Below are 57,298 nucleotides of genomic sequence, written 5' to 3' on the forward strand. Positions count from 1 at the left end.
TTTTTCAGCCTGAAGAAGAGACTTTTGTTGGTGCTCAAAATATGGTTGAAAGCAAGTTGTTTTCCGAATTGAACATTGATGAAATATATGCATTGCACGTAACTGCACTGCCGGTTGGTCAAATAATGGTCAAACCCAATGAAATATTTGCATATCAAAAAAGAATACAGATTACACTTAGTGATAGGTTTTCTAAAGACGATGCAAAAGTTTTGTACAATCGTATTAGAAATAAAATGCTGCGAAAAAAAGATGGAGCAAATCCTTGGGAAATACATAGGGCTTTTGATGCCACTTCCGGATTGAATGACCCGAATACTGCTTTTGGGGATTATCTTTTCATGGATGAAAATTGCGTTATTGAAGAAGTCAATGATCAACTTCAGATAAAAGCCAATCTGTATGAAACCGATAAATCCAATTTATCCACTATTCCACTAGAAATTGAGCAAATAATAACCCGTTCAGAATTTAAAAGTGAGTTTATTTCTACGTCGTATATTGAAGGGAATCCAACTGTATTGAATGATGAGAAATTAACCGATAGCGCCATAAAGACCATCAATACCATTTATGGTGATGAAGCGGTTTTGACAGATTATGGTCAAATCCCTTATTTCAATGATGACTTCATTTACTTTCAACAAAAAACACCTGGGGTATATTTTCTATTGGGCGGTTCAAATCTCGAAAAGGGGATAGATGCAATGAACCATGCTCCAAATTTCGCAGTTGATGAAGCGTGCATGAAAGTTGCTGTAAAATCCTTTTCATCACTCATCTTGGAAAGGACCAATAGTAAATAAATACTGTTCAATAGGGATGCGACCATAATTATGGCTAAGTTTTTTACCCAAAGTAAGAATTATATGGCACCTATAGAAATTTTCAATCAAACCTGTTAACGTAGCGCTTATGGATCTATGAGCAACAGAATACATGACAGAAATCATATAGTTTTAAAAACGACATTTGGACAGTAGGGCAAATACAACCGTGGGATTAACTTGGGAAGGATTATAGATAGGTTAAATACGCAGTTCAAAGATTAATCTTAACTTGATGGTCAAAACTCAACCATGAACAACAACCAGCCTAAACCATTTTACATTAACCGAAGAAACTTTTTAAAAGGGTCCACAGCAGCCTTGGCGCTATCATCATTTGGGGCTTACGGGCTGGACTTAATGTATTCCACAAAAAAATGGAGAGTAGGGCTTATTGGTTGTGGCTGGTATGGTAAAAGTGATTTGTTCAAACTGATTCAGGTAGCCAATGTGGAAGTGGTTTCGCTCTGCGATGTGGACCAAAACTATTTGGAAGAAGCCGCAAAACTGGTTTCAGAACGGCAGAAATCGGGTAAAAAGCCACGTCTATACAAAGATTATCGTAAAATGCTGGCCGAAAAGGATTTGGACATCGTACTGATCGGTTCTCCAGACCATTGGCATGCGCTTCAAGCCATTGAGGCCATGGAATCTGGAGCGCATTTATACCTTCAAAAACCCATAAGCATCGATGTTTTGGAAGGCGAATCCATTCTGGCCACGGCACGAAAATTGGGAAAGAAGGTCCAAATAGGCACGCAGCGCAGGAGCACCCCGCATCTAGTTGAGGGCAAGAAAAACATTATTGAAGCCGGATTGTTGGGCAACATATCCCATGTAGACATCTGTTGCTACTACCACATGCGATGGAATGCCAACCCTCCCATTCAGGAGGTTCCTGATTATTTCGATTATGACCTTTGGTCCGGTCCCGCACCCATGAGACCCTTTGTGGGTGTTCCGCACAGAACTTGGCGTGCCTTTATGGAGTATGGAAACGGTATTGTGGGCGATATGTGCGTCCACATGTTGGATACGGTTCGGTGGATGCTGGGGCTGGGATGGCCCAAAAAAGTGAGCTCAACCGGGGGCATTTATGTGCAAAAGGATTCCATCGCCAATATTACGGATACCCAAACTGCCGTATTTGAGTTTGATGAGCTCAACTGCATTTGGCAACATCGAAGTTGGGGAACCCCTCCAGACCCCGAATATCCTTGGGCTTTTTTTATTTATGGCGATAAAGGAACCTTAAAAGGAAGTGTACACAAATATGAGTTCATCCCCAACGGTGGGGGTGAAACCATTAAAAAGGAAGCGGTGTATGAACGTGAGGAATATCCAGAGGATTTAAAGGAAAAAGACATCGAACTGCATACGGCTCCAGCAACTCGGGCGCACATGTTGGACTTACTGGCTGCCATTGAAAACGATACGCTTCCTGTTGCCGATGTGGAAGAAGGCCATATTTCCACGGCAAGCTGCATCATGGCCAATCTTGCCATGGACTTGCAACGCCCCCTCATTTACAATCCGGAAAAAAGAATCATTGTGGATGATTTGGAAGCCACTTCTCTATTAAAACGTCAGTATCGTGGTGCGTGGCAGCATCCTTCTGAAACCAAATTGTAACCCTCATTAATTAAACTCCCATCTAACAAATCCGCCGTAATTGTCACCAAAGTCTTTATTGGGGCCAGCCCAATCTAAGTTAGCGCCCAGCCCAAATATTAGGTTGTTTCTTTTCACTCCAGCCCGCAAATAAACATAACTTATATTGTGTGAGCCTTCAGCCAAACTGGTATTGTAAATGAATTGAAACCTTGTGTACAAAGACCACACGTCATTTATTGGGGGCTTGTACTCGTACAGACCAAAAATTTTGAAGTCACTGTCCTCATTTAAAAAGAATGAGGCTACGGTAACCGCGAGGAATTTTTTGGAAGCAAAGTTGTGTTGGGGCCCAAGAATCGGGGAAAATCCAGAAAAAGAATTGTAGTCGGCTCCTGCCATGAGCCCAAAACCCTTTCCAACATCATAGCTTATTTGTGAAATCATGATGGCCCTGTTTTCTTCAATAGTGTTGTCATGCGTTGCAGAGTAGGTGGCCAATCCAAAAAAGTTGAATTTACTTTCAGGAGCAAACTTTTTCTTGATTACAATCTGGGAGTACATCTCTTTATGGCCCAATAGGAATTCCACGGGAATAGGGGGTTCAGGTTTTTGTGCTTGGGATAAGGAACAGAAGAACAAGAGAATTCCCGTAACTACTACTCCAAATGGAATTTTGCATTTTTGCTTAGTTGTTTTCATCGTGCAGATATTTTGGTGCAAAATACAGGGATGAATCTAGGATTTTGTTGCTCTATGGCAACGTTTTGAACTCTAAAGCTCTGATTTTAAACGGCTAAGTGTATAAGGAGTTATGCCAAGATAAGAAGCTATCATTTTGTTGGGGAGCCTAGCCAGTATTTTAGGCTGATAGGCCATTAGCCATTGTAGTCGTTCAAGAGCACTTTTCCCCTGAAAATTATAAATGCGCTTCATAGTGGTCGTATAGGCCATTTCCAAGATATCCCTATATATTAAATTGATTTCTGGGACAGTTTCGACCAGATGATAAAAGCTTTCTCGAGAAATTTGCAACACCTCAGACTTTTCCACTGCTTGTATAAACTCGTTTGAAGGCTCCCGGTTGATTAGACTGGCCAAGGAAGTCCCAAATTTTTGTTCAAAAGCAAAATACCGGGTCATTTCCCGCCCTTCTTCATTATAGGAGAACAGTCTAAGACAACCTTTGTTCACAAAATAGTTATGAGTGCAGGTTTCGCCTTGGTGATTTAAGAATTCCCCCCTTTTTAATTTCTTGACTTCAAAAAAATGACAATACTTCATAAAATCATCCTCACTGACCGAAGTTCTTTTACTGAGGTATTCATAAAGAGAGGCATGTTCTTTTCTCATTTTTGCACCAAATCTTCGTACAATCTGAAGATCGTTAAAAAAGTGCATAATCCAAAAACAGATTATTTTTCATCGGAAAAGCGAATAGGCTTTTGTTTAGAGATAAGGTGACACCTTAAAAGAACCATTCCCTTACCAAATAAGCCGTATGGCATTTACATTCCTCCTCAGGATTCCGTAATTTCCAACGAAATTCAAACTAATTCAGAAAATGATTCCAAAAAACACAAACCCCAAAGCTTTGCTATTTTCCATAGTGATGACTTTGGCCCTCACCTCGTTTACCATAGCGCAAAATATTCCCTCGCCCAAGGATGTTTACGGATTCAATGTAGGGGCCGACTATCAGTTGGCCGATTACTCCCAAATTGAAGATTATTTGACCAAGCTGGACAACGCTTCCAGCCGTGTTAAAAAGATTGAGATTGGTAAAACGGTATTGGGCCGAAAAATGTATTTGCTCTTTATTTCCACAGAGGAAAATTTAGCACAGTTAGACAAATGGAAGGACATCAGCACCAAATTGGCCAGAGTTCAGGTTGAGGATGATGAGGCGGCAAAACTCGCCCAAGAGGGAAAGGCCATTGTTTGGATTGATGGCGGAATGCATTCCACTGAGTTGGCCCACGGTCAAATGACCTCTGAATTGGCCTATACGTTGGCCACTTCGGAAACTCCTGAAATGCAAAAAGTTCGGGAAAATGTGATTACTCTTTTGATGCCCGTGATGAACCCTGACGGATTGGACATTGTGGTGGATTGGTATCGAAAAAATCGCGATACACCATACGAAACATCAAGACCCCCTATTCTTTACCATTATTATATGGGGCACGACAATAACCGCGACTGGTTTATGAACACCATGCCGGAGACCTATAATGTCACCAAAATACTGTACAACGAATGGTATCCGCAGATTGTGTATAACCATCACCAATCGTCACCTTCATGGACCAAGATTTCCATTCCTCCGTATGCCGACCCCGTGAATCCAAAGATTCATCCTGCTGTAACTGCTGGCGTGAGCGAAGTAGGTTCTGCTATGTCGAAGCGTTTTTCGTTGGAAAATATGCCGGGTGCCATTGCCGATAACTTCTATACTATGTTCTGGAATGGTGGTGGGAGAACGGTGCCTTATTATCACAATATGATAGGCATCCTTACCGAAACAGGGCATACTTCGCCAACACCACGATTCTACGACCCGGAAAAATTGCCAAAAACTGTGGCTGGCGGAACTCCAACCGATGGAACAGATATTATGTACCCAGACCCTTGGAAAGGTGGGGAATCCCATTTTAGGGATGCTGTTGATTATATGCTTACTGCAACGTGGGCCGTATTGGATTTGGCCGCTGACAGAAAAAGCAATTATCTCTACAATATTTACAAAATGGGTGCTTCGGCCATTGAAAAAGCCAAGACCGAAGGTCCCTTTGCCTATGTAATTGGTAAGGACCAGTGGGATTCTTTCGAAGCAGTCAATTTGGTGAACGTTCTGTTACAAGGCGGGATTGAAATTGACCTGGCAACCAAAGACTTCACCATTGGTGATACAAAATATGAAAAGGGTTCCTATGTCATCTATGTTGGCCAGGCATTTCGGCCATATTTGCTGGATTTGATGGAAAAGCAGGACTATCCCACCCGTTTTCAATATCCGGGTGGTCCTCCGGACACTCCTTATGATTTGGCCGGGTGGACCTTGCCCCTGCAAATGGGAATCGATGTGGCCAAAATAAAGGAACCTTTTGATGTTTCCACCGAAAAGGTGATCGGATTAGTGAATTATTATGAGGGGAGTCTCAACAGAAATGGTTCCTATGGGTATGCGCTTAGCGTAAACACCAATGCGTCTGTTGCGGCCACAAACAAAATTTTAAAGGCTGGGGGAACGGCTTATAAAGCCATGACCCCATTCAAAGCTGGAAAGCAAACCCTTCCCGCAGGGTCTTTTGTAATTCAAGGGGATGAAACTTTAGTAAAATCCTTGGCCGATGAATATGGATTGGAGTTCACCGGGTTAATGGCCAAACCAGAGGTTCAATTGACCAAGCTTCATTTGCCCAAAGTGGGGCTCTACAAGTCTTGGGTGGCCAATATGGATGAAGGATGGACTCGTTTTGTTATGAATGAATATGCTTTTGATACCGATACCCTTCACGACGCAGACATCAGAACGGTGGATTTGTCGAAGTATGATGCCATCATCCTTCCATCACAAGAAGCAAAATCTATTTTACATGGTCATACCCCATTGGAAATGCCTGAAAAATTTACAGGAGGTATCGGATTGGAAGGCTCTTTAGCCCTAAGCAACTATGTTAAGCAAGGAGGCACCTTGTTAGCCTTTGACGCGGCCAGTGATTTTGTAATCGAGCAGTTTGGGCTACCCCTAAAAGATGCTGTTGAAGGAGTGGACAGCAAGGATTTCTTTATTCCAGGCTCGTTAATTAAAACCGGAATTGATACCACCAATCCCCTTGCTTTTGGTATGAAAGATACAGTTTCAGTGTCCTTCAATAAGAGCAGGGCTTTTGTAATCGATAAGCAGAGTAAAGAGGGCGAAGGCGGTAAGGAGGACATCAAAGATGCCCCTAAACCAGAAGTTGAGGTAATTGCCACCTATGCCGAAAAGAACTTGTTGATGAGTGGCTGGGCCATGGGCGAAGATAAGTACATTGCCAAAAAGCCTGCCATGGTCAAAGCCAAATACGGTAAAGGGGCCGTAATATTGTACGCTTTCAGGCCGCAATTTCGTGCACAGCCCCGTGGTACCTATAAATTAATTTTTAATGCGATTTATGAGGGAGCATCCGATTAGAAAGTATTGAAAAAGTAATTGAAAACCCATCAGCTACTGGTGGGTTTTTCTTTTAAATCAACGAAATAGAATCGCAATCGCCCCAATAGCGGTCACAATCAAAATAAAACGCTTGTAGTTTTTCTCGTTAATTTTCTTCACGATGAGCACCCCAAGAAAAAGCCCTACCAAAATCGCAGGCAATAGTCGCAGGTTAATCAAGAGACTTTCCGCAGTAACGGTTTTCCAAACAAAAATGTGAAACGGAAGCTTAAATGTATTGGTAATAAAAAACAACCATGCCGCCGTGCCAACAAATTCATTTTTTGGTAAGCGCATGCCCAAAAAGAAGATGTTGGTAAAGGCGCCCGCCAAATTTCCTATCATGGTGCATATTCCGGCCATAACGCCCATAGACCCTGCAAATAGCCAGTGGGTTGGAACATGTTCAGATTTTCTGCGGTCCCACCAGTAGAGCATCCCCAAACTGATAAAAATAACGGTGACCATACCCCATTTGAATTCCCGTTCTGGAAGGTCTTTCCCAACCAGTACTCCAATGAGGATGCCAAATATCATCCATGGGAGAAAGCGTAAAATATATTTCCACTGGGTATGTCGATTATAATAGATAACGGCAAAGATGTCGCCCACAATCAACAACGGCACAAACAAACCTGTTGAAGCCTTGGAGCCAAAAGCCAATGCCATCAAGGTCACATTGAAAATAGACATGCCTTTTAAACCGGCTTTTGATATGCCCAGAAGAAATGTTGCCGTGGCTGCCAAGACCCAAGAGGCAATTGAAATTTGGGATAAGGGAGTGAGATCCATTCGGTTTATTGGTCAGATACAAAAATAACCCAAAAAGATATCTTGTGTCTTCATGCGAGGATTATGGCCGGAGAATCAGTTTCGTAGTTGCATTAATCGGGCCACATACTTGCCCACCACGTCAAACTCAAGATTGACCACAGTACCCACTTTATAGGTATGGAATCGGGTATGTTCATACGTATACGGTATAATGGCCACACTAAAGCTGTCCTTTTTGGAATCGACCACGGTAAGGCTTACTCCATCCACGGTGATGGAGCCCTTTTCAATGGTAATATTGTTCAGTTTGGAATCATATTGAAAAGTGAAAAACCAGCTTCCATCTTTTTCTTCAATAGAAATGCAAACTGCAGTTTGGTCCACATGGCCTTGCACAATATGGCCGTCCAAACGGGCACCCAAAAGCATAGCACGTTCCAAATTCACGGCATCTCCAACGGCTAAAGCACCTAAACTGGTCTTGTTCAAGGTTTCTTCAATGGCGGTGACGGTATACAAGTTACCTTCAATGGAAACCACGGTAAGACAAACACCATTGTGGGACACACTTTGATCAATTTTCAATTCTTGGGTGAGGCTGGAAGAAACGGTAATGTGCAAATTTCCACCTTCTTTTTGGAGCTTTTCAACTTTCCCCAAAGTCTCTATAATACCTGTGAACATGAATGTTATTAATTGACTAGCTTTGTAGTGCAAAAGTAGCTATATCAGCATTGATTCTATGAAAGAAACGCAAAAATTAAAGCTTGGGATTTCCATTGGGGATATTAATGGCATAGGGTGCGAAGTAGCACTCAAGACGTTTGAAGATGCAAGAATGTTGGATTTCTGCACTCCCGTCATTTTTGCATCGAACAAGACCATATCCCAGCAAAAATCGGATTTGGGAATCGATATTACCTTTAATGGTGTGCGGGATGCCTCCCAAGCCGTAGAGGGAAAAATCAATATTGTAAATGTTTGGAAGGAAGTTCCCAACATTGAATATGGAAAAGCTACTGAGGAAGGTGGAAAATATGCCATTAAATCCCTCAGAGCTGCAGTTGCAGCCTTAAAAGAAGAGAAAATTGATGTACTGATTACGGCGCCCATCAACAAGAACAATGTGCAGGCCGATGACTTTAAGTTTCCGGGCCATACCGACTTTTTGGCCCAAGAACTCAATGGTGAAAGCCTCATGTTTATGGTGGCGGATACCCTTCGGGTAGGATTGTTGACGGATCATATCGCGGTAAAAGATGTAGCCCATGCCATTACCCCAAAATTGATTCGGCATAAAGTGGCCACCATGGAAAAGTCCCTCAAAATGGATTTTGGTATTCGCAGGCCCAAGATTGCACTTTTGGGCATAAATCCACACAGTGGAGACAATGGCACTATTGGTGAGGAAGACGATAAAATCATGAAGCCGGTGATTGAGGAAATGTTCAATAAAGGAACTTTGGTGTATGGCCCGTATTCTGCAGATAGTTTTTTTGGGTCCAATACCCACACCCAGTTTGATGCAATCTTGGCGGCCTACCACGATCAAGGCCTAATTCCGTTCAAGACCCTTTCCTTTGCAAAAGGGGTGAACTACACAGCAGGCTTAGAACGAATTCGTACCTCACCGGACCATGGCACCGCCTATGAAATTGCAGGAAAAGGGAAGGCAGATGAAAGCTCCTTTAAGGAAGCCGTTTTTATGGCAATTAAAGTCTTTAGGAACCGTTCTGAGTATATAGAATTGAACAAAAATCCATTGCAAAAACAAAAGACAAAGAGAGCCAGTTAAAAACTTGTGCTTGGATTTGATATTTGTTAGCTTTGGAATTGCAGTTTTGCAAATAAGTAGTATCTTTGCACCCGCCTTTACAGGCTGGTACACAAACCCTAAGTGTAGAAACGATGAAGCTGAAGGAGTTTTTTATCCCTTTTTCAGGATTGAAGTTGGGAAAACATGAATTTGTGTACGAGATTGACAATGCGTTCTTTGAATCTTTTGAATACCAAGAATTTAACGGAGCATCCGTTCAAGTGACCGCCGTTTTGGAAAAAATGAGCACCATGATGGAGCTTGAAGTGGAAGCAAAGGGCACGGTAAATGTGGACTGTGATCTAACAGGGGAACCGTATGATCAACCCATCAGTTCAGATTTACAATTGGTGATTAAGTTTGGGGAAGAATACAATGATGAGGATGATGAAATCCTTATTATTCCCCATGGCGAACACCAATTCAACATTGCACAGTATGTCTATGAGATGTTGGTGTTGGCCGTTCCACACAAACGGGTTCACCCTGGAGTTGAAGATGGAACATTAAAGTCGGATATCTTGGACAAGTTGGAGGAATTACAACCAAAAGAGGAAAAGAAACCATCAGAAAAAACAGATCCCAGATGGGATGATTTAAAAAAGTTACTAACGGACAAATAGGTTTATAATGGCACATCCTAAAAGAAAAACATCAAAGACCAGAAGGGACAAAAGAAGAACCCACTACAAAGCTGTGGCCCCTACCATTGCCAAGGATTCAACAACCGGTGAAATGCACCTTTACCACAGAGCGCATTGGCATGAAGGCAAATTGTACTACAGAGGCCAAGTTTTAATTGACAAGACCGAAGAAGAGACTGCGGCCTAACCGCAACCTTCTCATACTAAACCAACTCCCGTTATTCTGCAACGGGAGTTTTTTTATGGACCCATATTCTGATTTAAAAACGAACCCGTTTTGACGAAAAAGTCATATAAAATGACTAATTTTCACCGCTTTTGGGTCAAATTTCAATGTTTTTGACAAAAAAAGAGACGCTAAAATGAAAAAAACAACAGCGGCCATCACAGCTGTAGGTGGATATGTTCCAGATTTCGTTCTTTCCAACAAAGTACTGGAAACCATGGTAGATACCAATGATGAATGGATCACTACCCGGACCGGAATCAAAGAACGAAGAATCTTAAAGAAAGAAAACGCCGGCACCTCATATATGGCTATAAAGGCCGCAGAGGATTTAATACAAAAAAGCGGGGTAGACCCTTCTGAAATTGATTTTGTTTTGGTGGCCACGGCCACACCAGACCTTCCAGTTGCATCTACTGCGGCTTATGTGGCTTCACAAATTGGTGCGGTGAATGCATTTGCCTACGATCTTCAAGCGGCGTGCTCCAGCTTTTTGTATGGCATGTCAACTGCAGCCAGTTATATTGAATCTGGAAGATATAAGAAAGTTTTGGTGATTGGTGCGGATAAAATGTCATCCATTTTAGACTATACCGATCGTACCACCTGCATCATTTTTGGCGATGGTGCTGGAGCTGCCCTTTTTGAGCCCAATGAAGAGGGTTTGGGCCTACAGGATGAATACCTGCGATCGGATGGTATTGGACGACAGTTTTTAAAGATTGATGCTGGAGGCTCCATTCTACCCGCATCAGAAGAAACCGTAAAGAACAAACAGCATTATGTGTATCAAGACGGTAAATCTGTTTTCAAATTTGCCGTTTCCAATATGGCTGATGTATCTGCATTGATCATGGAACGAAACAATCTTACGCATGAGGATGTGCAGTGGTTGGTACCACATCAAGCCAATAAACGAATCATTGATGCCACCGCTAACAGAATGGGCGTGGCTCCTGAAAAGGTAATGATCAATATAGATCGGTACGGAAATACAACATCCGCTACCTTGCCCTTGTTGTTATTTGATTATGAAAAACAACTCAAGAAAGGGGATAATTTAATTTTTGCCGCCTTTGGCGGAGGGTTTACGTGGGGTTCCATATATTTAAAATGGGCCTATAATTCAAAATAGCACACTACTAACTAAATTATATTCCATGGACATTAAGGAAATTCAAAGTTTGATCAAGTTTGTCGCCAAATCTGGCGCCAGCGAGGTGAAATTGGAGATGGAAGACCTCAAGATCACAATCCGCACGGGAAGCACGAGCAGTGGCTCCCCAGAAACAACAATTGTACAGCAGATTCCTGTACCCCAAGCACAGTCTGCTCCACCAGCTGCACAGACTCCAGCGACCCAAGAAGCTGCAGCACCTAAGGCTGAATCAGCATCAAAATCGGAAGAATCTAAATATATTACCATTAAATCGCCAATTATTGGAACTTTCTACAGAAAGCCTTCCCCAGACAAACCAGCGTTTGTTGAGGTTGGAACCAATGTTAGCAAAGGCGATGTTCTTTGTGTGATCGAAGCCATGAAACTCTTCAACGATATTGAATCTGAAGTTTCCGGTAAAATTGTAAAAGTTTTGGTTGAAGACTCCTCTCCGGTTGAATTTGACCAACCTTTGTTTTTGGTAGACCCATCATAGATAATTTTAAATGCTAAATTTTAAGTGACTAGTTATTAGTTATTTAAAACCATTTAAAATTTAGAATCCAAAATTTAAAATTGTATTCTATGTTTAAAAAGATATTAATTGCAAATAGGGGCGAGATTGCACTTCGTATTATACGAACCTGCAAGGAAATGGGCATTAAGACCGTGGCCGTTTATTCTAAAGCCGATGAGGAAAGTCTTCATGTTCGATTTGCGGATGAAGCTGTCTGTATCGGTCCAGCGCCCAGTCATGAATCCTATTTAAAGATACCCAACATCATTGCTGCGGCAGAGATTACCAATGCCGATGGTATACACCCTGGTTATGGTTTTCTTTCTGAAAATGCCAAGTTTTCCAAAATTTGTGCAGAACACGACATCAAATTTATTGGTGCATCGGGCGAGCAGATAGAAAAAATGGGCGACAAGGCCACCGCTAAGGAAACTATGAAAAAAGCAGGTGTTCCCACAGTTCCCGGTTCGGATGGGTTGCTGAAAGATGTTGATCATGCCAGAAAAGAAGCCAAGAAAATGGGATATCCCGTTATGATTAAGGCTACCGCTGGAGGTGGAGGAAAAGGAATGCGCGCTATTTGGTCGGAGGATGAAATGGAAAAGAATTTTGAAAGCGCAGTGAAGGAAGCCACTGCTGCTTTTGGAAATGGTGGAATGTACATGGAAAAACTCATTGAAGAGCCAAGACATATTGAAATCCAAGTAGTGGGGGACCAATATGGGAAGGCGTGCCACTTATCGGAAAGAGATTGCTCCGTTCAACGTAGACACCAAAAATTGACGGAAGAAACCCCATCACCTTTTATGACGGACAAGCTCCGTGACGATATGGGTAAAGCAGCGGTAAAAGCCGCTGAATATATCAAATATGAAGGAGCGGGAACCGTGGAGTTTTTGGTTGATAAACACCGAAACTTCTACTTTATGGAGATGAATACCCGTATTCAGGTGGAGCATCCCATTACCGAACAAGTGGTGGATTACGATTTGATTCGTGAGCAAATTTTGGTGGCAGGCGGGGTTCCAATTTCAGGTAAGAATTACTATCCGAAGTTGCACTCCATAGAATGTCGAATCAACGCCGAAGACCCATATAACGAATTTAGACCTTCTCCGGGCAAAATCACTACCCTACATACACCAGGAGGTCATGGGGTACGGTTGGATACACACGTGTACAGCGGCTACATGATTCCGCCGAACTATGACTCCATGATTGCCAAGTTGATTACCACTGCCCAAACCCGGGAAGAGGCCATCAACAAAATGAGAAGGGCATTGGATGAGTTTGTGATTGAAGGTGTAAAGACCACAATTCCGTTCCACAGGCAATTAATGGACCACCCCGATTATTTGGCAGGGAATTACACCACCAAATTTATGGAAGGGTTTAAAATGGATCCTAAATATCAAGATTAAAATAGACCCCGATGATAATCGGGGTTTTTTATGCTATGGAACTAAGCTATTGGGAATATAAAACTTGGCTGTCCCAAGTGGACTTCACCGTAATCGGAAGCGGTTTGGTAGGGCTCAATTGTGCGCTTCGGTTAAAAGAAAAGTATCCCCAAAGTAAAATTTTGGTCTTGGAAAGAGGAAGTCTTCCGCAGGGCGCCAGCACCAAAAATGCAGGATTTGCCTGTTTTGGAAGCATTTCTGAACTCGTTTCTGATCTAAATTCCCATGCTGAGGAAGAGGTTGTTCAACTAGTTCAAAAAAGGAATTCTGGAATCCAATTGTTGTGTAAACTTTTGGGCGATAAAGCCATTGGTTTTGAACAACATGGAGGCCATGAACTTTTTTTAAAGAAAAATCCAGAGTTATTTGAGAACTGTTTGAATCGGATGGATGATTTAAACGAATTGCTACGACCGATTTTTGGGGACGCTCCTTTCGTAAAGACGAAAAATGTATTTGGGTTTGGGAAGATTCAAGAGCAATACATCACCCATCAATTTGAAGGACAGTTGGACACCGGCAAGATGATGCAAGCGTTACTCCAAAAATGTTATGATGCTCATATTCCCATTCTAAACGGGATTGAAGTCAAGGAGATCCAAGAAGCAGGCGACAAAGCTCACGTTGCTACCGACGGTTTTGAATTTAATTCTAAAAAGGTTTTCGTGGCCACCAATGGGTTTGCCTCAAAATTGTTGAAATCTGAAGTGGTGAAACCGGCCAGGGCGCAAGTATTGGTAACACAACCCATTAAAAATCTTCGCATAAAAGGAACCTTTCATTTTGATGAAGGCTATTACTATTTCAGAAATATTAATAACCGGATTTTGTTTGGCGGTGGCCGCAACCTCGATATAAAATCCGAGGAAACCATGGAATTTGGGGAGACCGAAATCATCCAAAATTCCTTGGAAAAATTGCTCAGCGAGGTGATTTTACCCCATCAAAAGATTCAAATTGACCGCAGGTGGAGTGGCATTATGGGCGTGGGCAGCCAAAAATCACCCATAGTCAAACCGATTTCCAATTCCGTGTATTGTGGTGTCCGTCTCGGCGGAATGGGCGTTGCCTTGGGGAGTTTGGTGGGCCAAGAACTTGCCGATTTGGCTCAGTAAGTTCAAATCCAAGTTCAAGACCAAGCCCAAAATATTGATACTTGAGTTTGAACTTGAACTTGCACTTTTTACTCAAATCATCCTCCCATCCAATAAATTGATGATTCGAGAGCCGTATTCTGCGTTCTTTTCGGAATGGGTTACTTGAATAATGGTTACACCCTCGTCGTTCAACTCCTTGAACAGTTCCATGATTTCTTCTCCTTGTTTGGAATTTAAGTTTCCAGTGGGCTCATCCGCTAAAATGAGCTTGGGGTTGGATATCAAGGCCCGTGCAACGCCTACCAATTGTTGTTGTCCACCACTTAATTGGGCTGGGAAAAGGTCTTTTTTGCCCACAATGTTGAATCTGTCCAACATGTCGGCCACCTTGGCTTTACGCTCGGAGCCTTTGAGTTTTTTGTAGAGCAGAGGCATTTCTAAATTTTCCTTTACAGTAAGTTCATCCAGTAAATGATAGGATTGGAACACAAAACCGATGTATTCCTTGTATAAGTTGGCTCGGTATTTTTCTTTTAAGGAATGTACGGGTTCATCCAAAAACTGGTACTCGCCTTCATCAAACGTGTCCAACATACCAATAACATTCAACAAAGTAGATTTCCCCGAACCGGATGGCCCCATAATGGAAATAAATTCTCCCTCTTGAACTTCGAGATTGATGTCCTTTAAAAGAAATACACGTTGGCCGCCAGAGTTGACCCACTTAAAAATGTTGTTGAGTTGTAGTAGCATTTTTTAACTATTCTGTCCGTAAACTTTTTACTGGATTGGCCCTTGCCGCTCGTATCGCCTGAAAACTCACGGTAACCACAGTAATCAACAAGGCTCCAATCATGGCCAAGGCAAAAATCCACCATTTAAGGATTACCCGATAGGGATATTCCTGTAACCAACCGTTCATCACATAGTAGGCGATGGGCACTGCTATAAAACAAGAGATAATAACGAGTTTTAAAAAGTCCTTGGAAAGCATGTTCCATACATTGAATACGGTTGCGCCAAGAACTTTTCGCACTCCAATTTCCTTGGTACGCTGCTCGGCCACGAACGAGGTAAGGCCAAATAGCCCCAAACAACTTATTATGATGGCCAAAGCCGTAAAGATTCCTGATAATTGCCCTATACGTTCTTCAGCCGCAAACTTCTCACCGTATTCCGAGTCCACAAAATCGTAATGAAACGGAACATCGGGGAAATGCTCTTTGAAGACACGTTCTATTACAGCTAAATTTTGACTTGCACTTTGCCTAGGGTTAAGTCTAAGATTATAATACGATGCATTGTCATATCTATCAAACGCATAAATAGCTTGTTTTACAGGTTCATAAGGGGACTGGGCTATCATATCTTCAACAACGCCAATAACTTTAAGGGGCTCACTCGGATTTTCCTTATCGGTATCCCTGAACAACATACCAACAGGATTTTCAATACCCAAGTATTTTACGGCAGTTTCGTTGAGTAGAATGGCACTGGAATCTGATGGAAATTCCCTAGAAAAATCTCGTCCTTCTACAATTTTAAGGTTAAGGGATTTTGCGTATTCTGGAGAGACTTCCGTCCAGGCAAAATCTTCTTGAAACCCTTCTGCTTTACCTTCCCAGGTCCAACCACTTCTATTGGACCAAATGTTGGTTGTGGGGCTACTGGAAGAGGACATCTCAACCACCGCTCCAGAATTTAGGAATTCCGTGCGCATCAATTCATATTTACCATAAAACTCTGGGCTCATGGTTGGAAGCTGTACCAGTCCTTCCTTATCATATCCGACGGGACGATTTTTGGCATGGTTGATTTGCTGCATCACAATGACGGTGCCAATGATAAAAGCCACTGAAACTGTAAACTGCAGTACCACCAATGCCTTTCGGGCCAAACCAGAATGCTTCCCAGCCTGGAAAGTGCCTTTAAGTACATCAACAGGTCTAAAGGAGGATAGGTATAATGCAGGATAACTACCGGCCAACAGTGCGGTTAGCAGAATAAATACTAAAGATACCAGCCAAAATGTGGGGTTCGTCCATGGAAATGCTATTTCCTTTCGAGCGAGTTCGTTAAAACCGCCCAAAGAAAGTACCACAATCAAAAGGGCAATGACAAAAGCCAACACAACCACCAAAAAGGATTCTCCCAAGAATTGATTGATCAATTGCCCTCTATGGGACCCGATTGATTTTCTAATTCCAACTTCCTTGGCTCTCTTCTCGGAGCGTGCCGTACTCAGATTCATAAAGTTGATGCACGCCAAGAGCAATACAAAAATGCCTATGATACCAAACAACCATACATATTTGATCCGTCCCCCAACTTGTTTTCCGTTTTCAAAACGGTTGCGCAAATACCAGTCTTCCATGGGCAATAGAAAAAGCTGCGGGTTGAATTCAACAGTATCCTCGTTCAGGTTCTTTTTTACATCTTTTATAGTAGATGTAACACTCTCCATTGTAGTGTTGTCCGCGATCTGAACAAACATTTGAAAGGAATTGTTCCCCCACTGAGTCTCAGCATTTTTGATCCATTCATTTACAGCAACATATTTATCCCAAGGCATTAAAAATTTTACATCCTTAAAGGAAGTGTTATAAGGAATGTCCTCATATACCGCGGTGACCATCATATCATATTGCCCGTTGATCTTAATTGACTTTCCAATAGGGTCTTCATTGCCAAACAAGGCGTTTGCTGTTGAAGCAGAAAGCATAATAGAGTTGATTTCCCGAAGCCCATCCTTTTCTCCTTTAAGGATGTTAAGGTCGAATAGTTCGGGAGCTCCCCGCTGCATAAAGTTACCTTCTCTGGAAATGCTTGTCTCCTTGTATTTTAAATATTGGGAATTGTTCCAAGAAGACATCACCAGATGCTCAAAATTGTCCATGTAACCATCTCGAAATGCTTTTTCCAAAGGACGCGGAAGGGCGGGGCCAGTTCCGGTCTCACCGTTAAAGGTCTGCGACTGGAAAACTTGGGCAATCTTATTTTTTTTGGTAAAATAATTGTTGTGGGACAACTCATCCTGTATCCACAGCCCAATAATCAAGGCTACGGCCATGCCAAGGGCCAGTCCCCCTACATTGATGATGGTATAAGCCTTATTTTTAGTAAGGTTCCTCCATGCGATTTTAAAATAATTCTTAATCATGATGGTTTGTTTTGATGATGATTTATTCGGTTCTAAGGCTTTTCACGGGATTTACCACAGCAGCCTTAATGCTTTGGTAACCCACTGTCAATATAGCTACGCCAACTGCCAAAAGAGCGGCCAGAACAAACACCCACCAACCTATTTCAATTCGGTATGAAAAGTCCTCCAGCCACTTATTCATGGCAAACCAACCAATGGGCATTGAAATAAGAATGGCAATACCCACCATTTTAAGGAAATCTGTGGTGAGCCTGAAGGTAATCTGACCGACCGTGGCCCCAAGTACCTTACGAACCCCAATTTCTTTTGTACGCTTTTGTGCATTGAAAGCCGCCAGGCCAAAGAGACCTAAACAAGCAATTAAGATGGAGAGGATGGTGAACACCACAAATATTTTCCCCAGACGTTGCTCCGCATCATAGGTTGAATTGAAAGAGTCGTCCATGAAGTTGTAGCTAAAGGGTTGTCCGGGAGCGAACTTGTTCCAAATACCCTCAATATTTGCCAGTGTGGAAGCAAAATCCCCAGGGTTCATTTTTACGGCCAACATTCCAGAGGTCCCACTAAAAAACAGACCTAAGGAAGCAATATTTTCACGTAGCGACTCATAATGAAAGTTTTTGACCACCCCGATTATGGTGTTGAACTGGGGGGTTTCCGATTCTGCCTCCTGAGAGATTCGCATGCCCAATGCCTCCTGGGGACTTACGCCAAGAACTTTAAGGGTTGCCTCGTTGACAATCACTGCAGTGGTATCCGTAGCAAAGTCATTGTTGAAGTTTCTTCCGGCAATCAATTCCATGTTCATGGTAGGGACATAGTCTTCATCAACATACCAAGTTTGCATTTGAAGCGCATTTTCTTGACTTCTTGAGCCTTCAGGAAAAAAGGAACTGTTGGAACGGGATGATGGGGTTGGGAAGAAAAAGCTCAACGTTGAGCTTTCCACCTGACTTAGATTTGTAATCTCCTCTTTAAAAGCCTGTGTTTGGTCTCCAACGGCAAAAACATCATCAACCAATACGATTTGATCTTTGGTAAAACCAAGGTCTTTGTTTTGAATAAACTGTAGTTGTTGATATACCACGATGGTGCCCACAATCAAAAAGACAGAAATTGCAAATTGGAATACTACCAAGGCATTTCTAATGGTGCCTCCCCCCACATCACCCTGGGTATCTCCCTTCAAGGTCTTAACAGGTACGAATCGAGATAAAAAGAAGGCGGGATAGCTACCTGAAAAAAGACCCAACAACACAGTGCCCATCAAAAGCAAGGCCCAGAAAAATGGACTGGAATAGGGTATAGCAATTGATTTTCCGGAAAGGTCGTTGAACAATGGGAGAACCAAAATGGCCAATATCAACGCCAGAACCAATGATATAAACGAAATCAATCCAGACTCCATAAGGAATTGGCGGATCAAATCTATTTTTTTGGAACCCAACGTTTTTCTAACCCCAACTTCTTTTGCCCTTCTTAAGGACTGGGCCGTGGATAGGTTCATGAAATTGACACTGGCCAATACAATTAAAAACAACCCAATGAAAGAAAGAATATATACATTCTGAATACTGCTATTGGCACTCATTTCAGTATCGCGATGTGAATACAGGTGAATATCGGTGAGCGGTTTGGTATAGAAGTTAACATAGTTGCCAGATGCTATAAAGGATTCTTTGGTCATCCCCGGGAAGTATTGCTGCGCCCATGGAAATATATAATCGTCCACAATACCGTTCAACGGCCTCTCGAATTCCTGAACGTTGGCCGAGGGAATTAATTTAACAAATGTAAAATAGTTGTTGCTGCCCCAATTTGGGTCCCGGGAATCTGCATAACCAGACATTGCCATAAAGACAGAATGTTCACGCAAAAAGGAATTCTTTGGCAAATCATCAATGACTCCAGTTACAGTGTAGGTGTCCGTGTTGTTCAACAACATGCTTTGGCCTAAGGCATTTTGCACGCCAAAGTGTTTTTCTGCCGCTGTTTTGGTAAGTACAAGGGTATTGGGCTCATTTAGGGCCGTTCTTTTGTCACCTACCAGAAGTTTTATGCCAAAAAAATCAAAGAAAGTAGAGTCCACAAAGGTTACCCTGAGTTCTTTTGCATTGGTTTCGGTATCTGTTTTTCGAAGGAGCAGACTACCTCTATCACGGAACCGAATGGTAGATTCCACTTGTGGAAAATCCCGCTGCATGGTAGCGGCCATGGGTGCGGCTGCTTCTGCCGATCTCATTTCGGCACCACCAAATTTAATATCACTGTCAATTCTATAAATTCGTTCTGCATCAGCGAACATTTTGTCATAGCTCAATTCATCATAAATAAATAGAGCAATCAATATTGCTGAAGCAATGCCAATGGCCAACCCAAAGGTATTGAGGAATGTAAAAAAGGGCTGCTTTTTTAAACTCCTCCAAGCTATTTTAATGTTGTTTTTAAACATGTTGATACATTTAGTTTTTGGTTATTCGGTCCGAAGACTTTTTACTGGATTGGTCGTCGCAACTTTTAAGGTTTGGTAACTTATGGTAATAAGTGTAATGATCATAATGGCCAAAATGGCAAGGGCAAAAAACCACCAATGTATTTGGGTTCTGTACGTGTAGCCTTGGAGCCATTGTTCCATAAAATACCATGCTATAGGAGTGGCCACCAAGCCGGCAATTAGAATTAATCTGAAGAAATCCGCTGTAAAAAGGACTAAAATATTCGCAATATTGCTTCCTAACACCTTTCGTATTCCTATTTCCTTAGTTCGCTGGCCTACAAAGAAGAGAATGAGACCATAAAGCCCTAAGCATCCAATTAAAATGGCCAATGCAGAAAAAACCTTGGAAAGGGAAAGATAGCGTTGTTCGGTCTCATATTGTTCCGCAACCCTATCATCCAAAAAACGAGGCTCATAAATGTAACCTTGGAAAGCACTGGACCAGTACTCTCCAATTTGATCCAGAACATGCCGCGTATTTTGTCCATTTGTTTTTATTGCAATTTCATCAAACCACCGTGTTTGGTTTGCAATGATTATGGGGCTTATTTCTTCTGTAAAGTCATTGTCATGAAAGTCTTTGACCACACCAACAATGGTAGCCTTAACATAACCACCATTGGCCGTAATTTGTTTTCCCACAAGCTCTTCTGGTGTTGAAACCCCTAATTTTTGGCCCAATTTTTCATTCACGACCACTTCGGCTATCGAATCAGAATTGTTCTCGAAAAAGTTCCTTCCAGCCACAAGAGGTATGTCAAAAGTGTTCAGATAATTTGCATCCGCCAATTTCACTTGAATGCTGAACTCTTCAAAATCTGGACGCGTATGGTACTTAATACTGGTGCCCCAGTTGTTAATGGAACCGCCCGGGCTGCTCAAACAGGCGGAAACTTTGATGACCCCTGGAATTTGGGCAAATTGGTCTTTTAAACTATTGATTTGGACTTTCTCCAATTCATTTGGGATGCTTACCATTACAATGGATTCTTTATCAAAACCCAAATCTGAGTTCACGGCATAATCTATTTGGTTGGAGATAATCAAGGTGGCGGCAATCAAGGTTATGGAAATGGCAAATTGGGTTACAACAAGAACTTTTCGTGTAGCGCTTCCTCCGGTATCGTTGTGCTTTAGTTTTCCTTTTAGGGCCAAAACAGGGACTATCCGGGACATTAGAATGCCAGGATAACTGCCCGATAGGAATGAGACTGCCGCCAACACTACAAAAATGAAAATAAAAAAGCGGTAACTCAACAAGCTGTTCATGGACAGGTTCAATTCAAAAAGATTGTTGAAAGAAGGAAGGAACAAAACCGCCAAGAGTACCCCTAGCCCTATAGCAAACAAGCTGATAACAAAGGTCTCTGACAAAAACTGCCAAAACAGATGTTGTTTAAAACTTCCAAGAACCTTTCTAATCCCAATTTCTTTGGATCGATAGAAAGCCTGAGCCGTTGAAATATTAATGAAGTTGATACAGGCCACAGCAATCAGAAAAAGTCCGATGACCCCAAAAATCCAAAGTACAGCTGGATTAATTCCTCCGTAGTTTGGGTTGAAGTGAATATCGGATAGGTGTTGCAGCTTGTAGACATGCTTGTTTTTACTGTCTGGGCGATGCCTTTTAGGAAGTTCTGTTAGGACCTCTTCAATTTGGGCAATATTTTGATTGGGATGCAACAGTGCAAAGCATTGCAAATCTGAAGAAATACCACCCCAAGTTTCCTCTGCGTTAAAGTCATTGAACTTTTCCAAGGTAAAGTAAGAAATGAAAATCTCTTCAGGAACAACCGAAGTTTTTGGGGCATTTTTAAGAACACCAATCACTTCAATGGTCTCTTTATTGTCGAACAAGAAAGTTTTCCCTAGCGGATTCCCATCTCCGTACATTTTGTAGGCCATGCTCTCACTGATATACGCGGTATTGGGCTCTTCTAGAGAACGGTTGCTTAAATTGTCCAATAATGGAAGAGTCATAATGTTGAAGAAATCTGGCTCTGCAAAAACCGCATCTTCTTTAAATGATTTCCCATTTGTGCCTTCCCCCACATTGAGCTGGTAATTCTCCCAAGAGACTACTTTGGCCACTTTTTCCGCATAGTTGTAATCTTCACGAAATACCTTGGCAAAAGCGGGTGGCACACTGGATTCATAATCTACATAATCTCTTTGCTCTTCCGTGACCACTCGGTAGATTCGGTCACCGTTTTCATGGAAGTTATCGAAGGAGAAGTGATATGTCAAAAACAGATAGATCAAAATACTGCTGCCAAAGCCTATGGCCAAGCCCAGTATGTTTATGGCGGTGAACACCTTTCTTTTAATTAGGTTTCGCCATGCGATTAAGATATAGTTTTTGAACATGATGATTGTTTTTGATTGCGATTGATGAATAAACTCCTAGATCATTGCGCCCATTGGTTTGTTTTGACTCTCGGTAACAATTTGTCCGTCAAACAGGTTGATGACCCTGTGTGCGTAGTGTGAATCACGGTCGGAGTGCGTTACCATTACAATTGTAGTTCCCTCTTGGTTGAGCTCTGTCAACAAATTCATAACCTCTATTCCATTTTTGGAATCCAAGTTTCCCGTGGGCTCATCCGCCAAAATCAGTTTTGGATTGGTTACTACCGCTCTTGCAATGGCTACCCTTTGTTGCTGACCTCCTGAAAGTTGTTGTGGAAAATGCTTTTCGCGATGAGCAATTTTCATACGCTCCAAAACGGCCTGCACTTTTTCCTTCCGTTCAGACTTGTTCATTTTTAAATAGATCAAGGGAAGTTCCACATTTTCAAAGACGGTAAGCTCGTCGATGAGGTTAAAGCTTTGGAAAACGAAACCTAAGTTGCCCTTACGAAGCTGGGTACGCTGACTCTCTTTTAGACCTTCCACTTTGTGGCCTGCAAACTGATAACTTCCCTCGGTTGGGTTGTCCAGCATTCCAATGATGTTGAGCAGTGTGGATTTTCCGCATCCAGATGGCCCCATGATGGCCACAAACTCACCATCGGCCACCTTAAGGTTCACCCCATTGAGGGCGAGTGTTTCCACTTCTTCGGTTCGGAAGCTTTTCTTTAGATTTTGGATCTGTATCATTTTTATGGTTGTTTTAGCTGTTAGTATATAGACTTATTTTATTCCTGTACTGTTACGGTTCTGGACTATTTTAACACAATTCGTTCTGCGGTGCCAAAACTGTCATAGTTGCTTGTAATCACCTGTTCGCCAGGCTGAAGCCCTTCGAGGACCTCATAATATCTTGAATTTTGTTTGCCCAAACGGATATTTCGTTTGATGGCTTCATCTCCATTTGGATTTACCACAAACACCCATTGTCCGCCTGTACTTTGGAAAAAGCCACCTTTTGGCAATAATAAAGCATCACTGGATTCTCCCAATTGGAGTCGTATGCTGTAACTCTGCCCAGCACGAATGGTTTCTGGTTTTTCATCGGTAAAAACAAGGTCAACCTTAAAGCGGCCATTCCTAACTTCTGGGTATACTTTTCGCACTCGAAGGGTGTACTCTTTTTCGTTTCGCTCCAAGATGGCGGAAAGGTCACGTTTGACACGATCAATATAGTGTTCATCAATCTCGGCCTCAATTTTGAAATCTGTGAGCACATTAATTTGCCCAATACGTTCTCCTTGGGAAATGCTCTGGCCAATTTCTGCATCCAAAAACCCTAGTTGTCCATCAGCAGGGGCCCGAACATTCAGGTGGTCCAATCGCTCATAGACCATGGAAAGGGTTTTTTGCATCCGCTCAAGATCCGCATCCAATCCGGTCAACGAGGTTTTGCGTAACTCATCATCCTGCTCGGTTTGCAGTTTAACAATGTCATATTGCTTTTTGGCCAGTTCATAATTTTCTTTGGAAAGGAGATAGGTCTCTTTGGAAATCAATTCGTCCTGGTACAGTTCCTCGTTCTGTTCGAAGTTTCGTTTTAGACGTTGCAAATCATATTCTGCAGTGGCCAAGTTTCTTCTGCCTTCAACCTGTCTGGAATCAAAGGTGAGCTTGGTGGATCTGAGGTCGTTCTGCTTCAGGGCCAAATTACTTTCGCTGGCCAGAATCTGCTCGTAGAGCGCCATGTTCTCCAGCTTTAGGATGATATCACCCTTCTTGACCATGGAGCCTTCCTCAATCAATTTTTCAGAAACACGTCCACCTTCATAAGCATCCATATAAATTGTGGCAATGGGAGCCACGCTTCCATTTATAGTGATGTAATCATCGAACTTTCCAGCACTTACCGCTGAAATAGAAAGTCGCTCCTTTTCTGTCCTAAACGTGGATACCGAACTACCAAAAATCAGCTTCCACCCCAAGAAGAGCAACAATACACCCAAAGTGATGTAACCGTAATGTTTTGGTTTAAGTCCTTTCTTTTTTTCTAATTGTATATCCATTGTTTTCTTTAGTTGATATTAAAAATGGGCAGGCCCTTGTAAAAATCAAGTGTGCTGTTGTTCACCCGTAATCGAAGCTGGGCCTGTAAATTTTGATTCTGCGCTGTTGCGAACAAGTTTTTCGACTGCCTGAGCTCAATGGCATTGATCATTCCTTTTTCGTAGCGTTTTTGTGCTATGGCAAAGGCAAGTCCCTGAGACTCAATTCCCTTTTGTGTTTGTATCGTCTCTGCCATCAAAGCTTCGTGCTCTTGCACCAATTGTTGAATGATTTGATATAACTCCTGTTCTGTGATTTTAGCATTGTTCTTTGCTCTTTCCAGCGCTATTTTCTGTTGCTTCACTCTGGAACGGTTGGCCCATCCATTAAATACGGGAACATTTAAGGAAGCTCCAATAAATTTAAATGTGTTGTCACGTATTTGGTCTTTATAAGGAATGGTGGTGCCCAGTGAATCCCTGATCGTTTCAAAATATCCGGTACCGATACCACCCTGTAGGCTAATGGACGGATAGAGGCTGCCCCGTACCGCGGACAGTTGTTTTTTAGCAGCTTTTACACGAAAATCTTGGGCTTTTATTGAGGGCATAAAATCTTTTGCCACTACAAATATGGAGTCCGAAATCATTTTTTCCGTCTCCTCAAAAGAGCCTGTCGAAATAAGTTCAGGCTGTAATGTGATATCATTTTCGCCCTCAATGTTCATAGCTTGCAACAAGGTGAGCTTTGCCGCCTTCAATCGGTTCTCATTCTGGGTCAATGTTAAGCTGTCAGCGTACAGCAGCGATTCGGCCTCGTATAAATCGGCCCCTGCCATGACCCCGAGTTCTACCTGTTTTTTGACCAAATCGTAATTCGTCTGGGATATTTCAACCTGTTCCTTGGCAATATCAATAAGTCCTTGAATAAATTGAATATCATAATAAGCGGACATTACCCGAAAAGCCAATAAATATTTTTGCTGAAGACTTTCTTCCTGGGTTACCTTGTATAAAAACTTGGAAGCCTTTATGTTGTTTATTTTCTGAAACCCTTGAAAAACATCAAAAGACGATTGCAAGGAGTAATTGTTGGAGAAGAATTCAGTATTCACAAAACTGTTGTCCTCTGGGTTTATGGATCTACCAAAATTTATGTTATAGTCGGCAAACCCGTTTATTATGGGCAATAGGCTACGGACGGATTGGCGATACGATTCCTTGTTTGATGCAGTGTTCAGCTCAAAGTCATTGATTTGGAGGTTGTTTTTTACGGCATATGCCACGCACTCGTCCAAAGTCCAGACCTCTTGCGAAGATGCGAGGGCAGAGATAAAAAATAGTGTACTAAAAAGGTATGTTTTAAGGGTCATAGTATATTCCTGTGCCAAAGCAATGGCTATTCTTGTGCCAAAAACACAGTTTACTGATTATCATAAAGTTAGTGTTGATTTAATGATAAACACAAATCGAAGGTGTAAAATATTTATACAAAAAACGTCCAATTATTTTACACTTTGTCGAGTTGTATACGTCCAATTTGTAGCTTTAGCTTTCTTTTTGAGCCAAAAATGATGATAGATGCCAAAATTTTAGTCATTGACGACAATAAAAGTGTGTTGAGCGCTTTGGAGATTTTGTTGCAGTTTGAATACAAAAGTGTTCAGACCTTGTTCAACCCCAATCAGATTACTTCTTTTCCCAATATGCAGGATATTGATATTGTGCTGTTGGACATGAATTTTTCCGCGGGAGTGAACACGGGGAATGAAGGACTGTTTTGGTTGAATGAGATTAAAAAGAAGTCTCCCCATACTTCCGTGATTATGATGACCGCTTACGGTGCTGTGGATTTAGCGGTGACTGCCCTAAAGCAAGGGGCCACTGATTTTGTCCTGAAACCTTGGAACAATGAACGATTAATGACGACGGTACGTTCGGCCTATGAGCTGCGAAAATCAAAATTGGAAATCCACAATCTTAAAAAGAAGGAGAGCAACTTAAAACAGGTCATCAACGAGGATAAGAACTTTATTATTGGGCAATCCAAAGCACTGACCTCTGTGTTGAACCTAGTGGCCAAGGTGGCCAAGACCGATGTGAATGTGTTGATTACAGGTGAAAATGGTACAGGAAAGGAGTTGATTGCACGGGAATTGCACCGATTGTCCTCTCGAAAAAATGAGGTATTCATCAATGTAGATATGGGTTCCATTGCCGAAAACCTATTTGAAAGTGAATTGTTCGGTCATGTTAAAGGCTCTTTCACTGATGCCAAGGAAGATCGCGCCGGTAAATTTGAAGCGGCCCATCAAGGCACCTTATTTTTGGATGAAATTGGAAATCTATCACTGCAAATGCAGGCCAAATTACTTTCTTCCATTCAAAATCGGTCGGTAGTACGCGTAGGGTCTAACAAGCCTGTCAATGTAGATATTCGGTTGATTTGCGCCACCAACTGCAACTTGGAACAAATGGTGGCCGATGGACTCTTCCGCGAGGATTTGTTGTATCGCATCAATACCATTCATATTGAAGTGCCACCATTGCGGGAGCGTGATGATGACATTTTGGTCTTGGCGGATTTCTTCCTGAAACGGTTCGCCCACAAGTATGATAAACCGGGGTTGCGCATCAACAATGTGGCCCAAGAAAAACTGATGGAATATGGGTGGCCCGGCAATATTCGAGAATTGCAGCATACCATGGAACGAGCCGTGATTCTTTCGGATGGGAACGTGCTAAAACCTACTGATTTTTTGCTCCATGCCAAGCCCATGCAGTCATTTGGTGATGAGCCCAAAACCCTTAACGAGATGGAGCAGCAAATGATTTCCAGGGCATTGGACCAACACGACGGAAACTACAGTGCCGCCGCCGACCAATTGGGAATTTCCCGGCAGACGCTCTATAACAAGTTGAAGAAAAAGAACGAGTAATGGCCAGTAGACATTTCTATATTCAGCTTCTCATAAGGGTACTTTTAATTACGCTAACAGCCCTTTTATTGGGGTTTTCGGTGGCCTACAAATGGTATTTGAGTTTGTTCTTTTCACTGATTGCCTTAGTGGCTCAAGTGTATTCACTCATTGTGTTCATCAATAGGACCAACCGGAAAATAGCCTATTTTTTTGATGCCATCCGAAACGAGGATTTTACCCTTCGGTTTCCTGAAAAAGTCTCCATAAAATCCTTTAAAGAATTGAATCAAAGTCTAAATCGGGTGAATGGTCTTATACAGGAAGTGCACCTGCAACTACAGATTAGGGAGCAGTACTATCAAGAAATTTTGAAGCAGGCCAGTATCGGCATCATGACCTATAATGAAAAGGGCCATATTCTGTTTTCCAACCCCACTTTGGAAAAATTGTTGGACCACAGCCCGTTGAATCACATCAAACAACTCAATCAAGTTGATACAAATCTGTATATGATTTTTGAGTCGTTCGAGCCTTTTGAGCGAAAACTGTTTCAACTCTCCAACGAGCGGGAACAAACGCAATTGGCCATAAAATCCACGCCCCTGACTTTGGACGGTAAATCGCTTTTATTGGTGGTGGTGCAGGATATTCACAAAGAACTGGATGAAAAAGAGACGGAATCGTGGGTACGACTCATTCGGGTGTTGACCCATGAGATTATGAATACCATTACCCCGATTGCTTCTATTTCAGATTCCATTATCAAGTATTATCGGAACAATGGAAAAATTGTTCCACTGGAAGAATTGGAGGAAAGTCAAATTAAGAATACACTGAAAGGATTGGAGGTCATTAAGGAGCAAGGTGGCGATCTTATGGATTTCGTGCAATCCTATCGCAGTTTATTGCATGTGCCAGAACCAAACAAAACCATTGTAAGTGCCAAGGAACTTTTGGGCAAAATGGAGGTTTTAATGTCGGCTCGGTTGCATGATGGACAAACAGAGTTTTCCGTGGAATACCATCCCGAAGATTTGGAATTGTTCGTTGATGAAAAACTGATATCCCAAGTGCTTATCAATTTGGGCAAAAATGCGCTGCAAGCCGTCAGCGCTGTGGAAAAAGGAAGGGTTCTTATGGTAGCTGGCATTGAAAACAATGGTAAAAAATACATTGAAATTCGCGATAATGGCCCGGGAATCCCACCGGAGGTGATGGATGAAATTTTTGTGCCCTTTTTCACCACCAAAAGCGAAGGAACCGGAATAGGACTCAGTCTTTCCAAACGGGTGATGCAATTGCACGGTGGAGGCATGCAAGTTCACTCTGTACCCAACCAAGAAACCGTTTTTCGACTTACTTTTGCGTGATGTATTACAACTAAAATGGGTAAGAAAGAGGAACTTCTACAATTTTGCTGGAACCAGGTCAATGTTCGGACCGAACGCTTAAAAGAGGCCAATGCCGCCCTACAGGAATCATTGGATTCTGAAACCAAGAACACAGCTGGGGACAAGCACGAAACCGGCAGGGCCATGGTGCAGTTGGAGCAGGAAAAACTCGCTCAACAAGTGCAAGAATTGGACCGTGTGAAAGGGATTCTCAAAAAAATTGACATTACAAAAAAGTCCACCAAAATTGGTTTGGGGAGTCTGGTGACCACCAGTTTAGCCAATTATTTTATTAGTGTTTCCTGCGGAACCTTTACCCTGGAAGAAAAACCCGTTTACTGCATTTCCATGGAATCGCCGATTGCACAACTCTTAATCGGAAAACAGGTGGGGGAGAGTTTTTTTTTTAATGGTAATGCCCAAGTAATTGGGGAGGTGGTTTGAGTTAGGCTCAAATTTATTTTTCCTTCAACGTTTATTCAATAATTGAAGTCACCGAGACATTTTTTTTAACTTATAATCATAAATTGGAGTTAAATTCCACAAAAACAATGCATTTCGTCGAAAAAACAATCGACGAAACATCCAAAAAAAGGATTCATCCGTAGATTTACGACCAAAATATTGTTGTTCAACGTTAAAATTAGGCGCTTTGACGATTTTTTTTGACAAGTAAACATCAAGAGCAACCCCATTTCTCAAAAGATATTCTATGGATTCATCAACCTTTAACCGAACGTTTTTAATGATTATTCCACTTTGTATTCTTTTCTTCATTTCCTGTACTAAGGACAATGACTTGTTTCTAGAATCTGTTCTGGAAGAAGAGCAGGAGGAAATTCAAAATGTCGAACAAGAGGAGAATGAAGAAAATACCGATACTCCTCAAGGAAACACAAACGGACTTTACTATCAAGTAATGTTTACGGATCGTCAGGTAGATGAAATGGTTTCACGAGTTGCAAATGGCTTTTCAAAGCCGGGTACAAATGGGGAAGATATCATAAGAATGATCAATGAGGCCGAGGATTTTCTTGCCGACCCAGGCACTGGTCGTCTGGATTGGATGCCTTCAAGTAACATAAGGGAATGTCGATTGGGGTGTGATCCGGTACCAACAAACATTTTTAACCGTGAGCATTATGTTTCCGAAAATATATTTTATGCCGGTTTTTATGCGTTTCTTCTGGCCAATCGTAATGAGGAGGGAGATTTGACTTATGCAAATCAGCTATCTAGAGCCATTGCCACCCAAACCTTGAAAAGAGCAAACGATCCCAATCTCAACTTTGACAACAGAAGTTCATGGTTGGATGGAACAGAAACCAATCCGTTTTTCTTAACAGCCGCATGGTTGGAAAAAACATTGAACAATTGGTCGTTAATTAAATCAATGAATCTGGATACCGGCTTAACAAATGAAGAAGAGGAAATTATTGAAGATTGGTTTAAAAGCGGCAGGGATTGGTTATATGACAAATTGACCAATCATTATATCTATGGGTTTGGATCCAGTTGGAAGTCTTCCGCAAGCGATACAGGGTATAACATGAAATACTCAGGTAGCAACAATGCAGTAATAGCTATCAACGGAATAGAACAAACAGATTATACGGTAAATCATGCCGCTGTGCTCCCACATTGGAATGTTCCTTCTAAATATGCAAGTTTTCTGCATTATTATGGTCTGATTTTTCAAGACCAAAGCGCTTTGGACTTATCGGAAACATGGTATCAGAATGTTTTTAAATTAAGTGTGTTTCCTGATGGTACAACCACTGAGTTGAAAAGAGCGACTTCCAGTAATTCAGACTTGGGATTGGTCTATTGGGGCATCACCATGTCAACCCTATCAAGTATAGCACATAGTCATGCGGTAGCTGTTTTACAGAATAACCCAATTGTTCAAGGGTATAGCTATTCTTATTTTTATGATTATACCACAAGTGAAGGATTAAGTGACTATCTTCCTACATATAAAGGCAGTGACACCAAAGGAGGCGTTAAAGGATTGGAAACCTATTTATTGGCGTTCACAAAATTTTTAGGGCAGTCCACCGGATTAAATGCGTGGGGAGAGGTTAGACAAGTTAACGTCTCGGGCTACCCCACACATCAAATGCCAAATAAATTTCACTATATGGTGCCCCTTGCCCAGGCTAATGCCTATTACAACAATACTACTTTACAAAATGCCTACAGTGGTACAGGAGGATTTCAAAGACCGTTGACAAAGGCCGAAGGCGCACTTGGAATTGGAGCTTGGTCAGAAGCTTACATGGGAGGATTCGGTAAGTTTTTGATAGCGTTCCCTTATTTGGAAATGGAGGGCTTATCGTATTAGAAAATGTGTACTTAAGGATATTTGTTTAATATTGGGATTGGTTTCTATTTAATCCCAATCTGATTTTCTTCGAGAAGCTTTTTTTTCTGCTGATATTTTTTTCAGTTTCAGTCGTTTTTCAATGGAAGATTTGGTCGGTTTTGTGGGCTTTCGTTTTTTGGGAACGGCAAGGGCTTTTCTCAACACCTCAAAAAACCGTTTGATCACCAAATCCTTGTTTTTATGTTGACTTCGGGCTTCATCACATTGCAAAATCAAGACGCCATCATTGGTAAGTCGGGTCCTTAGTTTTTGAAGGAGGCGTTCTTTTTCGGCGTCAGACAGTCCTTGCGACGCTGGCACATCAAAAGACAGTTCCACTTTAGAGGAAACCTTGTTCACGTTCTGCCCACCGGCACCGCTGCTTCGTACAGCTTTAAATTGTAATTCGCTATGGACTTGTTGCTTTTTCACCTTGAAGTCGCCTGTTGATGGTTTTCAATGATACATTTAGGAAAACGGTTTCGCCCAACTTTTGTTTTTTTGGCGTGTTGAAGTACAAAATTGAACCATCTTCAGCTTGACCAATGTTCAAATAATGACTTCCCTTAAAGAAAGACTGGGTCAATTCCACCTTCATCCCCGAACTTTTCGACACTTTAAATTCGTGAGGATATACCAGAACCGACCTGTCTAATTGGGAGTAGGATTTCAACAATTTAATGGGCACTTGACTAACTTCCCCAAACAAACTTGCGGTATAATGGTTGGGTGGATTGTTGTAGAGTTTTTTGGTTTTCTGATTGGCAATGACTTTGCCTTTTTCCAGAATAAGTGTTCGCTGGGCAAACGGAAGCACATCACTTGGATCATGACTGGCGGCGAGTACGGTAATTCCCTTTTCTTTGAGATGGAGAAACAAATTTTTCCGAAGGGAACCCCGTTTAAAATTGTCGATATGGCCAAAAGGCTCGTCCAACAATAAGACTTGGGGTTCCTGGGCCAAGACACGAGCCAAGGCAACCCGTTGTTGTTGTCCGCCACTGAGATTTTTCACTTTGGTTTTCGCAAAAGCTTTCAATTCAATAAGGGCTAAAAGTTCATCGATGCGTTCTTGATGGTTCTCTCGCTCAAAAACCGATAAATGTTGACCAATGTTTTCTTCAACCGTGGTAAAAGGCATCAAATCAAAATCTTGGGAGAGATACTTCATGTATGGTTCTCCTGGAACCAAATTGAAGTTAGGTCCCAACGCCTGTTTTTCGCCCCAAAAAATGGAACCGTCTTCCACGTGCAAAAGCCCATAAATAATTTTGAGGAGGGTGCTTTTTCCAGAACCACTTTCTCCCATCAAGGCCAAATGTTCTCCGGGAGCCACTTCAAAGGAAATATCCTCTAAAATAGGTCGGGATTTATACTGAAAAGAAGGAATATGAACTTTGAGCATATAAGAAAGGCTGCATAAATATTATCGATGTCGTCATTCTGAATTTATTTCAGAATCCCATTGAAATTTATTAAAAGTCGCTTGTGAGAACCTGAAACAAGTTCAGGTTGACAAAACTATCTTCTTGGTTAATCCTTAAATTCTTTGAGCACGGCCTGATTGGGCAATGCATCGTATCCCATATTGTACAACGTGAACCCAAAAATATCAGCATATTGCTCGATGGTCTTACTTACCGGGGTACCTGCACCATGACCGGCATTGGTCTCAATCCGAATCAAAGTGGGGTTAGGTCCCGCTTGTTTTTCCTGAAGCTCTGCGGCAAACTTAAAACTATGGGCGGGAACCACACGATCATCGTGGTCGCCCGTGGTCACCAAAGTGGCAGGGTACTCCGTACCCTTTTTTACATTGTGGACTGGGGAATACCCTTTTAGGTAGTTGAACATTTCTTCGTCATCCTCAGAAGTTCCATAGTCATACGCCCAACCTGCGCCAGCGGTAAAGGTGTGGTAGCGGAGCATATCCAAAACACCCACCGCAGGCAATGCCACTTGCATCAAGTCTGGGCGTTGGGTCATGGTAGCCCCTACCAAGAGTCCACCGTTGGACCCACCCCGAATGGCCAAATATTGTTTGGAGGTGTAGTTGTTTTCAATCAGATATTCTGCCGCTGCGATAAAGTCATCAAAAACATTCTGTTTTTGAAGTTTTGTCCCAGCCAAATGCCATTTTTTTCCATACTCACCTCCACCGCGAAGATTGGGAACAGCATACACGCCGCCTTGTTCCATCCAAACGGCATTGACAATACTGAAGGATGGCGTCAAACTAATGTTGAAACCGCCATACCCATACAAAATGGTTGGGTTTTTTCCATTAAGCTCCAATCCTTTTTTATAGGTGATGATCATGGGCACTTGCGTGCCGTCCTTGGAGGTATAGAAAACCTGTTTGGACTCGTAATCCTCTGGATTAAAATCGATTTGCGGCTGCCAATATTGTTCGTATTCACCCGTCTCTACATTGTATTTGTACAAGGAACCGGGCGTGCTATAATTGGTGAATGAGAAATAAAATTCTTTTTCTTTCTTTTTTCCACCGAAACCATTGGCGCTTCCCACACCGGGCAGATTAACTTCTCGGACCAGATTGCCTTCATAATCATATTGCAGCACTTTAGAAATGGCATCCACCATATATTCGGCAAAGAAATAGCCACCACCAGTTCCTGCGGTGAGCACATTTTCGGTTTCGGGAATAAGGTCTTTCCAGTTTTCCGGGGTTGGATTGGTAGCATCGACCACCACGACTTTTTTGTTGGGGGCATTTCGGTTCGTAACCAAAAACAGCTTGGTCCCTTCGGTATCGATGACATTCGTATCGGAGTCCGTGTCATCCAAGATGGTGACAAGCTCTGGGTGGTCCAGAGTTAAATCCATAAGGAACAATTTGTTTCCTGAAGTGGACACGGATGCAGAGATAAAGAGATATTTTTCATCTTCCGAAACCGAGCCCCAAACGTAGCGGTGTTTTTCTTCTTCCGTTCCACCAAAAATTACTTGGTCCTGAGATTGCGGCGTTCCCAATTTGTGGTAGTACAATTTATGTTGGTCTGTTTTGGCCGAAAGTTCACTTCCTTCGGGTTTGTCATAACTGGAATAGAAGAAACCTTCGTTGCCTTTCCATGAAATTCCACTGAACTTGATGTCCACCAACGTATCCTCAACAATTTCTTTGGTCTCTGCATCCAAAACAATGGCCTTGCGCCAATCGCTGCCACCTTCAGAAATTAGATACCCCGCTTTGGAGCCGTCTTTGGTAAAACTTAGACCCATCAAAGAGGTGGTCCCGTCCTCCGAGAAGGTGTTTGGGTCCAAGAAAACCTCTTCTTCGCCACCCTCTTTCTTTCGGTACACCACATATTGGTTTTGCAACCCATTGTTTTTATAATAATAGGTATAATTGCCCTCCTTGAACGGGGAACCTACTTTTTCGTAGTTCCAAAGCTTTTCCAGACGATTTTTTAGGTCTTCACGGAAAGGGATTTTCTCCAAGTAACCAAAGGTTACGGCATTTTGTTGCTTGACCCAAGCTTCGGTTTCGGCGCTTCGGTCATCTTCCAGCCAACGGTAGGGGTCGGGAACTTCCGTTCCAAAATACGTATCTACAGTGTCAACTTTTTGGGTAGTGGGGTAATTCACGGTAATGAGCTCTCTTTTTGGAGTATTTTGACATGCAGCGAACAAGACTACAATAGTCAACAGGCATGCGGTTTTCATTTTTATCAGATTGATTCGGATAAATGTACAAGTAATATTGGTTTTACCTACAAGACCCTCCTGTAGTTAACTTTTTTTTACGCCTTCGGCTAAAAACAGGGTTCAAAAAAGTGAAGTCTTGACGTTTAGTTTGTTTGGTCAATTGAAAACGCCCATACGTCAATCTAGAATACTCTTCTGTCAATTGAAACCCAAAAAACCAAAGCTTTAACCTTAAAATCGAGTTAACGCAGAAAATCTTACAGGTTTTTACACTGTATTCATCAACCTCCATCTTTTGGCAGAGCGCCAAAACTTTAGAACACCCAAATCGATGAACATGAAAAAACTACTGTTGAGAAAACCGTACATTATCCTACTGGCCATTTTTTACACATTACAAAGCTGTGAAGAAGAATTTATTGAGGCTGACCTTCCTGTTGCATCCATAGAGAAGAAAAAGACAAATTTCAAGCCAAAACTGTTGCAAAACCCGTATGAGATACAAACGTTCCGAAAAGCCTATCAGAAAGTTTTGGACAGTGTAAACACGGGAACCTATAAAACGGGAAAGGCCTATGAACAAGATAAAAGCGTCAATCGCAATGCCTATGATATCAAGCCGAATCACCTCTACATCAAGTTCAGTCCAAAAACTGATGAACAAGAGCATATATTGCAACAACATCAAAACATTGTTTTTGTGGATTATCCTTTTGAATATGAAAATGGTGAGCATTTCCATCGGCAAAACCCTTTAAAGGAAGGGGAGCGATTGTCATTTTATGCAAGTATTCCCATTGATAGTAAGTATCCAAAAGAAATATCCCACACCATACTTCAAGAAATGTACATGCCGGAAAATGACGGAAACTTAGACACTGATACAGAACCGGATAAAAATACACGCAGGGGTTTTGTGGATGACAAGGTGGACCTTATGAATCATGTTTTGGAACAAGCCTATATAGACACCAACAATAAAGATTTACTTCCCAGCCCAACTTCAAGCAAAGAAAAGCGTGACTGCGAAACCTGTTTTCTGGGCATTAACCTCAGAAGGAAATGGAGACCCCGGGGCAATGTAAAAATCTATGATGACAATATGGGAACATCTACTTATACGGTTACCCAATGTACAACCTCCTATACGTATGACTATAGCCCCTGTTACCGTGGAGATTATGCCAACTGCCCTAGAAGAATTGAAAGGCGGAGCTGCAAAAATCTTACCAAGAGCCGGCCGGGGAGCTATGTGCCCATTGATGGGGCCAATGTTCTCATACGGGATACCTGGACCTTGGACCGTGCCATTGCCGATTCCAGAGGTAATTTCAGTTTCAAGGAAGTTAGGGCCAAGGTGCGCTATGTAATTAAATGGGATCGCCACCAATTTAGCATACGGGACCATTCTGGGCTTACGCAAGCTGAGGACAAGGGGCCAAAATTGTACAAGCAACCATGGAACCTAAGGATAAGTGGAGGAAGAATGAAATATAGGGGCCAAATTTTCCAGGCGGCCATGCATTTTTACTACCATAATATTGGCGGGTTGACCCGGCCACCGACCAATGGGTTTTGGAAAACCCAAATAAAAATAGCAGCGGTAGAGACCAGTCAAGGGCCCTCATCCACAAAAATGCAGTTGGGACACGGGACATTTGGTATAGTACCCCATATTAAGATCAAAGCATATGGTGATTCCCCAGAGATGGTTTATGGGAGAACCATTCATGAGTTGGCCCACGCTGCGCATTGGCGTGTTGATCCCATTTCATGGGATGATCTAGTGGAGCAAGGGTATCTTTATAATTTCGGGAGCAATAATCTTGGGCCAGCTGGAGAAAGTGCCCGACGACTTATAGAGAGTTGGGCCACGGGAGTGGAAATATACCTTACCAATATGCGGTATAGGCGATTGGGACCGAATAGCTTTAATTACCAAAGAAATAATCTTCAAGATAGAAGAATTGATAACGGAGGTGAACACAAGTTTTATACAACTACATTTTATGACATGTATGATTCTTACAATCAAAGAGATGAATTTGGCCCTGAAGTGCCCATGGACAGGGTTTCAGGAGTGACATGGCGAAATATGGAGAAATCTTTGATTGGAACGACCAGATGGGAAGAGTGTAGAGATAAAAACATTGCTATTTCTGGACGGCAGTCTCAGATTAGAGAATTGTTTGGTAATTGGTAAATATTGTTACGATGACAAGGAATAGAATAATAGTAGCCTTCGGAATTATAGCATTAGTGTTTTCATGTGGAGTCAAGGACTATGAGGAAACAGGCATCATTATTATTAATAATGGATTGGATAACAATGTGCAAATGCGTTTTTATAGTAATGGACTTCCAAGTGGTAAAAAATCAATTTTCAAACAAGGTAAAGGAGAGATTTTCCGAGGAGAAGATACATCAACAGTAGTGGTGATTAATCAAATACTTCAAGCCGACTCCATTGTGATGATTTTTGACAATGAACGTCTTGAAACCCATTTTCTTTATACAGTGGAACCAAAGGGGCACAGTTTGTTCAAAAGTGATTCATATGTACATGACGGCAACACAAGCACCTATACCATTGATGCCAAAAATTATAACAACGCCACCCCTTGTGATGGGCCGTGTAATTGATAGAGCTTAAATGAGAAAAATGCTGGCAGCAAACATTTTTTGTGTAATGCTTCTTCTTATTACGATAAGTTGTACTGATTCCAGCACAACAACAAGGGTTTATCGGATTGTTAACAGCACAACTCATGCTGTAGAGCTCCATTTTTATGAAATTCCTCTAAAAGGACAAACAAATTTTGTGTTTGCTACTGGGCTAGACGATTCAGGCTTGGTCATAGAACGAAAATTGAAAACATATGCTCTTGAGTCGAATAGCCCTATTGAAGCTTTCGAAGCGGATTCCATAGCCCTTATTTTCAACAACGAAAGAGTTGAAGGGCATACCTTCAACAGCCCTGCGGGTAATTCAATGCTTACCAACTATGAAAGAAATGGAGACCATTTTACGTATACCATTACCGAAGAAAATTATAACAATGCCAACCCTTGTGATGGGCCGTGCAATTGAGGGCTAGCAAATGAAAAACCAAAAAATGATAGCCTTACTTCTTTTTGTGTTTGTTGGTTGTACCCCTGAACAATCCACAATAGCAGAATACACCATAGAGAACACTCTTAATACTCCTATAACCTTGCGGTTTTTTAGAAATGGATTGCCAAATGCCGAAATTGCCCCGGTTTCACTCAAAAGTTCTGGAGGAACGTATAAAAAAGCAGGAGAAAGTTTGGGTTCGTTCACTTCCCCATTCGATGTATTTAACGCAGACTCCATTTTAATAATTTTTAATGGAGAAAGGGCACAAGGGCATAATTTATTTGAACCTGCGGGAATGTGCTTGTTGAACCAAGAAGACTATGAAAACCGAGGTGATGGTAAATTTCTTTATCGAGTAAAACAAGCAAACCTTGATGCCTCAATCTTGTGCGAAAATGGGTGTAATTAAATAATGGTTACAAAAAGGACTGTCTTTCTATTTCTACTGATATTTCTTCAGTCTTGTTGGCCGAGAGAAATGATAGGGACGGTTAATTTAATTATTACTAATGGATTAGATCTCCAAGTCCAAATGCGGTTTTTTAGCCAAGGGCTTCCCAGCGGAAAGAAAGTGATTTCCAGACAAGGCAAAGGGGAAATTTTTAGAGATGGAGATACAGATACTGGGGTGATGATTCACGAAATTTTTCAAGCAGACTCCATAGAGATGATTTTTGACAATGACCGCATTGAAACTCATAAATTGTTCTACAACGAACCTGCTGGTAATAGCTTGTTTGATTTTAGTGCCTACCAAAGAAAAGGGGACACTTATACCTACACTATTGATGCCAAAAATTACAACAACGCCACCCCTTGTGATGGGCCATGTTACTAATAACTACTGGCTAAGGGAATAATTCTTCACCAAATTGTTCTCCACTAAATACTCCGCAATCTGAACCGCATTGGTAGCAGCACCTTTACGAAGGTTGTCAGCCACAATCCACATGTTCAACGTATTGGGGTTGGTCTCGTCTCTTCGGATACGTCCCACAAAAACCTCATCCTTACCATTGGCATAAACGGGCATGGGGTAGGTATTGGTCTCGGGATTGTCTTGTACCACTACGCCTGGCGTTTCGCTGAGTAGTTTTCGTACTTCTGCCAAGTCAAAATCGTTATGGAACTCCACATTTACCGATTCTGAATGTCCACCTGCGGTGGGAATACGAACTGCAGTAGCTGTTACGGAAAAAGTTCGGTCATCCAATATTTTTTGTGGCTCGCGTGCCAGTTTCATTTCTTCCTTGGTATAGCCATTTTCCAAGAACACATCGCAATGGGGCAATGCATTTCGATTGATGGGATACGGATAGGCCATTTCACCTTCTACGCCAGAAGCTTCGTTCTCCATTTGTTGAACGGCTTTTACACCAGTCCCAGAAACGGACTGATACGTAGAAACAATCACCCGTCTCATTTTGTATTTTTTGTGCAATGGATTCAACGCCATTACCAATTGAATGGTGGAGCAGTTGGGGTTGGCTATGATTTTGTCCTCGGCAGTCAATTCGCTGGCATTGATTTCAGGAACTACCAATTTTTTGGTTGGATCCATACGCCAAGCTGATGAGTTATCGATGACCGTTGTACCCACCTCGGCAAATTTAGGTGCCCATTCCACGGAGGTGTCACCCCCGGCGGAGAAAATGGCAATATCGGGCTGGGCGGCCACGGCATCTTGCAAGCCGATTATGGTATGTTCTTCATTTTTATACGTAAGTTTTTTGCCCACAGAGCGCTCCGAGGCTACCAACAACAATTCGGAAATGGGGAAGTTGCGTTCTTCCAACACGTTCAACATGACTTCGCCAACCATTCCGGTGGCACCAACAACTGCTACTTTCATTGTTTACTAATTTTCTTGAAACAAAGGTACGGCTGTTAGCCATTTAAACAAGCTTTTTCATATCCAATAATCAAAAAATAACAAAATGTTATAAATAAAACAACCATCAATGTGTTAGCGAAACACATTGATGGTTTTAAGATGACTATTTGTAGTGTAGCGGTGTGCTGAAACTAATTCAGCACCTACTTTTATTTCTTCAACAAATCCCGAATTTCGGCTAAAAGCTCTTCCTGAGTAGGCCCTTTTGGTGGTTCAGGAGCAGGCTCCTCTTTTTTCTTCATTCGGTTCACCGCTTTTACGATCATGAACATCACAAAGGCCACAATTAGAAAATCAATGACGTTGGTTAGGAACTCTCCGTAGAGTACGGCAATTTCCCCAACGGTTTCTCCTGCATCATTCACGGTTCCTTCTTCTATTATATATTTTAAGTCGTTGAAATCGGAATTAAATAACAAACCGATTAATGGAGAAACAATTCCTCCGGTGAATGAAGATACCACTTTATTGAATGCGGCACCCATGACGAAACCTACGGCGATATCCACCAGGTTTCCTTTCATGGCAAAATCTTTAAACTCTTTTACAAATCCCATGTATAGTTAAGGTTTTTGGTTAATATGAAAACAAAATAGCTAAAAAAGGGATTGGTTCGAAGAAAAAAAGCTAAAAATCAACTCGCTATGATTTCCCTTTTCACTCGCTGGGAGATGGCCGTAAGGATTTCATACGAAATAGTTTTGGCTCCCTGAGCAAAGCCTTCTGCAGACTTATTTTGTCCAAAAACTAGGGCTTCATCTCCTTCTTGGCAATCAATACCGGTGACATCCACCATGATCATATCCATACAGACATTTCCAATAATGGGCGCTTTTTTACCATTGATAAGCACACTGGCTTTGCCATTACCATATTGCCGGCCAATACCATCGGCATGGCCCAAAGGCAGGGTTGCTGTTTTTCTGGAACTGTTTGATGTAAAAGCTCTATTGTATCCCACCGTTTCGTTGGCTTCAATATGGTGGATTTGCGAAATGATGGTCTTTAACGAAGCAACCGGTTTCAGTTGGGCATCAATTTTGGCATCGTTGCCATAACCATATAGGCCGATGCCACTGCGTACCATTTCAAATTGCGCTTCAGCATAGTTGATTATCCCTGAAGTGTTCAGCATGTGTCGCATAGGCGTGGACCCCAATTTTTCCGTGAGATTCTCACTAATTTTTTTGAAGGTATTGATTTGGTCCAGGCTAAATGATTTTTCCTCCAAATCTTCCGAAGCTGCCAAATGGGAAAATATGGAAACTACATGTATTTCTTTTTCGACCTTTAATTGTTCAGCCACCCAATCCACATCGGTTTCATTGAAGCCTAAGCGGTTTAGACCCGTATTAAACTTTATATGCATGGGGTATGCTTTCTGATGTTTTGCTTTGGCAACCTCTAAAAACGCCTTAAAAATTTTCCGGGAGTATAGACTGGGTTCCAAGCATCGGTCTATGATTTCATCAAAGTTTGAAGGTAGCGGGTGCAACACTAAAATGGGAGTTTTAATTCCCGCATCGCGAAGCAATGAACCCTCTTTGGCATAGGCCACCGCCAAATAATCCACACCCAGCTGTTCCATCTTTTTGGCAATGGCCACCATATCGCTTCCATAAGCAAAAGCCTTTACAACAGCCAAAAATTTGGTTTCTGCAGCTATTTTGGAGCGCAAGTACTTGTAATTGTGTTCCAGAGCCGAAAGGTCTATTTGCAACGTGGTTTCCCGAATCTTACCCATCAGAATTTTTCTTTTTAGCATCCACCTCTTCAACCTCCACATCCATTTGTCTGACCTTCTCGCGTAGCATGGCCTTGTAAAAAGCTGCTCTGCTCAAAGGTTCATATTCTTCCGTTTCGCCCAAAAGGACAAGCTTGTCGTTGCTGGATTTTCGAAAACTGTAATTGGCCAGATTTCCGGTTCGGGTACAAACGGCGTGCACCTTGGTAACGTATTCCGCCGTGGCCATAAGGGCCGGCATGGGACCAAATGGGTTGCCCTTAAAATCCATATCCAATCCGGCAACCACCACACGTACGCCACGGTTGGCTAGATAGTTGCAGACGGTAACAATTTCATCATCAAAGAACTGGGCTTCATCAATGCCCACCACATCGCAATTATCTGCAAGCAGACGAATATTGGCCGCAGCGGGTACGGGAGTAGAACGAATTTCATTGTCATCGTGGGAAACCACCATGTCTTCATGGTAGCGGGTATCCACAATGGGTTTAAAAATCTCCACCTTTTGCTTGGCAAATTGTGCTCTTTTCAGTCTTCGGATGAGCTCTTCGGTCTTACCAGAAAACATGGAGCCGCAGATAACCTCTATCCATCCAAACTGCTCCTTAGGGTTGACCGTGTTTTCGAGAAACATACCGTATTTTTGAAAGAAATTGCGTGATTTTTCGTTGTTTAGAAAACGAAACACAAAGCTACTAAAAAAATGCACCCCAGCAGATGGGTTAAAATTTAACCTTTTGTTCGCACGAGAAAGCACAAAATGATTATATTTTTATACTAAAGAAGACGAGCTATGATACGGAAGTTACGAGAAGAATTGATAAAGCTCTCCACCGAGATCATCACCGCAAGGGAAGATCAAGAATTGGCTGAGTTGTATGATAAGTCACGGAAGATCTATGAGAAATTGGCGGTGCTCAAGTTTATAGATGAGAAGTTGAGTGATGTTGAGGTCGATGTTTCCAAAAATGTAATCGCTTCACGTTTTGAAAAAGTGGCCAATGCTGTCTTGAGCGGGAATATTTCCGTTCCGGAAAGCAATCCCCACGAAGAAGATATTATGACGCCTGGAATGGAGACCATAAAGGATATGGTTTCCGAGATGCCTACTGAAACCGCACTGGAACAGGTTTTTGCTGAGTTTGTGGCCAAGCCAGACCTTATGAAAAACGATAAGGAGAACGTAGGGGTGGCCAAAAAAATTGAAGAAACAGAGCAGAAAAGCAAGTCAAAATCTTTGAATGATAGGTTTGTTAAGGACCTTCAAATAGGTCTGAATGATAAGCTAGCTTTTGTAAAGCACCTGTTCAATGGTAACATGGAGGATTATACCCGAGTGTTGTCCCAGTTGAATACCATAGAAACTGAGGAGCGTTCCATTGCCTTTATCACCAATATGGTAAAACCTGAGTATGATAACTGGGAAGGCAAGGAGGAATACGAAACCCGCTTGATGGCTCTGATTGAACGTCGATTCGCTTAATTCAACAACATTCCAATTACTTTTTAGAAGGAAGACCGTAACTTAGGTCCATGGGAAAACTATATTTGGTTCCGACCCCTATTGGAAACCTTGACGACATTACCCTTAGGGCTATCAAAGTCCTGAAGGAAGTGGATTTGGTTTTGGCCGAAGACACCCGTACCAGTGGAAAATTACTCAAACATTTTCAAATTGGCACCCCGCTTCAAAGTCACCATATGCACAATGAGCACAAACAGTTGGATGCTTTGGTGAACAAATTAAAGGGCGAAACCACAATCGCCTTAATTTCTGATGCTGGAACACCAGCCATATCTGATCCAGGATTTTTATTGACCCGAGCTTGCGTTGAAAATGGCATTTCAGTGGAATGTTTGCCAGGAGCCACTGCTTTTGTGCCTGCTTTGGTAAATAGTGGATTACCAAATGACCGTTTTGTGTTTGAAGGGTTCCTACCTTTAAAAAAAGGGCGTCAAACCCGATTGGAACAGCTGGCGGAAGAATCCCGAACCGTGGTTTTCTACGAATCTCCCCACAAACTCTTAAAAACCCTGACCCAATTTGTGGAATATTTTGGGGCCGACAGGCCCGTTTCGGTATCGCGGGAACTCACTAAACTCTACGAGGAAACAATACGGGGAACGTTATCTGAAGTATTGGAACATTTTACCAATCACCCGCCCAAAGGAGAATTTGTGGTAGTGGTTGGCGGGAAAAAGTAATGTCAGTAACCCGTTGCTAATCCGACCTATTGGGTAAGCTAACCCAAAAACCATGGTCCGAAAATTCAACCCAGAAATCAATAAGGTTTACTTCATTAACCAATACACCCTTTTCCATATCCTTTCGGGTTCAGGAAGTATTCAGGTCGATTTTAAAAATTACACCGATTGGATGGATAAAGCCATTTATTTGGAAAAAGGGCAATACATAAAATTCCTATCTGAAGATTTTGAAGTAAGAACCATTGAGTTTCCCAATAAGGATGTTTTTGAGAACAGGGAGGTTCGGGTGCTGTTCAAACATCTCATCTCTTTGGGCTACATCAATTTTAAGGAGTGTGTGGATTGCGAAAAATACCTTTCACAGAGCTTATTCGAAGGAAATACCCGTCAGATTATGGACGTTTCTTTGAAGCAATGGTTTTGGCAGAACCCCTTCAATGCCAGTAAGAGCGAGTATCAAATCATTTTTGACATCAAGGATGTAATCGACAAAGAATACCCAAATCACCTAACCAACGCAGAATTGGAAGCCCTGTTTCGGGAAAATGGGTATCAGGCCCATGCGCTTGTAAAGGATAAATTGGGAATTACTGTTAAATCTATGTTGGAGGAGAAACGATTGGTGGAAAGTAAAAAAGACGTAGCCTTCACCGATAAGAGCATTCAAGAAGTTTCTTATGATATGGGGTTCAAGGACCCTGCCTATTTCAATAGGGTTTTTAAAAAACGTACAGGCTACAGCCCCACCCAGTTCCGCGAAAACTTTGACTTTGAAAGAAAAGATCCTTTTGTGGAAGATTTGGTTTTTCTGCTACGGGAGCATCACATGCAAGAACGGTCGTTGGCCTTTTATGCCGATAAAATGAACCTTTCCGTAAAGGCCTTGGCCAAAAAGACTAGGGATAAGATGAACGATTCCTTGGGCCGGCTCATAAGGAATGAACTCATCAATACCTCTAAAAAACTACTCAGCTCAGATGCCTCCGTAAAGGAAATATCCATTGCACTGGGGTTTGAGGAACCCAATCATTTTTCTTCTTTTTTTAAACAGTATACGGGGAGCAACCCATCAAAATTTAAACTGGAAAAAGTACAAGGGAATGCTCCTTTTTTGTAGCCTTTAAGCAACCTTACCACCGCAAATTTGCCATGTAATTACAATAAAGATTGTTTAACCGTAAAAACAGAGCAAATGGATATTAAAACGTTAGCTACAGAAATGGACAGCATTGTTGCACAAGGTGCAATTGTTGAAGCTGTGGAGAAGTTCTTTGCTGAGGATGCAAACACTTCGGACTACAATCAGGTAACCACCTCCGGAAAAGCACAAATGGTGGAAAAAATGAGAGGTTTTGCAGATGCTATTGCAAAAGTGAATGGGATAGAACTGCACAGAACCTTGGTAGATGGTAATGCATCTGCATCGGAATTTACCTTCGATTTTTTGATGAAGGACAACAGCAGAGTGTACTGGCATGAAATTATTAGACGCCTTTGGAACAGTGAGGGCAAAGTAATTCATGAGGAATACTTTAACGCTTAATCCAACATCATGAACCTTAGATTTATTACACCGACCCTTCATGGGGTTGCTGACTACACAGCCGGTTTGGGGTTGATCGTTGCGCCATTTTTATTAGGTCTTGGCCAATCCTCGAACGTAGCAGTTTGGTTTTCGGTGGCTACGGGATTGGCCGTATTTGTAGCCAGTTTGCTTACTGATTACAAATATAGCTTGGCGCGTGTTATCCCGTTTCAAGGTCATTTGGCCATAGATCTTTTGGTGGCCGTAACCTTTATGATCGTACCGTTTGTGTTTGCACTAAAAGGAATAGATGCCATCTACTATTGGTTCAATGCAACGGTGGTCTTTTTAGTGGTCTCGCTAAGCGCGAGCAAATAATTTTTCATTTTAAACAAAAAACAAGAACAATGAAGACAATTAAGAACATTTCAATTTTACTGCTAATCGCAGTTTTCATGAACACGGCTTTTGCCCAAGACAAAAAGTCCCACAATATAGACAATAGCAATATTGCGTTGCAGGGGTACAGTCCTGTTTCCTACTTGGATTTGGGAATTGCCCAAAAAGGGATAAAAGAGCACAAATCTGAGCACGACAAAGTGGTCTACTATTTTACCGATGCGGAGCAAAAGAAGAAGTTTGACAAAAACCCTTCTAAATATTTGCCCCAATATGGTGGATACTGTGCTTTTGGAGTTTATGCAGGAGCCAAGTTCAGACCCGACCCCAACAAATTTATCGTGAAGGACGGAAAGTACTTTTTATACCTGTACAATTTGGAGCTTGATGCACAACAATTGTGGCTGGCCGAAAACAACCATTCCAAATTGGTAAACAAGGCCAATGAGAATTGGAGCAAGCTAAAGAACACCTATAACTAGTTTTTTTCTGGTGGTTGTGTGTTGAAAATACCTCGACATAATTCTGTTGGGGTATTTTCTTCTTTATTGTAAATTCCCGTTATGGATGTTGAGATGAATCAATTACTTTCCGAAATCAAGAATTGTTCCGTTTGTAAAGAACATCTACCGCTTGGCCCTAGACCCATAGTCTCTGCCCATCCAGAATCCAAAATCGCCATCATAGGACAGGCACCGGGCTCCAAAGTGCACCAAACTGGTGTGCCATGGGACGATCCCAGCGGCAAGCAACTACGGAAATGGTTGGGTGTAACAGATGAACAGTTTTATGATGAGCGTTTACTCGCACTTATCCCCATGGGTTTCTGCTATCCTGGAAGAGGGAAATCGGGCGACTTGCCCCCTAGACCCGAATGTGCTCCGCTATGGCATCAACCGTTGCTGGACCAAATGCCAAACCTAAAATTGACCATTCTTATCGGCCAATATGCACAATTTCGTTATTTAGGGGACGCCATGGAAAAGAATCTCACCGAAACTGTGAAGAATTATAAAAGTTATTTGCCAAAATATATGGTGTTGCCCCACCCATCACCCAGAAATCGGTTTTGGTTAAGCAAAAACCCTTGGTTTGAAGAGGAAGTAATCCCTCAACTTCAAAAAGCAGTTTCCAGTACCCTAAAAAATCAATAGGAAACAGAAGCCCGCAATCGGCTAAAAGTTTCAGGTTTCATGTTGAGATACGAAGCTAAATATTTCTGTGGAATTACTTTGAGCTCATCGGGACAGCGTTGCATAAAGGCTACATATCGTTGTTCAGCATTGAGGGTCAACAACTCCACCTCACGGGAAAGACGACCAAACAAGATATCCTGAAAAAAATGATGGCCCCAAACGTAAAAATCGAGATGTTTTTTGAACATGGAATCATAGTCGCTCCGCGAAATGGCCAAGAGTTTTGAAGGTTTCAAGGCCTCCAAAAACGTTTTTGAGGGCGTTTGTTGAATAAAGGAATCAAAGGCTCCAGACGGACTCCCCGAATAGGAAAAACCCAACACCACTTTTTCACCTTTCTCATTTAAAAGATAAATGGCCTGAACACCATCAAGCACGATGTAAAAATAGCGTTCAATCTTGCCTGCTTCGGTGATTAAGTCATATTGATCAAATGTTTTAATGGACCATAGCGACTTAAAATATTCCTCCTCTTCTTTATCTAAGCCAATATTTGGAAAGAAATTTTTTAAAATGAGGTAGGCATCATCGTCCATTTTTTAGAGTCGCTGGTTTTTCCATAAAAATAAGGAATCTATTGCTGTAAGAAAGAAGATTGTTACGAAGAAACCAAGGTTTCCTGCTGCTGAATGATTTCATCAATTTGAACCATGTGTCGTTCCAAGTGACAAATAAGAAATTCAAAAGCTTCCGGAAGATAAAAACGGACCACAGGACCAATAGCCGAAGGGATTTTTAGTTGGGATACCTCTTTTTTCCTGCAGACTAAGATTGCGTTCTTAAGATGGTTGTGCAGCTCAAAAAAAGTTTTAAAGATTTCTTCCGCTTTTTCGGGATTTAATTGGTTGCGGTCCAAAAGAGGTTCAAACTTTTTTAAGGTCTTCATTTTCCATTTGCGAACACCTTTTTTTGGCCGTTGGCTATCAACCACCCATTTTTGCCATCTTCTAATTCTAAAACCCTCGTTTTCAGACTTGGTATCTGGTAATTTGGGAATATATTGATTGAATTTTTGTTGGTAATGGCCATACGCAATATTGAGATGCGCCAAGACCTCTAAAATGTTCCATGACTTACTATTGGGAGGAGTAGTCAACAAAGGCAACCCCAGATTTTGAAGCTGGTCAACTTTGTTGAGAATAGCGTTTAATCGCTGGATGTGGTTTTCAGGGGTGAGCACTAAACTTGCCATGACTGTTCGTTTTTTGATTACGGCAAAGTTGCGGCAAGAACCAAAGATAAATATTGATGCAGGTCAAGAAATCTATAGCCATCATCAACGAGTTATAATCTAAAAGCGAAGCGGTCTAACTTCTAAAGTCTATTCTCTAATACCTCGACCCATCATGCTTCCCCTTTTCCCAGCCATGTTTTCCCAAATATTGTTCTGCACTTTCCACGGCCCCATCTTCAATGGAGGTGCCCATGGAATCGTTCCATCGGTTGAGATACCCAAATAAAGAAATCACCCCCAGCATTTCCACAATTTCGCCTTCGTTCCAATGTTGGTACAAGCGTTCCTTGATTTCGGCATTTATGGCATTGGGCACTTGCGAAGCCGCCAGAGAAAAATCCAGCGCGGCTCGTTCTGCTTCAGAAAAAGCAGGGTGGGTTCGGTATTCCCAAATGTTGTCCAGTTGTTCCTGTTCTGCCCCATAACGCTCCGCCGCTCTAATGGCATGGGCTTGGCAATAACGGCATCCTGTCGCATTGCTACTTACCCAGGCAATCATACGCTTTAAGGCCGAGGTGACGCGCCCCTCGTTCGCCATCACAGCTTTGTTGAGGTTGATAAACGCCTTGGAAATCGCAGGTCGGTGCTGCATCGTTAAAACGGAATTGGGACAAAAACCAAGAGTCTCATTAAAAAACTCAGCCAACTGCTTGGTTTCGGGATCGTGATTGGGGTCAAGGGGAGTTACTAAGGCCATAAGTGCGATTTTAAATCGTATTTTTGATGTGCTACAAGAAACAAAAATTTGATCTTATGACAAATCACATCACTACCAAATGGTTGGGTGAAATGGCCTTTGAAAGTAACAACCCATCTGGACATACTTTGAGAATTGATGCTGGACCTGAAAATGGTGGATCAGGAGCGGGACTGCGCCCCAAAGCCCTGATGCTTTCCTCATTGGCCGGCTGCTCTGGATTGGATGTTGCTTCGTTGATCAAGAAAATGAAGCTGGAAGTGGATGATTTTTCCATTGAGACCATTGCCAATCTTACCGATGAACATCCCAAGTACTATGATTCAGTTACGGTAGAATATCACTTCACGGGTTCCAATCTAAATGAGGACAAATTAAAAAAGGCGGTAGATCTATCCGTAGAAAAATATTGCGGCGTTATGGAAATGTTCAGGCAGTTTGCGAAGATGGAGATTAAAGTTCTGTATCATCATAAATAAGGGTCAAGTGCCAAACTCAAGTTCAAGCTCAAGCTCAGGATAAGAACAAGCACAAGTATAAAGTTCAAGTGCAAGACTCAAATTCAGGTAAATCGTTTATATTTATTGAGTCAACCTCAAAATCATATCAAAATGGTTTATGACACAGAAAAAGTTTGATTTAGAGGAAAGGTTTGTCGATTTGGCAGCCAGCATTGCTTCTTTTTGCCAAGATTTATCCAACGATTTTACAGGTCAATATTACGGAAATCAATTACTTCGCTCTGCAGGTGGAGCTGCTTTGAATTTTGGTGAGGCCCAAGGAACAAATACAGATAAAGATTATGTGCATAGAGCTACCATATCGTTAAGGGAACTGAAAGAATCAAGAGTAAACCTCAAGATTTTGAATAGAATAAACTACGGCAATAAAGAAAAGCGCATAGGTTTACTGGATGAAGTTGAACAATTGATTAAAATCACTGCCACAATAATCAAAAACAAGAAGTAAATCAAAATTTTATCTTGAGCTTGAATCTTGTACTTGAACTTTACAAACTATGCGTTGGACCCTAAAACCCAAACCTACACAAGAAGACATTAATCGACTTTCAAAGGAATTGAATGTTGAGGAATTGGTAGCGCACTTGCTATTGCAACGCGGCATTACCAATTATGACGAGGCCAAACACTTTTTCCGTCCCGAATTAGACCATCTGCACGACCCTTTTTTAATGAAGGATATGCAAAAAGCGGTGGAACGGATTGAACGAGCCATTGAAAGCCAAGAAAACATTTTGGTGTATGGCGATTATGATGTGGATGGCACCACTTCTGTGGCGCTGATGGCTTCGTTTTTGCAGGAAAACTATCCCAATGTGGCCACCTATATTCCAGATAGGTACGAAGAAGGGTATGGCGTTTCTTTTCAAGGTATAGATTTTGCTGAGGATAACGATATCTCTCTGATTATTGCTTTGGACTGCGGAATTAAGGCCATTGATAAAGTAAAATATGCTTTGGAAAAGGGAATTGATTTTATCATTTGTGACCACCACAGACCAGGGGAAATACTTCCAGAAGCGGTGGCCATTCTCGACCCAAAACAAGAAGATTGTCCGTATCCCTACAAAGAACTCTGCGGATGTGGAGTTGGGTTTAAATTGATTCAGGCCTTGGCTTCCCGAAAAGGACAGACTGCGGAAGACTTAATTCTTTATTTGGATTTGGTGGCGACGGCCATTGCGGCAGATATCGTACCCATCACAGGGGAGAATCGGGTGCTTGCCCATTTTGGGTTGCAGGTCATCAATGCCAGCCCCAGAATTGGAATTAAAGCACTAATTGATCAGGTCAAAAAGAGAACCCTGACCATTACCGATGTGGTTTTTATCATTGCGCCCCGGATTAATGCCGCAGGTCGAATGAAACATGGGCAGCACGCCGTCGCCTTGTTGACGGAGACTGATTTCAACATAGCGCAGCAGTACGCCCAAGAGATTGAATCATTCAATGCAGAACGAAGAAATTTGGATCAGGAAACTACAGAAGCTGCCTTGTTACAAATTCAAGAAAATGCAGAAGAAAATCGGTTTACCTCGGTGGTTTATAATGAAAATTGGCACAAAGGGGTCATTGGGATTGTGGCCTCACGTCTTACCGAAACGTATTACCGTCCTACCTTGGTCTTCACGAAGAGTGGGGATAAATTATCTGCTTCGGCCCGATCGGTAAAAGGATTTGATATTTATAATGCCTTGGAAGGTTGTTCGGATTGTATTGAACAGTTTGGGGGACACATGTACGCGGCAGGGCTTACCCTTTTGGAAGAACAATTTGAAACGTTCAAACAACAATTTGAAAAAGTGGTTTCGGAAACCATCGACCCCAATTTGTTGCAACCCGAAATTTCCATAGATGCTCAATTGGAACTCCATCAAATCACCCCAAAACTGATGCGTATCCTGAAGCAATTTGCGCCTTTTGGCCCCGGTAATATGACCCCTGTTTTTATGGCTGAAGGATTGCGGGACACAGGGTATGCAAGAGGGGTGGGTGATGATGAAAAACATCTGAAAGCATCTCTATCACAAAAAGGCTCCACACCTATTGGGGCCATCGGATTTAATTTGGGAAATAAATTAGATCTACTGAAGGACAAAAAACCGTTTGATGCCGTATTTTCGTTGGATGAAAATGAATGGAACGGAACGGTGAGCCTTCAACTGAAACTAAGAGACATTCGCTAGACATTTATGGACCCATACGCTGCACTCCGCTATAGGGAGTTCAACATTTTTTTGCTGGTACGCTTTGCCATGGTGTTTGCATGGTCCATGCAGTTCATTGTTATTGAATGGCAGGTATATTCCTTGACCAAGGATCCTTTATCATTAGGAATAATTGGGTTGATGGAAGTCATTCCTGCCGTGGGGATGGCTTTGTTTGCAGGACATATTGTGGACCAAAAAGAAAAAAGAAACCTTTTGGTCATCTGCATTGCTGGATTTTCTGTAATCAGTTTGGGTCTTTTTCTTTTGAGTTGGCCCGGCCTAGAAGAAACTTGGGAATCAAGAACCATACTGTATTCCATTTATGCCCTGGTTTTCTTGGGAGGAATTGTTCGCTCGTTTTTGGGACCAACCATTTTTTCACTGATAGCCTTGATCGTTCCCAAAAAAATATATCCCAATGCGGCCACATGGAGTAGCTCCACATGGCAATTGGCCTCTGTTTTGGGTCCGGCTTTGGCCGGATTTTCCATTAGTTGGATAGGAGTTCATTGGTCCATGTGTGTCATTTTTGGCTTCTCTTTGATGGCGCTGCTGTTTCTATTGCAGATACCCAAAAAACCCATCATGAACCCCAAAATTGGTGAACCGGTGATGCAGAGTTTAAAGGACGGTTTACATTTTGTCTTTAACAACAAAGCCATTTTTGGTGCTCTGACCTTGGATATGGTTGCGGTTCTTTTTGGTGGAGCTGTGGCTCTGTTACCTGTTTATGCCCAAGACATTTTACATGTTGGAGCAGAAGGGTTTGGAATTTTACGGGCAGCCCCGGCGGTGGGTGCATCCATCACCATGTTGGGATCCACGCGATTCCCATTGCATAAAAATGCAGGTAAAAAACTGTTAATGGCAGTGTTTGCCTTCGGAGTATGCATCATCGTGTTTGGACTTTCGGAACTTTTCTGGTTGTCTGTGATTGCTTTGTTCTTGAGCGGCGCGGTTGACGGTGTCTCAATGATTATTCGGCAGACCATTCTGCAATTAAAAACCCCAGACAACATGAGAGGTCGCGTAGCTTCTGTAAACTCCATGTTTGTGGGTTCGTCCAATGAGTTGGGAGCCTTTGAGAGTGGAGTAACGGCAAAACTTATGGGAACGGTGACCGCTGTGGTCTTTGGCGGATGTATGACCTTACTCACCGCAGGTGCAACGGCCATTGCATCACCAACCTTTAGAAAATTAGACCTTCAAAAAGATATCGAAGAACACGAGAAGGACTAACCTTTCAACTTTTTCAGGGTTAATTTTTCACCATCAAAAACGGCGTAGGTAAAATAACTGATCCAATCCCCTAGATTGGTGTAGGTTGATTTTTCATTCAGTTTGATTTCCATGGGAAGGTGTCGGTGGCCGAAAATGAAATGGTCGTAATGTTGCTGTTCCAATTTTCGTTTTGCGTAGAGAATGAGCCATTCCTTATCCTCACCCAAGAAAGTGGCATCGGCCTCTCCTGAAATAATCCGGTTGTTCACAGAAAGATGTTGTGCCAAGCGCACCCCTAAATCAGGATGTAGCCATTTAAAAAACCATTTGGCCATAGGGTTGGTAAAGACCTTTTTCATACGCTTAAATCCCTTGTCGTGCGGACCCAATCCATCACCATGACCAATAAAAAAAGAGGTGTCGTTGATCAAAAATTGCTGGGGTTTATGGTGCACGGGGATATTGAGTTCTTCCTCAAAATAGCCATTCATCCAAAGGTCATGGTTGCCCACAAAATAAGTAATTTGGATGCCCATGTCTGAAAGCTCAGCCAATTTGCCCAGCGTTCGGGTAAAGCCTTTGGGGACCACGGTTTTGTATTCAAACCAAAAATCGAAAAGGTCACCCATTAAAAAAATAGCATGAGCATCGCGTTTGATGCTATCCAGCCAGGCCACAAATTTCTTTTCCCGAGGCAGACTATCCCTTCGGGTGGGAGCCCCTAAGTGGTTATCGCTGGCGAAATAAACTTTTTTGCCTTTTGGCAGGGCAATATTCTTCATTTATTTTTTATAACGTCGGTTGCTACGTATTCTGTTGACCACATATACCACGATTACGAAAAGGGCCAATATGGGAAATACTAAATCATTCATTGTATAAATCTTAAATATTCATTTTATATAAAGATCAAATTCGTCATGCTGAACTTGATTCAGCATCTCATATCCAAATCATTTTTAATGTGACCTTGAAACGAGTTCAGGGTGACGTTTATCTTCATGTTTAAACGTATGCAACTATTTTTTAAACTTTTCCAAAGCGGCTTTGGTTTCTGGAGAAAGGGCCAACCTTCCAGAAGCTTCTGTACGTTTGGCCAACAATTGGTCCCAGTGGTCGGTACCTTCCCAAAGCACCTCTTTCATTTTAGCTAGGGCATTGGGATTATAAGAAGCCAAACGTTGTATATGGAACTCCAATTCCTTGTCCATTTCGGAAATGGAATCGTACACTTTGGCAAACAATCCTTTTTCTTGGGCCCAATAGGCATTTTTCCATTCGGTTGGAGATAAGGAGAGCTCTGCCAAAGCCGCTTTTCCCATTTTTCGTTCTACTACTGGTGCAATTACAAAGGGACCGATTCCGATAGAAACCTCCGATAATTTTATTGCAGCATCCACAGTAGCATACACGTAGTCGCATGCAGCGGCCAAACCAACACCTCCACCAACGGTTTTACCTTGAACGCGTCCAATAATCGGTTTGATACATTTGCGCATGGCATTGATAACATTGGCGAATCCACTGAAAAAGGCCTTGCCCTCCTCCAAATTTGAAATGGCCACAAGCTCATCAAAAGAAGCCCCGGCACAAAAAGCGCGGTCGCCTTCGGATTTCAACAAGATCACTGAAACAGAATCATTATTGGAAAGCTTGTCAAATTCGTTGGTCAATCGCTCCAAAAGTTCAGAAACAAAAGAGTTGCTGGCTGGATGACCAAACTCTACCGTGGCAACTCCGTTATCGATTTTGGTATATAGACTTCCGTTTACTCTATCTGTAGACATTCTCAATGATCAATTTACAATTTTTCAGATGTCTGACTTCTGATATCAGATTTCAGATGTCTTTCAATGCTAAATTACGTGTTTTGTACCAAGGGCCTGAACTTTTGCCTAAATTTCCAAACAAGGGCAAAGCCACGAATCATCATCCAAACCACAAAGGCAATCCAAATAGCATAAAAGCCCCACCCGAGAAATTTTCCAAGATATAAGGTTGGAATAAACCCTAAAAATGTAGCAGAAAGTAGCACATTCCGTAAATATTTCATTTCTCCCAAGCCTTTAAAAAGTCCATCGAAAATAAAGGCAATGGTGTTCATGGGAAGCCCTAGAATCACAATATAAAAAATGCCATAAAAGGTTTGGAGCACGATTTCCTCATTAGAAAATATTTGCCCAATGGGCCTATAGAAAACGAATCCAAAGAGCATTAGCATGAGACTTACCAACATGCCATACTTGAAAATGGTCTTGGCCAATTTCCAAAGCCCATTGTAATCCGAAGCGCCCAAAAGTTTACCACCCATACTGTTCCCTGCCGCGGCATAACCATCAATAAAAAAGGCAGCGAAGAGCCATAAGTTTACAGCAATGGTATGGGCACCAATAAACCGGTCTCCCAACAGGGTCGCTTCCCGAACGGCTAGCATTAAGGCGGCATTTAGGGCCGCGGTACGCACAAATAGATTAAGACTCATAAACACCAATCTCTTGATTTCTTTGTTGAGTGGAAATGTCAGTTTCATACTGATTTCAGTCTTTTTAAGCAACAATATCAAGGCTAAAACGGCCATAATGCCCTGTGCGATCAAACTGGCCCAGGCGGCACCATCCAAATACATGGCGGGAATGTACCCATCAATTCCGTATACCAAGATAAAATCGAGCAGAATGTTCAACCCTGCACCCAACATGGCAATCAACATGGGATAAAAGGTATTCTGCAAACCCCTAAAAATTCCAAAAATAGCAAAAGTGAACAGCGTTAATGGAAAGCCCCAAACCCGAATGGAATAATAGGAAATGCAATACTCCAATATTTTTCCGGAGGCTTCAAAAAGCATAAAGATGTCCTCAACAATAAAAATAGTGGACACCAATATGACGACACTCAAAATAATATTGAAAAAAATGGCCTGGGCAGGCAGGTTTTTTACTTCATCCAGTTTTCCGGCTCCTAAATATTGAGAGATAATGGCCGAAATGGCACTTCGGGTCTGGCCAAGCACCCAAATGAGCATGGAAAGAAAAGATCCTACAATTCCGGCGGCTGCCAAAGACTCCAATCCATCTACCGGAATATTGCCCACAATGGCCGTGTCCGTAATGGAGAGGAGGGGTTCTGCAATTCCCGAAATGGTGGCGGGAATGGCAAGCTTATTTATACTTTTAAAATTTACCTGTGTGCTCAAATCGGCGGCAAGTTACAGCACTAATTCATAACAATGAAAAGGATGCTCGCTTTGTTTGGGAAAGAAGATGTCGCCCAGTTTTTGGTAGCCCCGTTGCTCATAAAAACGTTGGTTTCTGTGATTTTGGGAGAAGGTGTCCAAGCGTACCGACACAAACCCCTGTTCTTTGGAGTAATTTTCAGCAAAACCCATGAGCTGTTGCGCCAATCCTTTGCCCTGTTGGTCAGGATGAACCGAAAGGCGATGAATGTAGGTGCTGTTGCCGTTAGGGGTCAACCACTCGATAGGAATATACTCCTCATCCATATAGGTTGAAATGACAATGGTACCCATAATAGCTCCGTTTTCTTCAATCAAGTAGAGTTCGTTTCGTTCCACATCGCGAATAAAGGCGGCTTGGGAAGGGTAGTGTTCATTCCACTGAAAAATACTGTTTGCCTGCATTTTTGTGGCGCAGGCCTTGGTGATATTCAGGATATCCGTTATTTCAGATATCTTTGCGTGCCGGATCATGGATTCATTTCAATTAAATTGTAAATTTAGGATTTAATCTCAATCACCAAATAATGAACAATATTCTCGTACCTATTGGAACTTCGTCAAACTCTTCAAGCACATTGCAATACGCTATCGACTTTGCATCAAACTTTGGCGCTAAGGTTTATGTGATGGATGTATTCTCCGTTACCACCGCCGTGGGAAGCTTGGCCAATGTGGAGAAGAAAGTGGCCAAAAGCAGTAAAGAGCACTTGAAGGAGGTGATTGACCTAGTTGAGACCAAAGGAGTTGAAATTAAAATGGCCACCTACAATGGTGATATCGTTGATGGCCTCAAAGACATCAACAAAGAACTGGGTATAGATTTGATTATTATAGCTCCAAGAAGTAACGATATTCAAGAAGAGCTTTACTTGGGGAACACCTCGGGCCGCATCATTAAACAGACCAATATTCCCACCTTGATTGTTCCAAAAGACACAAAATTTAAGCCCATAAAAAAGATATTGACCGCATTTGGCTCTGGAATTTTAAAACGAAGCAGCATTCTTAATCCATTGATAGGAATTAAAAATAAATTTAGGGCGGAAGTAAGTTTGCTTTTGGTGAAAAGGCCGGGATATTCTGAGGATGATTTGAGAGTGAATACGGCACTTATGGACTTGAGCAAACAATTGACCATTACAGAAAATGGCACTACGTATTTGGGTGTAATGGAATATTTCCAAAAAGAACATCCAGATTTGTTGTGTGTTTTTAGAAGAAAGCGGGGGTTCTTCAAAAAATTATGGGAGAAGAATACCATACCCAAGGCAGAATTCTTCGTGCCCATACCTGTATTGGTGTTGAGCGTTAAAAAAGATTAAGCAGGGACGCAATTTTTGATAGTTTCAGAAAAAAGT

56 protein-coding genes are annotated in these 57,298 nt (G+C 42.0%); 31 read left to right on the top strand and 25 right to left on the bottom strand.

Going from position 1 to position 57,298, the window contains the following annotated elements; all coding sequences use genetic code 11:
• Together ACFOWS_RS11165 and ACFOWS_RS11170 are read left to right on the top strand one after the other, a co-directional pair.
• Positions 1-806: M20/M25/M40 family metallo-hydrolase (locus tag ACFOWS_RS11165; protein ID WP_379764559.1), on the top strand; the 806-nt coding region annotated here is incomplete at its 5' end.
• Between the two features lie 273 nt (positions 807-1,079).
• Positions 1,080-2,459: a Gfo/Idh/MocA family oxidoreductase gene (locus ACFOWS_RS11170; RefSeq protein ID WP_379764561.1), complete on the top strand. Its 1,380-nt coding sequence runs from the start codon at positions 1,080-1,082 to the stop codon at positions 2,457-2,459.
• A 6-nt stretch (positions 2,460-2,465) separates the two neighbouring features.
• Here ACFOWS_RS11170 and ACFOWS_RS11175 read toward each other — a convergent pair whose 3' ends face one another.
• The gene (locus ACFOWS_RS11175; protein WP_379764563.1) at positions 2,466-3,140 is read right to left on the bottom strand and encodes a hypothetical protein; all 675 of its coding nucleotides are present in this window, start codon (positions 3,138-3,140) and stop codon (positions 2,466-2,468) included.
• 72 nt (positions 3,141-3,212) lie between these two features.
• Positions 3,213-3,791: a Crp/Fnr family transcriptional regulator gene (locus ACFOWS_RS11180; protein ID WP_379764565.1), complete on the bottom strand. Its 579-nt coding sequence runs from the start codon at positions 3,789-3,791 to the stop codon at positions 3,213-3,215.
• 211 nt (positions 3,792-4,002) lie between these two features.
• Here ACFOWS_RS11180 and ACFOWS_RS11185 point away from each other — a divergent pair, with 211 nt between their 5' ends.
• A complete protein-coding gene (locus tag ACFOWS_RS11185) occupies positions 4,003-6,618 on the top strand; it encodes a M14 family metallopeptidase (protein WP_379764567.1) in 2,616 nt (871 codons plus the stop codon).
• A gap of 57 nt (positions 6,619-6,675) precedes the next feature.
• Here ACFOWS_RS11185 and ACFOWS_RS11190 read toward each other — a convergent pair whose 3' ends face one another.
• Both ACFOWS_RS11190 and ACFOWS_RS11195 read right to left on the bottom strand, forming a co-directional pair.
• Complete coding sequence (locus ACFOWS_RS11190) at positions 6,676-7,431, bottom strand: sulfite exporter TauE/SafE family protein (RefSeq protein ID WP_379764569.1); 756 nt, start codon at positions 7,429-7,431, stop codon at positions 6,676-6,678.
• Between the two features lie 75 nt (positions 7,432-7,506).
• Positions 7,507-8,097, bottom strand: a complete 591-nt coding sequence (locus ACFOWS_RS11195) for a riboflavin synthase (RefSeq protein ID WP_379764571.1) — start codon at positions 8,095-8,097, stop codon at positions 7,507-7,509.
• A gap of 58 nt (positions 8,098-8,155) precedes the next feature.
• On the opposite strand from ACFOWS_RS11195, the gene pdxA reads away from it, so the two are divergent.
• The 7 genes from pdxA (at position 8,156) to ACFOWS_RS11230 (ending at position 14,350) form a co-directional block, all read left to right on the top strand.
• Positions 8,156-9,208 carry a 4-hydroxythreonine-4-phosphate dehydrogenase PdxA gene (gene pdxA, locus ACFOWS_RS11200; RefSeq protein WP_379764573.1) on the top strand — a complete coding sequence of 351 codons (1,053 nt, stop codon included), beginning with the start codon at positions 8,156-8,158 and terminating at the stop codon, positions 9,206-9,208.
• A 113-nt stretch (positions 9,209-9,321) separates the two neighbouring features.
• Positions 9,322-9,852 carry a YceD family protein gene (locus tag ACFOWS_RS11205; protein ID WP_379764575.1) on the top strand — a complete coding sequence of 177 codons (531 nt, stop codon included), beginning with the start codon at positions 9,322-9,324 and terminating at the stop codon, positions 9,850-9,852.
• 7 nt (positions 9,853-9,859) lie between these two features.
• Positions 9,860-10,060, top strand: coding sequence for a 50S ribosomal protein L32 (rpmF, locus tag ACFOWS_RS11210; RefSeq protein WP_207096090.1), 201 nt, complete (start codon positions 9,860-9,862; stop codon positions 10,058-10,060).
• 175 nt (positions 10,061-10,235) lie between these two features.
• On the top strand, positions 10,236-11,234 hold the full coding sequence (locus tag ACFOWS_RS11215; protein ID WP_366585815.1) for a beta-ketoacyl-ACP synthase III: 999 nt from the start codon (positions 10,236-10,238) through the stop codon (positions 11,232-11,234).
• Between the two features lie 25 nt (positions 11,235-11,259).
• Positions 11,260-11,754: an acetyl-CoA carboxylase biotin carboxyl carrier protein gene (gene accB / locus ACFOWS_RS11220; protein WP_379764578.1), complete on the top strand. Its 495-nt coding sequence runs from the start codon at positions 11,260-11,262 to the stop codon at positions 11,752-11,754.
• 89 nt (positions 11,755-11,843) lie between these two features.
• Positions 11,844-13,196, top strand: coding sequence for an acetyl-CoA carboxylase biotin carboxylase subunit (accC, locus tag ACFOWS_RS11225; RefSeq protein WP_366585811.1), 1,353 nt, complete (start codon positions 11,844-11,846; stop codon positions 13,194-13,196).
• Positions 13,197-13,231: 35 nt separating this feature from the next.
• Positions 13,232-14,350, top strand: a complete 1,119-nt coding sequence (locus tag ACFOWS_RS11230; protein WP_379765598.1) for an NAD(P)/FAD-dependent oxidoreductase — start codon at positions 13,232-13,234, stop codon at positions 14,348-14,350.
• Positions 14,351-14,422: 72 nt separating this feature from the next.
• On the opposite strand, the gene ACFOWS_RS11235 is transcribed toward ACFOWS_RS11230, so the two are convergent.
• The 7 genes from ACFOWS_RS11235 to ACFOWS_RS11265 all read right to left on the bottom strand — a co-directional run bounded on the left by ACFOWS_RS11235 (position 14,423) and on the right by ACFOWS_RS11265 (position 25,759).
• Complete coding sequence (locus ACFOWS_RS11235) at positions 14,423-15,085, bottom strand: ABC transporter ATP-binding protein (RefSeq protein WP_379764580.1); 663 nt, start codon at positions 15,083-15,085, stop codon at positions 14,423-14,425.
• A gap of 7 nt (positions 15,086-15,092) precedes the next feature.
• Complete coding sequence (locus ACFOWS_RS11240; RefSeq protein ID WP_379764582.1) at positions 15,093-17,492, bottom strand: ABC transporter permease; 2,400 nt, start codon at positions 17,490-17,492, stop codon at positions 15,093-15,095.
• Positions 17,493-17,514: 22 nt separating this feature from the next.
• A complete protein-coding gene (locus ACFOWS_RS11245) occupies positions 17,515-19,947 on the bottom strand; it encodes an ABC transporter permease (RefSeq protein ID WP_379764584.1) in 2,433 nt (810 codons plus the stop codon).
• Positions 19,948-19,968: 21 nt separating this feature from the next.
• Positions 19,969-22,359, bottom strand: a complete 2,391-nt coding sequence (locus ACFOWS_RS11250; RefSeq protein WP_379764586.1) for an ABC transporter permease — start codon at positions 22,357-22,359, stop codon at positions 19,969-19,971.
• 36 nt (positions 22,360-22,395) lie between these two features.
• On the bottom strand, positions 22,396-23,091 hold the full coding sequence (locus tag ACFOWS_RS11255) for an ABC transporter ATP-binding protein (protein ID WP_366585802.1): 696 nt from the start codon (positions 23,089-23,091) through the stop codon (positions 22,396-22,398).
• 65 nt (positions 23,092-23,156) lie between these two features.
• The gene (locus ACFOWS_RS11260) at positions 23,157-24,407 is read right to left on the bottom strand and encodes an efflux RND transporter periplasmic adaptor subunit (RefSeq protein WP_379764588.1); all 1,251 of its coding nucleotides are present in this window, start codon (positions 24,405-24,407) and stop codon (positions 23,157-23,159) included.
• 8 nt (positions 24,408-24,415) lie between these two features.
• Positions 24,416-25,759, bottom strand: a complete 1,344-nt coding sequence (locus ACFOWS_RS11265) for a TolC family protein (RefSeq protein ID WP_379764590.1) — start codon at positions 25,757-25,759, stop codon at positions 24,416-24,418.
• A 198-nt stretch (positions 25,760-25,957) separates the two neighbouring features.
• Between ACFOWS_RS11265 and ACFOWS_RS11270 the strand changes: the two genes are divergently transcribed.
• The 4 genes from ACFOWS_RS11270 to ACFOWS_RS11285 all read left to right on the top strand — a co-directional run bounded on the left by ACFOWS_RS11270 (position 25,958) and on the right by ACFOWS_RS11285 (position 31,042).
• Positions 25,958-27,325, top strand: a complete 1,368-nt coding sequence (locus ACFOWS_RS11270) for a sigma-54-dependent transcriptional regulator (protein WP_379764592.1) — start codon at positions 25,958-25,960, stop codon at positions 27,323-27,325.
• Positions 27,325-28,677, top strand: coding sequence for a sensor histidine kinase (locus ACFOWS_RS11275; protein ID WP_379764594.1), 1,353 nt, complete (start codon positions 27,325-27,327; stop codon positions 28,675-28,677). The genes ACFOWS_RS11270 and ACFOWS_RS11275 overlap by 1 nt, the downstream gene beginning before the upstream one ends.
• Before the next feature lie 15 nt (positions 28,678-28,692).
• Positions 28,693-29,142: a 3-oxoacyl-ACP synthase gene (locus tag ACFOWS_RS11280; RefSeq protein ID WP_379764596.1), complete on the top strand. Its 450-nt coding sequence runs from the start codon at positions 28,693-28,695 to the stop codon at positions 29,140-29,142.
• 268 nt (positions 29,143-29,410) lie between these two features.
• Entirely contained in the window at positions 29,411-31,042 is a 1,632-nt protein-coding gene (locus tag ACFOWS_RS11285; RefSeq protein WP_379764598.1) for a hypothetical protein, read from the top strand.
• A 48-nt stretch (positions 31,043-31,090) separates the two neighbouring features.
• Here the strand turns inward: ACFOWS_RS11285 and arfB are convergent, their stop codons facing one another.
• The 3 genes from arfB to ACFOWS_RS11300 all read right to left on the bottom strand — a co-directional run bounded on the left by arfB (position 31,091) and on the right by ACFOWS_RS11300 (position 34,750).
• Positions 31,091-31,495, bottom strand: coding sequence for an alternative ribosome rescue aminoacyl-tRNA hydrolase ArfB (gene arfB, locus ACFOWS_RS11290; RefSeq protein ID WP_379764600.1), 405 nt, complete (start codon positions 31,493-31,495; stop codon positions 31,091-31,093).
• Positions 31,473-32,468: an ABC transporter ATP-binding protein gene (locus tag ACFOWS_RS11295; RefSeq protein ID WP_379764602.1), complete on the bottom strand. Its 996-nt coding sequence runs from the start codon at positions 32,466-32,468 to the stop codon at positions 31,473-31,475. The genes arfB and ACFOWS_RS11295 overlap by 23 nt, the downstream gene beginning before the upstream one ends.
• A 128-nt stretch (positions 32,469-32,596) precedes the next feature.
• The gene (locus tag ACFOWS_RS11300) at positions 32,597-34,750 is read right to left on the bottom strand and encodes a prolyl oligopeptidase family serine peptidase (RefSeq protein WP_379764604.1); all 2,154 of its coding nucleotides are present in this window, start codon (positions 34,748-34,750) and stop codon (positions 32,597-32,599) included.
• A gap of 319 nt (positions 34,751-35,069) precedes the next feature.
• On the opposite strand from ACFOWS_RS11300, the gene ACFOWS_RS11305 reads away from it, so the two are divergent.
• The 5 genes from ACFOWS_RS11305 to ACFOWS_RS11325 all read left to right on the top strand — a co-directional run bounded on the left by ACFOWS_RS11305 (position 35,070) and on the right by ACFOWS_RS11325 (position 38,688).
• Positions 35,070-36,935: a hypothetical protein gene (locus ACFOWS_RS11305; protein WP_379764606.1), complete on the top strand. Its 1,866-nt coding sequence runs from the start codon at positions 35,070-35,072 to the stop codon at positions 36,933-36,935.
• Positions 36,936-36,946: 11 nt separating this feature from the next.
• Positions 36,947-37,375 (top strand): hypothetical protein, encoded by a 429-nt coding sequence (locus ACFOWS_RS11310; protein ID WP_379764608.1) that lies wholly within the window; start codon positions 36,947-36,949, stop codon positions 37,373-37,375.
• A 46-nt stretch (positions 37,376-37,421) separates the two neighbouring features.
• Positions 37,422-37,823 carry a hypothetical protein gene (locus ACFOWS_RS11315; protein WP_379764610.1) on the top strand — a complete coding sequence of 134 codons (402 nt, stop codon included), beginning with the start codon at positions 37,422-37,424 and terminating at the stop codon, positions 37,821-37,823.
• A 25-nt stretch (positions 37,824-37,848) separates the two neighbouring features.
• The gene (locus tag ACFOWS_RS11320) at positions 37,849-38,259 is read left to right on the top strand and encodes a hypothetical protein (protein ID WP_379764612.1); all 411 of its coding nucleotides are present in this window, start codon (positions 37,849-37,851) and stop codon (positions 38,257-38,259) included.
• A 123-nt stretch (positions 38,260-38,382) separates the two neighbouring features.
• Entirely contained in the window at positions 38,383-38,688 is a 306-nt protein-coding gene (locus ACFOWS_RS11325; RefSeq protein WP_379764614.1) for a hypothetical protein, read from the top strand.
• A gap of 3 nt (positions 38,689-38,691) precedes the next feature.
• On the opposite strand, the gene ACFOWS_RS11330 is transcribed toward ACFOWS_RS11325, so the two are convergent.
• The 4 genes from ACFOWS_RS11330 to ACFOWS_RS11345 form a co-directional block, all read right to left on the bottom strand.
• Complete coding sequence (locus tag ACFOWS_RS11330) at positions 38,692-39,702, bottom strand: aspartate-semialdehyde dehydrogenase (RefSeq protein WP_379764616.1); 1,011 nt, start codon at positions 39,700-39,702, stop codon at positions 38,692-38,694.
• 191 nt (positions 39,703-39,893) lie between these two features.
• Positions 39,894-40,301 carry a large-conductance mechanosensitive channel protein MscL gene (mscL, locus tag ACFOWS_RS11335; RefSeq protein ID WP_379764618.1) on the bottom strand — a complete coding sequence of 136 codons (408 nt, stop codon included), beginning with the start codon at positions 40,299-40,301 and terminating at the stop codon, positions 39,894-39,896.
• A 77-nt stretch (positions 40,302-40,378) separates the two neighbouring features.
• Positions 40,379-41,488 carry an alanine racemase gene (gene alr / locus ACFOWS_RS11340; protein WP_379764620.1) on the bottom strand — a complete coding sequence of 370 codons (1,110 nt, stop codon included), beginning with the start codon at positions 41,486-41,488 and terminating at the stop codon, positions 40,379-40,381.
• Positions 41,481-42,125 (bottom strand): thymidine kinase, encoded by a 645-nt coding sequence (locus tag ACFOWS_RS11345; protein ID WP_379764622.1) that lies wholly within the window; start codon positions 42,123-42,125, stop codon positions 41,481-41,483. The genes alr and ACFOWS_RS11345 overlap by 8 nt, the downstream gene beginning before the upstream one ends.
• Positions 42,126-42,284: 159 nt before the next feature.
• Here ACFOWS_RS11345 and ACFOWS_RS11350 point away from each other — a divergent pair, with 159 nt between their 5' ends.
• The 7 genes from ACFOWS_RS11350 (at position 42,285) to ACFOWS_RS11380 (ending at position 46,777) form a co-directional block, all read left to right on the top strand.
• Positions 42,285-42,974: a hypothetical protein gene (locus tag ACFOWS_RS11350; protein WP_366585760.1), complete on the top strand. Its 690-nt coding sequence runs from the start codon at positions 42,285-42,287 to the stop codon at positions 42,972-42,974.
• A gap of 50 nt (positions 42,975-43,024) precedes the next feature.
• Positions 43,025-43,696 carry a 16S rRNA (cytidine(1402)-2'-O)-methyltransferase gene (gene rsmI / locus ACFOWS_RS11355; protein WP_379764624.1) on the top strand — a complete coding sequence of 224 codons (672 nt, stop codon included), beginning with the start codon at positions 43,025-43,027 and terminating at the stop codon, positions 43,694-43,696.
• A 52-nt stretch (positions 43,697-43,748) separates the two neighbouring features.
• Positions 43,749-44,816 (top strand): helix-turn-helix domain-containing protein, encoded by a 1,068-nt coding sequence (locus ACFOWS_RS11360; RefSeq protein WP_379764626.1) that lies wholly within the window; start codon positions 43,749-43,751, stop codon positions 44,814-44,816.
• A gap of 75 nt (positions 44,817-44,891) precedes the next feature.
• Positions 44,892-45,242 carry a SnoaL-like domain-containing protein gene (locus ACFOWS_RS11365; protein ID WP_366585754.1) on the top strand — a complete coding sequence of 117 codons (351 nt, stop codon included), beginning with the start codon at positions 44,892-44,894 and terminating at the stop codon, positions 45,240-45,242.
• 9 nt (positions 45,243-45,251) lie between these two features.
• Positions 45,252-45,602, top strand: a complete 351-nt coding sequence (locus ACFOWS_RS11370) for an SPW repeat domain-containing protein (RefSeq protein WP_366585752.1) — start codon at positions 45,252-45,254, stop codon at positions 45,600-45,602.
• Positions 45,603-45,631: 29 nt separating this feature from the next.
• Positions 45,632-46,105 (top strand): YHS domain-containing (seleno)protein, encoded by a 474-nt coding sequence (locus ACFOWS_RS11375; RefSeq protein WP_379764629.1) that lies wholly within the window; start codon positions 45,632-45,634, stop codon positions 46,103-46,105.
• Between the two features lie 93 nt (positions 46,106-46,198).
• Positions 46,199-46,777 (top strand): uracil-DNA glycosylase family protein, encoded by a 579-nt coding sequence (locus tag ACFOWS_RS11380; RefSeq protein WP_379765601.1) that lies wholly within the window; start codon positions 46,199-46,201, stop codon positions 46,775-46,777.
• Here ACFOWS_RS11380 and ACFOWS_RS11385 read toward each other — a convergent pair.
• The 3 genes from ACFOWS_RS11385 to ACFOWS_RS11395 all read right to left on the bottom strand — a co-directional run bounded on the left by ACFOWS_RS11385 (position 46,771) and on the right by ACFOWS_RS11395 (position 48,750).
• Positions 46,771-47,355 (bottom strand): Crp/Fnr family transcriptional regulator, encoded by a 585-nt coding sequence (locus tag ACFOWS_RS11385; RefSeq protein ID WP_379764631.1) that lies wholly within the window; start codon positions 47,353-47,355, stop codon positions 46,771-46,773. The genes ACFOWS_RS11380 and ACFOWS_RS11385 overlap by 7 nt on opposite strands.
• A 62-nt stretch (positions 47,356-47,417) precedes the next feature.
• A complete protein-coding gene (locus ACFOWS_RS11390) occupies positions 47,418-48,011 on the bottom strand; it encodes a hypothetical protein (RefSeq protein WP_379764633.1) in 594 nt (197 codons plus the stop codon).
• 136 nt (positions 48,012-48,147) lie between these two features.
• Positions 48,148-48,750: a carboxymuconolactone decarboxylase family protein gene (locus tag ACFOWS_RS11395; RefSeq protein WP_379764635.1), complete on the bottom strand. Its 603-nt coding sequence runs from the start codon at positions 48,748-48,750 to the stop codon at positions 48,148-48,150.
• A gap of 56 nt (positions 48,751-48,806) precedes the next feature.
• Here ACFOWS_RS11395 and ACFOWS_RS11400 point away from each other — a divergent pair, with 56 nt between their 5' ends.
• From ACFOWS_RS11400 to ACFOWS_RS11415, 4 genes are all read left to right on the top strand, one after another.
• Positions 48,807-49,229 carry an OsmC family protein gene (locus ACFOWS_RS11400; RefSeq protein WP_366585740.1) on the top strand — a complete coding sequence of 141 codons (423 nt, stop codon included), beginning with the start codon at positions 48,807-48,809 and terminating at the stop codon, positions 49,227-49,229.
• A 139-nt stretch (positions 49,230-49,368) separates the two neighbouring features.
• Positions 49,369-49,719 carry a four helix bundle protein gene (locus tag ACFOWS_RS11405; RefSeq protein WP_379764637.1) on the top strand — a complete coding sequence of 117 codons (351 nt, stop codon included), beginning with the start codon at positions 49,369-49,371 and terminating at the stop codon, positions 49,717-49,719.
• A 49-nt stretch (positions 49,720-49,768) separates the two neighbouring features.
• Positions 49,769-51,457 carry a single-stranded-DNA-specific exonuclease RecJ gene (recJ, locus tag ACFOWS_RS11410; RefSeq protein ID WP_379764639.1) on the top strand — a complete coding sequence of 563 codons (1,689 nt, stop codon included), beginning with the start codon at positions 49,769-49,771 and terminating at the stop codon, positions 51,455-51,457.
• Positions 51,458-51,463: 6 nt separating this feature from the next.
• Positions 51,464-52,720 carry an MFS transporter gene (locus ACFOWS_RS11415; protein WP_379764641.1) on the top strand — a complete coding sequence of 419 codons (1,257 nt, stop codon included), beginning with the start codon at positions 51,464-51,466 and terminating at the stop codon, positions 52,718-52,720.
• Here ACFOWS_RS11415 and ACFOWS_RS11420 read toward each other — a convergent pair.
• The 4 genes from ACFOWS_RS11420 to ACFOWS_RS11435 form a co-directional block, all read right to left on the bottom strand.
• Positions 52,717-53,484 (bottom strand): UDP-2,3-diacylglucosamine diphosphatase, encoded by a 768-nt coding sequence (locus ACFOWS_RS11420; RefSeq protein WP_379764643.1) that lies wholly within the window; start codon positions 53,482-53,484, stop codon positions 52,717-52,719. The genes ACFOWS_RS11415 and ACFOWS_RS11420 overlap by 4 nt on opposite strands.
• 237 nt (positions 53,485-53,721) lie before the next feature.
• Positions 53,722-54,489, bottom strand: coding sequence for an enoyl-CoA hydratase/isomerase family protein (locus tag ACFOWS_RS11425; protein ID WP_379764645.1), 768 nt, complete (start codon positions 54,487-54,489; stop codon positions 53,722-53,724).
• 74 nt (positions 54,490-54,563) lie between these two features.
• Positions 54,564-55,898 carry an MATE family efflux transporter gene (locus ACFOWS_RS11430; RefSeq protein WP_379764647.1) on the bottom strand — a complete coding sequence of 445 codons (1,335 nt, stop codon included), beginning with the start codon at positions 55,896-55,898 and terminating at the stop codon, positions 54,564-54,566.
• Positions 55,899-55,910: 12 nt separating this feature from the next.
• Positions 55,911-56,411 (bottom strand): GNAT family N-acetyltransferase, encoded by a 501-nt coding sequence (locus tag ACFOWS_RS11435; RefSeq protein ID WP_379764649.1) that lies wholly within the window; start codon positions 56,409-56,411, stop codon positions 55,911-55,913.
• Between the two features lie 53 nt (positions 56,412-56,464).
• Between ACFOWS_RS11435 and ACFOWS_RS11440 the strand changes: the two genes are divergently transcribed.
• Complete coding sequence (locus tag ACFOWS_RS11440; RefSeq protein WP_366585724.1) at positions 56,465-57,262, top strand: universal stress protein; 798 nt, start codon at positions 56,465-56,467, stop codon at positions 57,260-57,262.
• The last annotated feature ends 36 nt before the right edge of the window (positions 57,263-57,298 follow it).

This window comes from Flagellimonas marina, assembly GCF_042651185.1.
Taxonomy (GTDB): domain Bacteria; phylum Bacteroidota; class Bacteroidia; order Flavobacteriales; family Flavobacteriaceae; genus Flagellimonas; species Flagellimonas marina.

Excerpts from the sequence above, each read along its gene's own strand:
- ACFOWS_RS11250 (WP_379764586.1), bottom strand. The coding sequence starts at position 22,359 with ATGTTCAAAAACTATATCTTAATCGCATGGCGAAACCTAATTAAAAGA.
- ACFOWS_RS11440 (WP_366585724.1), top strand. The coding sequence starts at position 56,465 with ATGAACAATATTCTCGTACCTATTGGAACTTCGTCAAACTCTTCAAGC.
- ACFOWS_RS11435 (WP_379764649.1), bottom strand. The coding sequence starts at position 56,411 with ATGATCCGGCACGCAAAGATATCTGAAATAACGGATATCCTGAATATC.
- ACFOWS_RS11405 (WP_379764637.1), top strand. The coding sequence starts at position 49,369 with ATGACACAGAAAAAGTTTGATTTAGAGGAAAGGTTTGTCGATTTGGCA.
- ACFOWS_RS11265 (WP_379764590.1), bottom strand. The coding sequence starts at position 25,759 with ATGACCCTTAAAACATACCTTTTTAGTACACTATTTTTTATCTCTGCC.
- accC (WP_366585811.1), top strand. The coding sequence starts at position 11,844 with ATGTTTAAAAAGATATTAATTGCAAATAGGGGCGAGATTGCACTTCGT.
- ACFOWS_RS11315 (WP_379764610.1), top strand. The coding sequence starts at position 37,422 with ATGCTTCTTCTTATTACGATAAGTTGTACTGATTCCAGCACAACAACA.
- ACFOWS_RS11375 (WP_379764629.1), top strand. The coding sequence starts at position 45,632 with ATGAAGACAATTAAGAACATTTCAATTTTACTGCTAATCGCAGTTTTC.
- ACFOWS_RS11345 (WP_379764622.1), bottom strand. The coding sequence starts at position 42,125 with ATGTTTCTCGAAAACACGGTCAACCCTAAGGAGCAGTTTGGATGGATA.
- ACFOWS_RS11190 (WP_379764569.1), bottom strand. The coding sequence starts at position 7,431 with ATGGATCTCACTCCCTTATCCCAAATTTCAATTGCCTCTTGGGTCTTG.
- ACFOWS_RS11170 (WP_379764561.1), top strand. The coding sequence starts at position 1,080 with ATGAACAACAACCAGCCTAAACCATTTTACATTAACCGAAGAAACTTT.
- ACFOWS_RS11385 (WP_379764631.1), bottom strand. The coding sequence starts at position 47,355 with ATGGACGATGATGCCTACCTCATTTTAAAAAATTTCTTTCCAAATATT.
- ACFOWS_RS11380 (WP_379765601.1), top strand. The coding sequence starts at position 46,199 with ATGAATCAATTACTTTCCGAAATCAAGAATTGTTCCGTTTGTAAAGAA.
- ACFOWS_RS11275 (WP_379764594.1), top strand. The coding sequence starts at position 27,325 with ATGGCCAGTAGACATTTCTATATTCAGCTTCTCATAAGGGTACTTTTA.
- ACFOWS_RS11180 (WP_379764565.1), bottom strand. The coding sequence starts at position 3,791 with ATGAGAAAAGAACATGCCTCTCTTTATGAATACCTCAGTAAAAGAACT.
- recJ (WP_379764639.1), top strand. The coding sequence starts at position 49,769 with ATGCGTTGGACCCTAAAACCCAAACCTACACAAGAAGACATTAATCGA.
- ACFOWS_RS11245 (WP_379764584.1), bottom strand. The coding sequence starts at position 19,947 with ATGTTTAAAAACAACATTAAAATAGCTTGGAGGAGTTTAAAAAAGCAG.
- accB (WP_379764578.1), top strand. The coding sequence starts at position 11,260 with ATGGACATTAAGGAAATTCAAAGTTTGATCAAGTTTGTCGCCAAATCT.
- ACFOWS_RS11260 (WP_379764588.1), bottom strand. The coding sequence starts at position 24,407 with ATGGATATACAATTAGAAAAAAAGAAAGGACTTAAACCAAAACATTAC.
- mscL (WP_379764618.1), bottom strand. The coding sequence starts at position 40,301 with ATGGGATTTGTAAAAGAGTTTAAAGATTTTGCCATGAAAGGAAACCTG.
- ACFOWS_RS11415 (WP_379764641.1), top strand. The coding sequence starts at position 51,464 with ATGGACCCATACGCTGCACTCCGCTATAGGGAGTTCAACATTTTTTTG.
- ACFOWS_RS11420 (WP_379764643.1), bottom strand. The coding sequence starts at position 53,484 with ATGAAGAATATTGCCCTGCCAAAAGGCAAAAAAGTTTATTTCGCCAGC.
- pdxA (WP_379764573.1), top strand. The coding sequence starts at position 8,156 with ATGAAAGAAACGCAAAAATTAAAGCTTGGGATTTCCATTGGGGATATT.
- ACFOWS_RS11360 (WP_379764626.1), top strand. The coding sequence starts at position 43,749 with ATGGTCCGAAAATTCAACCCAGAAATCAATAAGGTTTACTTCATTAAC.
- ACFOWS_RS11320 (WP_379764612.1), top strand. The coding sequence starts at position 37,849 with ATGATAGCCTTACTTCTTTTTGTGTTTGTTGGTTGTACCCCTGAACAA.
- ACFOWS_RS11330 (WP_379764616.1), bottom strand. The coding sequence starts at position 39,702 with ATGAAAGTAGCAGTTGTTGGTGCCACCGGAATGGTTGGCGAAGTCATG.
- ACFOWS_RS11400 (WP_366585740.1), top strand. The coding sequence starts at position 48,807 with ATGACAAATCACATCACTACCAAATGGTTGGGTGAAATGGCCTTTGAA.
- ACFOWS_RS11300 (WP_379764604.1), bottom strand. The coding sequence starts at position 34,750 with ATGAAAACCGCATGCCTGTTGACTATTGTAGTCTTGTTCGCTGCATGT.
- ACFOWS_RS11310 (WP_379764608.1), top strand. The coding sequence starts at position 36,947 with ATGACAAGGAATAGAATAATAGTAGCCTTCGGAATTATAGCATTAGTG.
- ACFOWS_RS11205 (WP_379764575.1), top strand. The coding sequence starts at position 9,322 with ATGAAGCTGAAGGAGTTTTTTATCCCTTTTTCAGGATTGAAGTTGGGA.
- ACFOWS_RS11240 (WP_379764582.1), bottom strand. The coding sequence starts at position 17,492 with ATGATTAAGAATTATTTTAAAATCGCATGGAGGAACCTTACTAAAAAT.
- ACFOWS_RS11215 (WP_366585815.1), top strand. The coding sequence starts at position 10,236 with ATGAAAAAAACAACAGCGGCCATCACAGCTGTAGGTGGATATGTTCCA.
- ACFOWS_RS11425 (WP_379764645.1), bottom strand. The coding sequence starts at position 54,489 with ATGTCTACAGATAGAGTAAACGGAAGTCTATATACCAAAATCGATAAC.
- ACFOWS_RS11325 (WP_379764614.1), top strand. The coding sequence starts at position 38,383 with ATGCGGTTTTTTAGCCAAGGGCTTCCCAGCGGAAAGAAAGTGATTTCC.
- ACFOWS_RS11370 (WP_366585752.1), top strand. The coding sequence starts at position 45,252 with ATGAACCTTAGATTTATTACACCGACCCTTCATGGGGTTGCTGACTAC.
- ACFOWS_RS11255 (WP_366585802.1), bottom strand. The coding sequence starts at position 23,091 with ATGATACAGATCCAAAATCTAAAGAAAAGCTTCCGAACCGAAGAAGTG.
- ACFOWS_RS11235 (WP_379764580.1), bottom strand. The coding sequence starts at position 15,085 with ATGCTACTACAACTCAACAACATTTTTAAGTGGGTCAACTCTGGCGGC.
- rsmI (WP_379764624.1), top strand. The coding sequence starts at position 43,025 with ATGGGAAAACTATATTTGGTTCCGACCCCTATTGGAAACCTTGACGAC.
- alr (WP_379764620.1), bottom strand. The coding sequence starts at position 41,488 with ATGGGTAAGATTCGGGAAACCACGTTGCAAATAGACCTTTCGGCTCTG.
- ACFOWS_RS11230 (WP_379765598.1), top strand. The coding sequence starts at position 13,232 with ATGGAACTAAGCTATTGGGAATATAAAACTTGGCTGTCCCAAGTGGAC.
- ACFOWS_RS11395 (WP_379764635.1), bottom strand. The coding sequence starts at position 48,750 with ATGGCCTTAGTAACTCCCCTTGACCCCAATCACGATCCCGAAACCAAG.
- ACFOWS_RS11295 (WP_379764602.1), bottom strand. The coding sequence starts at position 32,468 with ATGCTCAAAGTTCATATTCCTTCTTTTCAGTATAAATCCCGACCTATT.
- ACFOWS_RS11285 (WP_379764598.1), top strand. The coding sequence starts at position 29,411 with ATGGATTCATCAACCTTTAACCGAACGTTTTTAATGATTATTCCACTT.
- ACFOWS_RS11185 (WP_379764567.1), top strand. The coding sequence starts at position 4,003 with ATGATTCCAAAAAACACAAACCCCAAAGCTTTGCTATTTTCCATAGTG.
- ACFOWS_RS11365 (WP_366585754.1), top strand. The coding sequence starts at position 44,892 with ATGGATATTAAAACGTTAGCTACAGAAATGGACAGCATTGTTGCACAA.
- rpmF (WP_207096090.1), top strand. The coding sequence starts at position 9,860 with ATGGCACATCCTAAAAGAAAAACATCAAAGACCAGAAGGGACAAAAGA.
- ACFOWS_RS11270 (WP_379764592.1), top strand. The coding sequence starts at position 25,958 with ATGATGATAGATGCCAAAATTTTAGTCATTGACGACAATAAAAGTGTG.
- ACFOWS_RS11175 (WP_379764563.1), bottom strand. The coding sequence starts at position 3,140 with ATGAAAACAACTAAGCAAAAATGCAAAATTCCATTTGGAGTAGTAGTT.
- ACFOWS_RS11195 (WP_379764571.1), bottom strand. The coding sequence starts at position 8,097 with ATGTTCACAGGTATTATAGAGACTTTGGGGAAAGTTGAAAAGCTCCAA.
- ACFOWS_RS11305 (WP_379764606.1), top strand. The coding sequence starts at position 35,070 with ATGAAAAAACTACTGTTGAGAAAACCGTACATTATCCTACTGGCCATT.
- ACFOWS_RS11390 (WP_379764633.1), bottom strand. The coding sequence starts at position 48,011 with ATGGCAAGTTTAGTGCTCACCCCTGAAAACCACATCCAGCGATTAAAC.
- ACFOWS_RS11280 (WP_379764596.1), top strand. The coding sequence starts at position 28,693 with ATGGGTAAGAAAGAGGAACTTCTACAATTTTGCTGGAACCAGGTCAAT.
- ACFOWS_RS11350 (WP_366585760.1), top strand. The coding sequence starts at position 42,285 with ATGATACGGAAGTTACGAGAAGAATTGATAAAGCTCTCCACCGAGATC.